The organism is Granulicella rosea (assembly GCF_900188085.1).
Taxonomy (GTDB): domain Bacteria; phylum Acidobacteriota; class Terriglobia; order Terriglobales; family Acidobacteriaceae; genus Edaphobacter; species Edaphobacter rosea.
Window position 1 is genome coordinate 1 of the sequence record NZ_FZOU01000008.1, and the last position, 57671, is coordinate 57671.

Consider the following 57671-nt stretch of genomic DNA (forward strand, 5'->3'; position numbering starts at 1 on the left):
AAGCGCGCGCTTACGTCTATACCAACCTTGCGCTCCAGTTCCTCGATAAGCGCTACGGAACGGCGCTGGCGGTCTCGAACGCGACCGTGCTCGCCTACTGCCAGCTCGCAGCGGGCCTTACCGTCGATCCCTATGGCGGCTATTGGTTCTCGCTCAAAGGCCTGGGCCTGGAGGTGAACGGCACCGGCAACGGCAGCTTCGATGGCGGCTACGGGCTGAACGACGAGCATCTGAACATCGCCCTCGCAAAGATCCTCGCGGACAACGGCCTCGAAACCTCGACCAGCCATCCCATCCGCGATATCGCTGTCAGCGGCGTCGCCAGCTTCTCGAACTTCCTGCAACCGGGGCTTCTTGCCACGGGTTCGACCTTCACCGCCACCCAGCGCATCGACGAGGACATCACCTTCCGCAAGAACCTCAATGTCGGCGAGGTCGAGCCAGGCGGGGACTACTATGCTGCGGGGAGCTTCGCCGACCCGTACGCCCTCCACGGCATGTACCGCGAAAAGGCGCTTGGCATCACCTGGACCCTGCCTGCCTTCGGCTCCGGCCACTTCGACGACACCCTCTCCGATTATCTGCACGAGTTCCTGAACTACTCCGCACTCTGCGCCAAGGTCAACAGTACATCCGACTCCACCGGCGTCAGCTTTCTACAGGAGGCCACCCACCCCGACGGCGTCTTCGTCGACCCCACCGGCAGCTCACTGGCGGTCAAGTACAAAGGTGAGACCCTGGACATGGTACTCAACTTTCGACCCTTGCAGGCGCCCGGCGCCAGCGGAGTGAAGCCTTCCGCCGCCAACGAGGTAGTCGACAACCTCGCCCGCGTACACGACACGACCGCGACGATCGACCGTGTCGCTACGTTCGCCATGCCGGCCACGACCGCCACAGGCGCCTCCGGCGGCTACACCTCCGGAGCCTTCGGCACGCTCTACATCGGCCGCTACGGCAACTACCTCGCAGGCCTGAACTGGCAAAGCAATGCCGTCTCCATGACGCTTCCGCCGGACATGACCACAGGGACGGCGACCGATGTCGCCACCGGCGTGAACTACGACCTGACCCAGACCTCAGTTATCTCCGTGCCCGCCCAGAGCGGTGTGGTGCTGTATCAATCGCTGCCTACGGCCACGCTAAGCTCAACCACGGTCAACCTCGGCGCGGTGGCGCCCGGCAGTTCCGCCACGCGGGTTGTCACCCTCTCGAACACCGGCTCCGGGCCGCTACTGATCGGCGCCTTGAGTCTCGCAGGCAGCAATACGAACGACTATGCCTACACCTCGACGTGTGGGTCCAGTCTGGCTGTGGGCGCCCCCTGCACGATTAGCTTTACCTTTACGCCATCGGCATCCGGCACACGCACCGCATCGTTTTCTCTGCTCACCTGCGTTTCGAAGACGGCCCAGATCGTCTCCCTCACCGGCGGTTCGAACCTGCCGACACTGACCATTGCGCCGGCTAGCTTCTCCCGCTTTTTCGACACGCCGAATCCCACCCTGACCTATACGCTGAGTGGCTTCGTCGGCAGCGACACCCAGGCGAACTCAACTACCGGAGCGCCATCGCTCGCGACTCTGGCCGTGCGTACGTCGCCCGCAGGCTCCTACACCATCTCCGCAAGCGCCGGAACGCTGCAGAGCAGCAAGTACTTCCTTCAGTTCGCAACCGGCACGCTGACCGTGACAGGCGGCGCTCCGCAACGCATCACCTTCGCGCCGCTGGCTCCGCTGAGCAACGGTTCGACACTGCGGCTCTCGGCCTCCACCAGCTCGGGCCTGCCGGTTGCCTTCAATGTGGTCAGCGGGCCGGCGACGATCTCCGGCACACTGCTGACGACAAACGGTACAGGCGCCGTCGTGGTCAACGCGGCACAGGCCGGCGACGCCACCTACGCAGCGGCGGTATCCACCACAAGGAGCCTTTCGGTCCAATGAATCCCATACGCGCGCGCATCGGTCTTCTCTTCCTGGCAGCCGCGGCGATGGTCGGCTGCGGAGGTACATCTACAACCGCAAATGGCGGCGGCAGCACCCCGGTTACGCCTGTTGCAAGCCTCGTCCACGGCGCCGTCACCAACGGCGCGCTACCGTTGCAATCGGCCAGCGTGCAGCTCTACACCGTTGGGGCCAGCGGCCTTGCATCCGCTGCCGCTCCATTGCTTGCGAATGCAGTGACGACGGACGCCACAGGAGCCTTTTCCTTCCCCTTGCCAGCCTGCGGCTCGGCGACGCTGGTCTATCTGTCTGCAACCGGCGGCAGCAGCGGCGCGGGCGCGAACGGCGCCACCTCGTTACTCGCCGCGCTGGGTCCGTGCAGCGCCCTTACGAGCTCCAGCAGCTTTCATATCGACGAGCTGACAACCGTGGCCACTGTCTTTGCGCTGGCCCCCTTTATCGCCGATGCCGCCCACATCGGCGCATCCGGAAACGTCCCCGCCGGCCTGGCAAACGCCTTTTCGATGGTCAATGCTCTCGTCAATACGACATCCGGCGCCATGCCTGGGCCTACCCTTGCAACCAGTGCAACGGCGCCGGTCGCAACCCTCAACACGTTGGCGAATATCCTTGCAGGCTGCATCCGCACCGCATCCCCCACCAGCTCCGCCTGCGCACCGCTGCTTACCGCCACCTCGTCTGCAGACACCCTGGGCGCCACTCTGCGGATTGCCCATCAGCCCGCCTCTTACCCCGGCCTCTATGCACTCGCCGCCAACTCGACGGCCTACAGCCCCAGCCTGACCGCAGCCCCCACGGATTGGACGCTCGCTCTCCGGATAGCCGCCAGCGGACTGGCCACGCCCTTCGGCATCGCCATCGACGGCGCTGGAAACGGCTGGGTGACCAACGAAAGCGCCGCCAGTCTGGTGCAGCTATCGCCCGCAGGCACAACGCTGCTCACCGTTACGGGAAGCGGTCTGCTTGCGCCGCGTGGCGTCGCAATCGATCGCTCGGGCAATCTGTGGGTCGCCAATACGGGAGCGGATTCCGTGCTGAAACTTTCGAGCACGGGCTCACTGCTGGCGAAGGCATCCACCGGCCTGAACGCACCCACGGCCATTGCAAACGACTCCGCTGGGAATGCGTGGGTTGCGAACACTGGAGGCAATAGCGTCATACAGCTCTCGTCCACGGGGATCGTTCTCACAAATACTATTGGATTAAGCGCACCTTCGGGCATTGCGCTCGACAGCGCGGGAAACGTATGGGTGGCGAATACGGGCGCCGATAATGTTCTTCAAATGACGCACGCCGGTGCGCTCTCCAACACCGTCTCGGACGGCGTGACGCAGGCCCCAGGCGCGCTCGCGATCGACAGCAACTCGAACCTCTGGTTCACCGGCTCCGTCCCGTCGCAGACCGCTGTTCAGGGTGCGCTTGCCAAAGTCGCCTCATCCGACACGGCATCAGCGCCTGTGCTCAGCATGGCTGCGATTCCAGGCTCGATCGCAACCTCGGGAGCGGATATCTGGGTCGCGAACGCCGCAACCGGGGGAGGCCTGATGCTCTTCCACGCCAGCTCTAATGCACCACTTTCGCCTGCCGCCGGCTTTGGATCGCTGAACGCTCCGGCAGGCATTGCCGTCGATGCCTCCGGCAATGTGTGGGTCGCCTGCGCCGGTGACAATACGGTCTCCATCTTTCTCGGCCTGACGACTCCCGTCATGACGCCTCTGGCACAGACGGTGGGACCATAAGCTCACGCGATCCTGTCCCGCTGCGGACTTTGGGGGTTTGCGGCGCGTTTTCGTGGGGCTCAAAATAATTCTTGTTATCGTTATCTTTTTGATCCTATAATTCCGCTCGCAAGCAAAACCCAGCGCGTCCAACCTCTAAACGAATCGAACGTACGGTTTGTTTAGAGAACGTTATCTGAACACCATTCTCCAATCCACCATCGAGAGATTCGCATATGTCCTTGAAACCGCACTCCGCAGCCCGCACGCTTCTCGGCGTCTCCTTCGCCACCGCCTTCACGCTCATCCTGTCCGGATGCGGACTGGGAGCCGCGGGGAGCGGCAATCCTGTCAGCGCCAGCGCAGCGATCTCTTCGACCGGGATCGCCGGCTCGGTCCACGGAGGCCGCCAGCCCATCTCGGGAGCGACCGTGCAGCTCTATGAGGTTGGCGCCACCGGCTACACCACTGGACTCGCTAAACCGATTCTCACGACCGCCGTGACGACCAACAGCACCGGCGGGTTCTCCATCACCGGCGACTACACCTGCGATGCCGGGAGCTATGTCTACATCACAGCGAGCGGTGGAAACCCGGGCAGCGGCGCCAACAATCCCAACATCACACTCATGGCCGCGCTCGGCTCCTGCAGCTATCTGAAGGCCAACGCCGCCACCACCTTCCTCAACATCAACGAGGTCACCACGGTGGCTGGCGCTTATGCACTGGCACAGTTCTTCGGCGGAAGCAGCTTCGGCACGCCGCTCAGCAGCCAGCCGGGCATCGCCGGCGCAAGCGCACCCGCCGACAACTTCACCACCTCCAGCACCAACGTTCAGGGCATCGCGAACGCCATGGCGCTTGCGCAGGTGATCGCGAGCAATGCGACCGGCGCCTCGCCCGGCAACAACGCTAATGGCACGGCGACGGTGGAGTATTGGCAGGTCAACACCCTGGCGGACATCCTCGCCGGATGCGTTAACTCGCAGGGTCTGGCGGATAGCAGCAACACCTCCTGCGCGACGCTGTTCAGCAACGTCAACGCGCCGACCGGAGCACAGGCTCCGGCTGACACCCTGCAGGCGGCGGTCGCCATGGCTCTGAACCCAACCTTGACGGCGACTAAGATCGCCAATCTTTACGGCATCATCACGGCGGTCGGCACACCGTTCCTGCCCGATGCGACCGCCGCGACCAAGGTCTACGACCTGTCACTCGCGGTCGCCTATAACCCCGCCAGCAACAACGGCTCCAGCGCGGCCGGCACAGCAAACCTCTCCGGCGGCGGCGTTGGGTCGGTGACCATCACCAACGGCGGCTCCGGCTACACCACCGCGCCCGCCGTCGTCTTCACCGGCGGCACGGGCTCCGGCGCCGCTGGCACAGCGACCGTCTCCGGGGGTACGGTAACGGGCGTCAACATGACCGCAGCCGGTTCCTACACGGTCGCGCCATCGGTCGTGTTCACCTCCCAGATCCTTGCCCAACCGACCCAGATCGCCTTCGACTCCTATGGCAACGCATGGGTCGCCAATCATCCCACCAGCGCGCTGAACAATGCGGCCAATCCGACCGGTTCGCTGAACGACTTCGTCGTGGAGCTCGACCCCATGGGCGATCCCATCCCTGCCGGCTCGGCTGGAACCTACCAGACCACGGGCTACTCGGTGGGCGGGACCGCAACCACGCTCGCAGGCTTCGCCAGCTCCACGACCTTCCCCTTCTTCTCGGTCACGGTCGATACCAACAACAACGTCTGGCTCGCCGACAAGACCAACTCAAACGTCGTGAAGATCCCCGGCTCCGGTGCGGTTGTCACTTCGTCGGGCATCGCCACCACCTCGAACGGAGGCTCCGCCGGCGCTGTCGGTTATCCCCTCTCGAACACCACCGGAACCCCCGCGGTGACCGCCGGCATTGCGCCTGAATATATCGCCATCGACGGTGCGAACGACGTTTATATCGCCACCGCCAGCGGCACCCAGACCAACACCTGCACGACGGCCGCCGCCACCGGAGGCTTCTCCGGCAGCGGCAAAGGACTGGTCACCTTCGTCGGCGGAAGCCCCACCAATGTCAACTACGGGCGCTTCAGCGCGACGGAAAACGCCCCGATCTTGGTCGACGGCGGCACGGCCAAGTTCACCTCCAATGGGAACCTCATCCCCGGCCAGCCCTTCGTCTGGGGACTAGGCTACAACCTGGGCGGAACCAACACCTCCACCGGCGCTTACACGGGTCTCGTGTGGCAGAGCTATGGCGGCAGCAACGGCGCAAACGCTCTGGGCTGCTACACGCCGGACTCCTATGACGGCGTCTCCACCACGGCATCCGGCATTGCCAGCACGCTCGATACGACCGCGACTACCGCTCTACCGGGTACCCTCGGAACCAGCAACGTCACCGTCGTTCCCGCCATCAACGGCTCCGCCGCGGCCTATGTGATCGGCTCCGACTACGGCCTGGCGCTCGATGGCTCCGGCGATGTCTGGCTGAGCAACACCAGCTATGTCGACAGCACCAGCGCGACGCCAGGAAGTGGAGCACACGGAACGCTCAGCAACAGCATCACGAAGATCACACCGTCCTACAGCGCTGCCCTCACCCCCGCCGATGCCGCCGCCAACTGGGCCTACACCATCTACCACGATCTGGGCGGTCAAAGCACCGGCTCCACCGCCGTCCAGGCCCGCCTGCTGACGACCGATGGGGCAAGCAATGTGTGGTTTACCTTCAGCACAGGCGCCTCGACTGTCGGCGCCATCAACAGCTCCACCAACGCCGCCATCTCTCCGAACTACGGTGTAACGGGCGCTCCGGGCGCGGGCTTCTTCGGCTCCGCCTGCCCCAGCACCTGCTACTTCACCGGCACCACCACCAGCTACCAGCGGTATAACGGAGCCAAGCAGCCGGTCGTCGATTCTTCCGGTAACGTCTGGCTGCCGATGAACGGCACGGCGCTGTATCCGAAGATCGTCGAACTCGTCGGACCAGCCGTGCCGCTGGCGGCGCCTGCGTCGCTCGCTATCGCCAACGGCAAGTTCGGTCAGAAACCCTAACGCTTCACTCAACCGCGCGCTGGTGCATGGGAGGGCGATGACTCGGCCCTCCCATGTCAGCGCCAGCCGCTCCTTCTCGCCTACTGACTGCTAAGATCGCCAAGTGGCTTCAACGCTCGCCGCGCCCGCCTTCGGGTTGCTCCCGAAGAGGCAAAGGATCGGGTTTCACCTCCAACCTTTCATGCCAAAGACCAAGATGACCCTTCGCCTGACTCGGCTCGGAAATGTCGCTCTCCTCCTTGGCGTGCTCCTCGCGGCAACCATCGCCGGAGCCCAGCATAAGACCGGAATCGTTGTGCCCGGTGAGCCGTGGCGCGACAATCGCGGCGAACTGATCCAGGCTCATGGTGGCGGCATTCTGCACCTGAAGGACACGTGGTACTGGTTTGGCGAGGATCGGACCGAGACCAACGATCCGGCCAGGCGCTATGTCGCGTGTTACTCGTCCACCGATCTGGTGCACTGGACTTATCGTCGTCAGGTGGTCGCCCTGGCTGAGCCTGAGGATCTTGGCGCCAAGTGGATACTCGAGCGTCCGAAGGTGTTCTACAACCGGAAGACGCATAAATTCGTGATGTACGTTCACCTCGATGGCCCCGGGCCGTCCCCTGCGCCTGGCTCCTTCGGCTATAACGTTGCGAAGGTAGGGATCCTCACGAGCGATACCGTCGACGGAGACTACAAGTGGGTGCGCAGCCTCCGGCCGCTCGATCAGGAGAGCCGGGACATCGGCCAGTTCATCGACGACGACGGCAGCGCATACCTGATCTTCGAGTCGCGCCCAACCAAGGGTTTTTTCATCGCAAGGCTTTCGGCCGACTATCTCAACGTGGAGTCGAAGGTCGCCTTCATCGACGCACCGCTCGAAGGCGGCGCGATCGTTCACTACAAGGGCCTGTACTACGCGTTGGGATCGCACCTCACGGGATGGCGCCCCAACCCCAACGTTTACGCCACTGCGCCGAGCCTTGCGGGGCCGTGGTCGACGATGCGCGACATCGCTCCGCCTGAGACCAATACCTACAACTCGCAGTCGAGCATGTTGATCAAAGTGACGGGCAGCAAGATGACCAGCGTCCTCTATGTCGGAGACCGGTGGAGTCCGAAGGCTCTCTGGGACTCGCGGTATATCTGGATGCCGCTCTCGATCGACGGCGAGCACATGACACTGCCTGAACCACGCCCCTGGAGCATCGACGTCGAGACCGGGGTAACGCACATTCTGCAACCTTGATCTCTCGGAGAAGTTCATGACAGCACGTTTCGCGACCATCTGGTTTGGGCTGCTGCTTTGTGTCCTGGCAGTGGCTTCTTACGCATAGTCCGCGCCACCCACGGAGGTGTGGCGATACTCGGTGCGCGTCGGCAACGATCCGGCGCCGCATTGGAGTTCCATTCAAAATGCCCCGCGCCGATGAGCAAATCGCTCTGGAAGCCACTGCTGACGCAGGTCTGCCTTCCCGGTTGAGGTCGTGGTGGCGGCCTTTCAATGGGGCCGTTCGGTCGAACCGAAGGTGAAGACCGCCGACACGGAACTCCCCTTCCACATCACGCGATCGCCGGCGCCGTGAGCTTTGTCCCGCGTCCGATTTAGTGAGGCAACAGATCGAAGCGGAACCAGTCGAAGTCGGCGTAGCCGAAGTCCCCGCTGTCCATCTCTCCGGATGCGAAGATTCCGGCCTTCGAGCCGATCCAGACACCTGGCGTCGCCTGGTAAGAATCGCCAAGATCGATAAACTTTACGTTGTCGGTGCTATAGCTGAAGCGGACCGCGCCTTCGTTGACAGAAGCTCGCAGGTAGACCTCAGCAGCCTGAAGAGGAACCTCAGCCAAGGTCTTTTCCGAGACGCCACTTGGCGCTGTAACCCCAAGCACCTGTCGGATGGAGGCGCCCTGCTTCGTCTGAGCGACCTCGATGAAGCCGTAGGATTTGCCGAGGATCACCAGCCCCGCACGGTCGCCCTCGTTTCGGAAGGCGGGGCTGACCCTGGTGGTGACGGTGAAGCGAGTTCCGGGCAGCTTTTGCAGGAGCAGGTTCGGCGTGAGCGAAAGATGATGCGACCCGGCCGGCGATGGAACGTTCAAGAGTCGCATCGCTCCGATCGCAGGGGCGATGAAGCCCCAGGACGGCTCTGGATTGGCCTGCCAGGACCACTGCAGCCCGAGAGAGGGTCCGTTGAATTCGTCGCTGTCGACCGGGTTCTCGCGCGCGCCGGCATGGAGAACATGGGGCTTCCTGTAGGTGGCTACGGGCTCGCCGATCGAGCCATGAGAGACATCGCCAATCACAGGCCAATCGTCAACCCACTTCATCGGCTCGAGGTGGACGATGCGGCCGAGCCATGCACGGTCTTGGAAGTGAAGAAACCAGTCTTCTCCCGTTCCAGTCTCCACCCATGCTCCCTGATGAGGACCGTTGATGGCCGTGCTTCCCTGTTGCAGAACGACGCGCCGTTCGAAGGGTCCGTAGATGGATCTGGAACGCAGTACGACCTGCCAGCCGCCGGTGACGCCGCCCGCGGGGGCGGAGATGTAGTAGTACCCATGACGCTTATAGAGCTTCGGCCCCTCGATCGTCTTGTCCTGGGCGTGCCCGTCGTAGACGATCGAGCCGTCGTCAAGCAGGCCTGTTCCGTCGGGTTTCATGCGGCTGAGCACGAGCGCGCTATTGGTATGAGCACGGCTCCCGGCAAGGGCGGAGATGAGGTAGGCCTTGCCGTCGTCGTCCCAGAGCGGACAGGGATCGATCCAGCCGGGCGCCGCCTTGATGAGCAAGGGCGCCGACCAGGGACCGGCCGCGTCCTTGGCCTTCATCATGTAGATGCCATAGTCGGGGTCGGGATAGAAGAGATAGAACTCGCCCGCGTGATAGCGCAGTGCCGGGGCCCAGACACCAACACCATGCAGAACTGCCTTATATCGTTCGACAGGCGGTTGCCGGGTAAGCGCATGCCCTATCAACTTCCAGTTCACAAGGTCGTAGGACTCGAGTATCGGAAGACCGGGAACGCTATCGAAGCTCGACGATACGAGGTAGAACCTGTCGCCCACTCGCGTAACGTCAGGGTCAGAGTAGTCGGCGTTCAGGACCGGATTCTTGTACCTGCCATCTCCCAGGTCGGGCGACCAGATCTTCGACACTGCGCCTTCTCCAGGCAAAGCGCCGGTCTGCGCGCGAGAGGTTGCCTTCTGGGCATAGGCTTCCACCACACATGCCGCCATCAGGAACGCCGCCGCCAGTCTCATCCGCTTCCCCCATCTCATACATCGAGTATAAGCAAGCATGCTGCGATAACGGTACCAACCCACGCCTTCAGAAACCCGGAACCTCTATCTCGTCTATGCCGGAGGAAGCGGACATCTCTTCAACTTTCTTTGGTTCGTCTGCTGCCGGCGCTTGCTTCGCCTGCACCGGGGACCGGAAACGTGGCGGCCGCGTTAATTCAGGCTCCTCCTCGCCGAAGCGATACGTGCATGGAAATAAACCTTGCCATCGAGGAGATGGATCGCTTTCGCCGGCAAGCACTTAGCGTCGAAGACCCCGATGAGCCATTCGGCCGATTCGCGCAGACAGGAAGAAAGGGGATACAATTCCGTCAGAAATGAGAACGATATTCACGCGCCGGCTGTCAGTCTTCGATCGCGGAAGCCGCTGGCTGAAAAGCAAGTTTTCGCAAACGCTCCACGGAGAATCGACATCGTGACGGACTTGAAGAACGTTGACCGCCGCACCTTCACGCGCGCACTGGCACTCACGCCGCTCGCGCTCGCATCGCGTTCCCTCCTTGGTCAGAGCGCCGCGCCGTCCCAGAAGGCAAAGCAGGCAGACCCGGTGACGCAGGAGAAGAAGCAGGCGGGAGCCGCTCCGGCGGCCAAACGCATTCCGAAGACCGCCGCCGACTACAACAAGCATCCGCCCATCGTCGAGACGGAGCCGTTTGCGGCGCCGCTCACGTTTTCGCGACGCATCCTCAAGCCGAAGGTCAGCCCTTTTGCGCTCAACGAAGTCACCCTCGATGCAGGGCCATTGCAGCAGGCGCGCGATTGGAACCGGGCTTACATGCTCCGCCTTCCGAACGATCGCCTGCTCCACAACTTTCGAGTCACAGCCGGCATCCCTTCAAGCGCGACGCCCCTGGGTGGGTGGGAGGCTCCGACCGCCGAACTCCGCGGGCATTTCGTCGGTCATTATCTGTCTGCGTCCGCGATGCTCCACGCAGCCACTGGCGACACCGCGATCAAGCAGAAGGCCGGTGAGCTGGTTGCGGGCATTGGCGAGTGCCAGAAGAGGCTGAAGGAAGACGGCTTCGTAGCTGCCTATCCTTCGGAGCTCTTCGTACGGCTCGACAAGCGCGAGAAGGTTTGGGCGCCCTTTTACACGCTGCACAAGATCATGGCGGGCCTGCTCGACATGCATACCCTCGCAGGCAATGGACAGGCGCTGGAGATCGTCATCGGGATGGCCGGCTGGGTCGATGTGTGGACAGCTTCAAAGTCCGAAGCCCACATGCAGGAGATCCTGAAGACCGAGTACGGCGGCATGAATGAGGTCCTCTACAACCTGGCAGCGGTGACAGGCGACGATCGCTGGGCGACCACGGGCGACCGCTTCACCAAGAAGACCTTCTTCAATCCCCTCGCCATGCGACGCGACGAGCTGAAGGGCCTGCACTGCAATACGCATATGCCGCAGGTGATCGGCGCGGCCCGGCGCTATGAACTCTCCTCCGACCAACGCTTCGGCGAGGTGACCGAGTTCTTCTTCGAGACGGTGTCCAGGTCCCGCACCTATGCTACAGGCGGCTCCGGTAACACCGAAGGTTGGCTGACCGTCGCGAACCACCTTGCACTCGAAAAGAAGGCTAGCTCCCATCATCAGGAGTGTTGCTGTGCCTACAACATGATAAAGCTCAGCCGGCACATCTACGGCTGGTCGGCCGACCCACGCATCATCGACTATTATGAGCGCAATCTGCTGAATCACCGGCTTGGAACGATCGAGCCAGAGACGGGCGTGACCACCTACTTTCTTTCCATGTCGCCGGGCGCGTGGAAGACGACGAACACGGACGACCAGACCTTCTGGTGCTGCACAGGCAGCGCCCTCGAAGACTTCGCCAAGCTCAACGATACGATTTACTTCCACTCCGAAGAGGGTCTTTATGTGAACCTCTTCGTACCCTCGCATCTGCACTGGAAGGATCGCGGAATCCGCCTGCAGCAAAAGACGAGCTTCCCTGAAGGCGACAGCTCCACGCTCGTGATACAAGCCACACCCGCCGCTGAATGGACCATGCACCTGCGCATTCCCGAGTGGACCACGACGGCAAGCACCGTGCGCATCAATGGAGTAGCGCTCGGCGTCGCCGGCACACCTGGCACTTACCTGACGATTCGCCGGGCATGGAAGGTCGGCGACCGTGTCGAACTCGTCATGCCGATGCGCCTTACCGCCGAGCCACTGCGCGACGACGTCACCCAGGTGGCTTTTCTGTTCGGTCCCGTCGTTCTTGCGGGTCAGTTTCCCAGGGGTGAGATCGACTTCGACCTGCAGCACAACCAGGGGCCCGAGATCCAGGAGCTTCCGCCCTTGCCGGTCCCCTCGTTCGTAGCGAAAACGGAGGATCCGGCCAGCTGGCTCAAACCGGTTTCCGGCCAGCCGCTGACCTTCCGCACCGTCGGACAGAGTGGGAACGTCACCTTGAAGCCGCTCAACCAGAGCTGGGAAAGATTCTCCGTTTACTTCTCCGTGGTCTGACCGTGACGAATCGCAGTCGGAAGACTCTATCCGCTTTGCAGGAGGAAGCTGTGGCACAGGGTACGCAAGACAAACCGAACGTCTCTTTCCGCCGATGGGCCGCGCTGCTCCTGCTTCCCGTCGGCGTGAAGGCCGTGGCACAACAGCCCGCTCCGACCGATGGCATCGCCACCCTCTCGGTCAAGACACAACTGGTCACCGTCGACGTGACCGTCAACGATACGAACGGCCACCCCGTGCTCGATCTCGGCAAGGCGGACTTCGCCGTGAGAGAGAACGGCACGCCGCAGCGCATTCGCTACTTCTCTCCACCGTCGGAGCACCGCATGCCGTCGACGGGCGAGTTGGTTCGGTCGTCGGCCGATCTCAACAAGATCGGCGGCGCGCCGGTCAGCATCCTTGTGCTCGATGAGATCAATACGCCCTTCACGGATATGTCGATGGCCCGGGGAGCCCTCGAACGCTATCTCAAGACGCAACCTGAAATCCTCACGGAGCCGACCGCGCTGTTCTTCGTCAGCAACAGCAAACTGGATGTCATCGAAGACTACACGCAGAACAAGGCCGCGATACAGGCCGCGCTCAAGAAGCATTTCCCCGATTACCCCTGGCAACTCACCGCCAACTCCGGGGACATGGCGCTGCTGCCGCGCATGTCCCGCACGCTGGGGGCGCTCGTTCAGATAGCCGAAGCCGCGCGCGGCATCAAAGGCCGGAAGAATGTCGTGTGGGTTGGCAAGGGATTCCCCTCGATCGATGTCTCTCAGACGCCGCCCGACTCGCTGCAGGTGATCACCGACGCCATCAAACGTTCGACCTTTGCGCTGCTTGAGTCCAAGGTGAGCCTCTTCACCATCGACCCCTCAACCCTCGATCCCACGCCGATTCTCGATCAGGAGAGCGATTCAGGGATGGCTGCGGGAGACCTGAACGGCACGGGTCTGGTCTTTGGAGGCGCGATCCAATTCCAATCCATGGCCGGCGCGACCGGTGGCCACGCTTATGCGATGAACAACTTCATCGACCAGGAGATTGCAAGCGGGGTAAGCGACGGCGCCAACTATTACGAGCTCGGCTACTCGCCCACACAGGTCTCCGACGATCCGGCCAAATACCGCAAGATCGCCATCTCCGTGACGCGACCGGGAACGAAGGTCATCGCACGCGACGGCTACTTTCCTTCAACCACGCCCGCAGCCGCTGAAAAAGTCGCGGCGGCCGGAGAAGATCTCGATCAGGTGAAGTTCGACCTCTCCACCGCGGCCCTCAGCAAGCTGGCGTACAACGGCCTCGCGGTGACGGCGCAGGAGAAGTCCGCTGGGCAGTTCACCGTGTCGATCGCAGCCGAAGCCATCGAGTGGCGAGAGGCACCGCAGGGCCACATTGCGGAGCTCTCCGTCCTCGCGGTCTGTTTTTCGGCGAAGGACAAGCCGGTTTGCAAAGGCTCCTCGGAGCACACGGCCAGCACGACAGGCGATGTCGCTCATCTGAAGTCCGAGCTCACCTACAAGGTCGCAGTCGACGTACCTTCAAGCGCCACACGCATCCGATTCGTCGTACGGGATGTGACCAGTGGCAAGGTCGGAAGCGCCGACCTGAAGATACGTTGACCGGAGGATGCGGCGGCGCTCAGTGGGCCGGGACCGCATCCTGCGGCACTGCGACCGGGCGCAGCGTGAAGGTGAGCGTTCCATATCCCAGGGCGTCGAAGCCGCCGCTGTTGGGCCCGTAGTCCCCTCCACCGCCCTCCGGACGCACCAGGGCAGCGTACTGCGTCACGTAAGGAGCCTTCAGTCCCTTCAGCACCACGTAATGGTTGTAGATCAGCTCCCAGGTAGGCCGCTTGCCCCCGCGCGAATCGGCCGAGATGATCTTCTGCGTCACATCCGAGTTTGTGTACGGCGTATACGGCACGTCATGGCCGAGATTGTACTTTGCGACATACTCGGCTCCCTTGAGCAGACGGTTGTCGTCGACACCGAAGAGATCGTCTCCCTGGTTCCAGGCCATCTGACAGATCGATCCCGCGAGCCCGATGCCGAGCAGCGTATGTCCCTGGTCCCGCCCGGACTCCTGCCACTGCCCCGTACCGTCTTCATAGAGCTTCCAAACCAGATGTTTGATCGAACCATTGCCTGCGCCGTGTAGGTAATAGGCGACCGCCTGGCGGTAGATATCCCGCCGATCCGTAAGAACTCCGATCGCGATCATCGACGCATCGTTCGCCAGATCCCAGTTCGCCCAGTAATGATCGATCGCAGCGTTGTTATGACCGGCAAGAAAGTCCCGATTCATCGGATAGAAGACACGCAGCATCATGTCCTGAAACCTTTTGAAGTCTTTCGGAGACCATCCGGGATAGGTCCTTAGAATCTCCGCGGCATTGGCAATCTCGTAGCCGTAGATGCCCGACGCAAGGTACTTGTCGTTGGTCCCTGTAATCTGCGAAAGAACGGAGGACCAGGCATTCAATATCTGGACCGCCTTGTCCGCTTTGGCCGTGTCGCCTGAGATCTTCCAATCCAGAACGTCGGCGTAAGCAGCCGCAATGTCGTTGAACAGGTGCCTGTAGTTCTCATCGTGACGGTTCCCCGAGGAGCCTCGCACGACGACCGACTCCGGCTGTGGAGACCACTTCAGGGAGTCGTGAGAGTTGCTCTGCAGCAGCTTCCAATCCTCGGTCCACGGCGACGCTCCTTTTTCCACCTGCTGCTTCGCTCGATCGAGGTCCGACTGTGTGACCAGCAGGCCCGGATGTACGAATGCCGGGTCCGCGGCTCGCGCTGCGGCGGAGAACCAGGCGAGACCGATCGTCGCAAGGATCAGGCTGAATGTTCGACGTCCCATGGAATCCCTCTCTCTCCCTTCGCTCATCCCTCATCAAACGCCCGGCGCAGCCGCGGTTCGATCGCCGCGACTGCGCCGCTTGAGAAGACCGAGCGAGTTCATCATTGCACGTTGACGGTGAGGGTGACTGACTGCGTCAGCGGGTTCGTTCCGGGGCCCGCCGCGGTCACCGTAAGAGTCTGCGCGCCCGCGGCCAGGCGCTTGCCGATGTTGTTCTCCGCGCAGCCACACAACGATGCGAGGGGAAGAAAGACGAGAGCCAGCGCGAGCATGAGAAGACGGGGGTGACGGCGTCGCTTGAATCCCAGGCCCAGAACCCCCGCAAAGGGCAGGTACGCCAGGGCATACAACGGCGGCGAACGGCGCAGACTTGAGGTCGTAGCGACCGCTCCTACCGAGAGATTGACGGTCACGCTTCCGTTCACGGGAACGGAAGCGGAGGCTGGCGTAAACGCACATCCGAGAGAGCTCGGGCCGGTGCAGCTCAGGGAGAGTAGCTGGACCGCGGGTCCGAGGCCCGTGAAGGTCAGCGTCGTCTGCGCAGCCTGTCCGGGCGCCACGCTCAACGTTGTCGAACTGGCGGTCATGGCGAAGCTGTCCACGTTGACCGTCACGGTGTTCGAGGTCGACCCGGCGTAGCTGTTGTCGCCTGAATACTTCACGGAGTATGTGTAGCTGCCGAGAGCAAGAGCGGAGGTCGTGTAGGTAGCGACTCCCGATGCCGGCAGCGCCGTCGCCAGCAGTACCGTTGTTCCCTGCAGGAAGGTCACCGTCCCTGTAGGCGTGCCGGTAGAGGTCACCGTTGCCGTCAGCGTCACCGTCTGGCCGGGGTAGGTCATGGTTGTCGTCGCGGCCAGCCCTGTCGTCGCGGGCGTAAGTTGACCTATGAGCTGAATCTGCTGCACAGGCAGTATGCCGTCGGTGGTGTAGGTCAAGGTAGCGGCGCTTGTGCCCAGGTGCGTGGGCGCATAGGTAATGGCGACGTTGCAGCTCGCACCGGGCTGCAGCGAGGCCTGGGTGCAGGTGTTCAACGCCGAAGTGGTGGCGATGGCGTAGTCGCCTGCATTCGTTCCACCGAACAGAGGAACGCCTCCGGTGAAGTCGAGCGCGGCATTGCCGGTGTTGGTCAGCGTCACCGTCTGCGGCGCGCTCGTGCTGCCGACCGCCTGCCCCACGAAGGTGAGGATACCCTGCGAGACCTCACGAATGCGGAGGTTGGTTGCGTCGGTAATGTACAACCTGCCCGCCCCATCGACCGCGACGCAACGGATGCCGTTCAGTTGCGCGCTTGCCGCGGCGCCTCCGTCGCCTGCGAAGCCCGCGGTCGCGCTTCCGGCGACGGTCGTCATGATGCCCGTCGAACCGTTGACCTCCGTGACGAACGCGTAGCCGTTATCGGCGATGTAGACATCTCCGGCCGCATCGAGGGCGACCATCGTGGGCGAGTTCAGCGCGGACGCGCTTGCCAGTCCGCCATACGGCGTATGCGCGGAGCCGCCGCCCGCGACGAGGTAGATGTTTCCCGGCGTCGGCGTCGCAGTCGTCTTGTTCTCGATATTGATGAGAGCCGCGGCCTGAGTCCCTCCCTCGTAGACCACCTTGATTTCATGGTTCGACTTGTCGGCGATGTAGACGTCGCCGGCGGCGTCCACCGCCAGACCGTACGGCGCATTCAGCAGGGCCGAGGTCGCGGCCCCGTTCAAGCCGGAGGAGCCTGCGGTACCCATACCACTGCCACCGCCGGCAAAGGTGCTGATCACACCCGTCTTCGCACTGACAACGCGGATGGCGTTGTTTCCCTGGTCGACGAGATACATATCGCCCGCCGTATCGAACTTCACATCGTTGACTCCGCGCAGGGCAACGCCTGCGGCCGTGGCCAGCGACCCGTCGCCGGTGTAACCACTGGTCGCGGAGTTGCCGGCAACCGCATACGTTGCGCCCAGCACCGGCGCGGTCACACCGGCCTCGAGCGCGATGAGATTCGAGCCCGCAGTGCCGGTGCCTCCCCCATAGACGACCCATACCTTGTTCGTGCCGAGGTCGTTGAGGTAGACGTCGCCCGCAAGGTCGATACCGAGGGTGGCGCCCGGCTTGAAGAGAGCGGCGGACGCCAGCGTGCCGTTGACCGGCGTGCCGCCCGTGCCTTCCTTACCGGCAATCAGATAAATGTTGCCCACCACGGGAGCCGTCACCGTGGGATTCTCCGCCGTGATGAGCTTTGCCGCAGCGGCGCCGCCCGCATACACCACGCGCACCGTGAAGCTTACATCATCCACAAAGAAGACGTCGCCCGCGCTGTCGGCCGCGATTCCGCGAATGCCGTTCGTGATCAGTGCGTTTCCCGCCGGGCCGCCATCGCCGGTAAATCCGGACGTTCCATTGCCGGCAAGCGTGGTGATGATGCCCTGTTGAAAGGTGAGCGCGCCGATCGCGGCGCCTCCCGGTTGCTGAGCGTAGCCATGCGGTAGAAGCGCCATCAGGCAGCCGCCGCAGAGCGCAATGCGTGTCTTCCAGTTCATGAACCTTCTCCCATATCGATCGACATCCGAAGCCATTGCTGCGAGCCTTAGAACGTGAGCCTGCCGCCGAGCTGAAGCTCGCGAGCATTTCCCTGCTGCGACGTCGATTCCCCGAATGCAACGTTGTTGCTGATGCTCCGGTTGGCCGGTGTCGCGAAGTTCGTTCGGTTCAGGGCGTTGAAGGCGTCCAGCCGAAGCTGGAAGGTATAACGCCGTTCGATGTGAAACTCCTTCTGCAGGCTGGCGTCGTAGTTGGCGAAGCCCGGCCCGTACATGGAGTTGCGCTGCTCGTTGCCGTAGGTAAACTCCGTTGTCGTATTCGGGCACGTCGTGCTGCCGGAAGGACATGTGTACTGACCGCTGGAGTTCATCACGGCTCCGTCGGACGGGCACTCACCCGGGATGCAGAACGCGGCGATATTGATCATCGGCGTCTTGGCGGGCGAGCCACCCTTGAGAATCTGCGGCACTCCGGGAACGATGTTCGGCCTGCCGCTCGGATAGTTGCCCAGCGTGCCGATCGAGGTGAACGACGCAGACATCGGAAGACCATCGTAAAGAGTTAGCACGCCAGAGACACGCCATCCCCCTACAACCGCATCGGTGATCGTTCCAGCATGGCGAAGAAGACGCTTTCCCTTGCCCACCGGCAGTTGATAGATATGGCTGAATACGTAGTAGAGCCTGGAGTAATAGTCCAGATTGCCGTAGTCCTGGCGAATATTCAGAGGATTAGTCACTCCTCCATCGTTGAAGGCGTCGACGCCAAGCCCCTTGCTCCATTGAAAGTCCATGCTGAGGGTGAGATCGGTAAATCGCCGCCGAATCGCCGCCTGAAACTGATTGAAGTTCGTGGAGGTATTGAACTGCTCGTAAGAGATCGTCCCCCAGGGCTGATAGGGCCGAATGGTCTGGACGTTCGTCAGCCCGGTCGCGAGCGGCTGCGGCACAGGATTGTTCAACGGATACGGATCGGCGAGATGCGTTCCGAGGTTGCCGACGTAGCTGACGCGAAGCGCGGTGTTGTGGATGAACTCCCACTCCACGCTAAGGTTCATCTGCTGATTGTAGGGCTGCTTCGGTCGCGGCTCGACTGCGCTCACCGAAGGACCGCCTGTGCTGGAGGTGCTATTGAACGGATTTGCCCATGTGAGCTGCGGCGTGTTGGTCCCGCCCGTTCCAGACGGCTGTTGGTAGGTTGTGGCTTTGATAAAAGGAGGGCTGTTCCCGAGGCCATTGATAAAGGGTGGGAAGTAGTTGTAGATCAGCGCGTAGCCGCCCCGCATAACAAGGGTTCCCTTGTCGTTCATTCTGAGAGCGAAGCCAACGTGAGGTCCGAAGTTCAGATTCTGGGTTTTGTAGTAGTTGTTGTAGTTGATTCCGACGGTGTCGCCGTTGACGATATACGGCTGCGGATAGGCAGCGACGAGATTCGGATCCTCCTGTCCGGAGATGTAGACCTCTGCCCCGGCTCCGCCATTCATCGCGGGATAGAAGTTCGCGAGACCGCCCCGTGTTCTGCCAAAAGGAAAGGTCTTCTCATAACGCAACCCGAGATTCAACGTAAGCCGTGGCGTAGCCAGCCAGTTATCCTGCACATACAAACCATAGGACGATCCCGTCGCGTCGAAGAGGTTGTTCTTGTTCTGCGTTTGGGAGGTGAACATGTTCCCCATCAGAAAGTCGGCGAAGGCATACGCGACATTCTTGTTCTCCGTCGCCCCAGCCGCGCCCGCTGTGCAGGTTTGGGCGCTGAAGCAACCGACGAAGGTAAACGAACCGGGATAAGAACCTCCCTGTCCGGAGCGCTGTCGAAGATACTGTGCTCCTGCCGCCATGGAGTGACGGCCATGCACGAACGTTACATTGTCGTTGAACTGGTAGATATGCTGCGCATTGAAGTAGTTGCTGGATGCATCGGCGATGCCGGAAAGACCGTAGATGCCGACGGTCGGCAGGCCGCCGTAACCCGCGGGAGCGTTCGGCACGCCCGGAACGAGCGCGCCCGGATTAATCTGGGGATTCTGCGACTCGCGCGGGTCGTGCTCCTGGTTGTAGCCCGCGACAAATTCATTCACGATATTGGCTGAGACAATCCTCGTGTAGTTGAAGACGACGTTCTTGCTCAACGTACCCGTTCCGGAGTAGTTGCCGAACAGCGGCGCGGCATTAGCCAGATCCGGTCCCACATACGGTCCACCATTTACCTGGTAGTACCGCAGACTGAAGTGATCTTTCGGAGAAAACTGGTAGTCCCCGCGCAGAGACCAGCGGAAGTTCTTCTGATAGGTCGGACTGCCATAGATGAAGTCGGTGATGGAGGAGGAGCCGACCTGGCCCGCGGCGCAGTTCGGAGCAAGATTGGTCGGGTAATAGCAGCCCTGCGGCCCGCTGCCCAGGATGCCGCCATTCGGTTTCGGAAAGAACCCCAAGAGATACTTCGATATGGGACTAATCGCGGAGTCGGGAACCTGGCAGCACAATCCCGCCGCATCTTTGGGCAGTTGGGCGCCCGTGTTCGGGTTTACCATCTGCGTAATCCCGAGATAGTTCGATATCGGGCCAAGGTCGCCGGTCAACATCTCCGGTGAGGGCTGGGTCGTGGGGATGGCCTTCGACTGAACGAGGCGAAGATCCTCGACGGTCGCCCAGAAGAATAGCTTGTTCCGGATGATCGGACCGCCGAACGAGCCGCCGAACTCATTGCGGTTGAAGTGCGGCCGTGGATTGAGCGGAAAGTATCCGGCGCCCGAGAGATATCTGTTGCGATTGAACTCGAAGGCCGACCCATGAAACTGATTTCCGCCGGCCTTGGTAACGATAAGCACCTGCGACCCGGCGCGGCCGAATCTCGCCGGCGCCGCCGAACCGATGACGGTGAACTGTGCGATGCCATCGAAGGAGGGTACGGGGCCCGCGATACGGGCGTTGAAGATGTCGTTCTGGCTGATGCCATCGACCGTGGCCGATGTGCCGCCCTGAAAGCTGCTGCCAGCGACGAGCGGATTGCTTGTGGAGCGCTGAACGCCCGGCGCAAGCGCCAGCAACCCATAGATCGTGTCTCGCCCGTCGAGCGGTGTGTTCTCGATCTGGCGGCTGTCGATCACCGTGCTGATCTCCGGGCTGTCCGTCGTAATAACGGGCGAGGCCGAGGTGATCTCCAGCACCTCCGTTGCCGTTCCGATCTTCATCACGATATTCTGCCGGATGGTCTGAGCTACATCGAGAACGATCCCTCTGGCCGCGGCCTCTTCAAACCCTTCGTGCTTCACAATCACGGTGTAAGTTCCCGGATCGATCGTCGAAAAAGTGTAGTCTCCCCTGGAGTCCGTCGTGGCCTGGAGCACGGCTCCGGTTCCCTGGTTCTGCAGTTCGACCGACGCGGCTGGGATCACGGCATCGGAGCTGTCGGAGACGCGACCGAGAATCGATCCCTTGGTAGATTGCGCGGATGCGCTCGCGACGCCCACCGCGACGCAGAGCAGGAGCAACCACGCATGAGACAGCATCTTGCAGAAGCGAGTTGCGGTCTCTAGCCGCCAGATGAAAGAAACTTTGCGGTTCACCGATACATCTCCTTGAGGGCGCTTCTCAAATCGGACCGCTCGAAATTGGCGATTGCAAAATGAGAACGTTATTTGTCTCAAGCAAACTACTGCTTCATTCCCCCTTTTGTCAATCCTTGTTTGTGATTTGATTGAGGAGCAATCGTTTCAGCATTCAAACTCGACTCGTTATCGTTTTCGCTCTCCTCCGGCTCACAGGCAGCGCGCGAAACGGCGGCGGGCCGTTCTCGGTCGTATCTACGAATCGGAGAGCGGTCGAGGGGGAAATCCTCTCAGCGTGTAAGAAATCGCAGCCTCAGCCTCAGATAGGTTTCTGAAAGCTACGGGGCACGTACAGCGGCAGCGATAGACCGTCCGCGTGCTTGCGTTGCGCAGGTGTACGGAGAGACGACAGGCTGAATTCGCCGTGCTTGTGGACGACAAGCATGCGGGCGAGTGTTGGAAAGCGGACGGCCGTTCGCTCTAGACGAAGCCCAGGTTGTTCAAGCTGAAGCTGCCCAGAGTTGGAAAGATGTTGGCGAGTTGCGAGGCGCTGACTCCAAACCATTGCGCCAGGGTCGACGCATACTGGACGCTTGCGGTCGTGGGAATCCATCTTCCGTTCGAACCCGAATCGTCCGGACCGGCCAACGCCAGATTCGGGAAGGTTCCGTACATCTGTCCACCCTTTACGGCGCCGCCCATCACAATGTGGTGCGAGCCCCAGGCATGGTCGGAACCAGTGTTCGAGTTCGGCTGGAAGGTCCGGCTGAAGTCCGACATGGTGAAGCTGGTGACGCTGTTCTGGACGCCGAGCTCGACCGTGGATTGATAGAAGGCCGCCATCGCCGGACCAATCTGGGCCAGCAGCGCGCCTTGCAGGGCGATCTGGTTTGCGTGGGTATCGAAGTTGCCCACGCCCGCGAAGAAGATCTGCCGCTGCACGCCCAGCGCCGATCGTACCTCGATGATCTGCGCGATCTGCTTCAACTGCGCGGCCAGGCTGTTCCCGGTGGGAAAGACCGTCTGCAGAGGCGAGACCGACTGCACCGCATCCGACAACGTCTTTGCGTAGGAGTAGGCGTTCGAGGTGATGTTGTTGTCCGCCTGCACCAGCGACAAACCGGAGCTGAAGTTCAGCAACGCCTGCGCCGTCGCCTGCTGGGCTGCGCATTCCGTCGCGCCCTCGGAGCATGCGGCGCCGCCGAGATTGCCCGGGCTGACCGAGACCGGCGTGCTGCCGGCGCCATCGCAGAAGAGCGTGTCTCCCGCGACCGAAGCGATCATGGGAATCCTCGCATTCGGGTTGTAACTCAGGTTCATCGTATCGGCGATGCGGCCTGCCCAGCCTGTTGTCGTGGCGCCGGATGGCGATGCATTCTGCCACTCCAACTGCTGGTCGGCGTGCGAGAAGAGGTTCGTCGGCGCCGTGCCGCCGGCCAGATACTGCGACCGGTTGGTCGGCTCGATCAATGTGCCGACGTTGGTCACCAGCGCCGCCGTTTTGTTGGCGAAGAGCGTCTGGATATCGGGCAGGTTCGGGTTCAACGCAAAGTCCGGCGCGCTCCCCAGCTGCAGCAAGGTGTTCTGCGCCAGCGCCAGCGGCCCGCGAATCTTCGAGTAACTCGCGTATCCGTTGGCGTCGAACGGAATCAGCATATTGTTCGCGTCGTTGCCGCCGTACAGGAAGATGCAGACCAGCGCCTTATACCCCGCCCCGCCGGCCTGCGCGAAGGAGTTCAGCATCCCGAACGGACGCAGGCCGGCTGCGTTGCCGGCCGCGGCGAGTGAGGCGTACTTGATAAAGCTGCGTCGCGAGCTAGCCATGATCCTGCTTCCCTGGTGACTTCGTTGATTTCGGCTCGCGCCTGCGCGAAGTCTTAGTGCTCCACCTTGTAGAGCGAAGAGGTGATCGTCAGATACGTCGCTACCCGCGCACGCTGCGCGGGATCGGTCAGGGTCGAGATGTGGTTTACGATCGCCGATCGCATGCCGGCGGGCATCTGTCCGTGCATGAAGATGACTCCGAGTGAGTCGACCAGGTTGCCGGGATTCGCGGCCATCAGGCCAAGCGCGCTGGCAGCGGAAAGGTCCAGCTTGAAGCCGCTGATGCTGTTGTAGACGAGCGAATTCGCCAGCGTCAGCCGCAGCATCGTGCTGGCCGTATTCTCGATGCTGAACTCCGGGGCGGTCGCCGTCGTGCCTGGTATCGCATAGTCGGGCGGAAAGAAGTTGAAGACCGAGCCGGCAGCATACGGCTTTTGGCCGAGTGGCGCGGTGTAGTTGCTGAGCGTGCCGTAATAGCCGGTTGGGTCGGTATTCACAAAGCTCAGGCCACGCATCACGCCGGTCAGGTAGAGGATCGGTTCACGCAGATGGCCGCCCTCGAAGGTCGGGTCGGTATCGCCTGCGCGGGCCTCCGTATCCATCAGGATCGCGCGCACGACCGCCTTCAGATCGCCGCGTACGCCGCTGCCGTTATCCGCAAAGACCGCCGCGACCCGAGACACATACGCGGGGCTGGGGTTGCTGGCCACCAGATGCTGAATCAGTTGCCGGCAGAGGAACGGCCCAAGGTTTCGATGCGCGAACAGATTGCCGAGCGCGCCTGCGAGATCCTGCGTGCCTGTCTGTCCGGCCGGCAACACTGTGCCGTTCAGCAGCGTCTTGGCGGTCGTATCGTGTTGTGCGGCAACGAGCGCCATGGGAGCGTCGAAGTTCATCGCGTTGTTGGGGAAGGTTGTGGGCGAGCCGCCGGTGGCCGTCGCATAGGTCCAGCCGGTGTACGCGCGCGCGAACGCCTGCACCTGAGCCTGCGTGTAGCTGGGAATCCTGTTTCCGCTGCCGTCGAGCTGCGGCGTTCCGTCCTGGTTCAACTCGTAGAGGCCGATGGTAAAGAGCTGCATCGCCTCACGCGCATAGTTTTCGTTGGCGATCTGCCCGGAGGCCGGTTTGGCGGAGTTGAGCATGTTGAGGTATGCGCCCATGCCGGTCGAGAGCGTCATGTCCTGCAGCAGCGTCGAGAAGTTGCCGAAGGCATCCTTCACCAGCATGTTCTGGAAAGGAATCGCGGACTCCGCATGGACGGAGTTGGTGGAGATGACGAAGATCTCCGCGAAGGCAAAGGCCACACGCTGTCGAAGCTGGTCGTTCCCGGTGAGCGCCGCCCGCCACCACTCGGATTGCTGGCACAGAATCGTATTCGTCGCGCACACCGCGGGCGGAGGCGTCGCGATGTCCGGTTCGATCGTCGGCGCGGCCGCGAACTGTTCGGTGAGATACCCGTCGAGCCCCACCTGTTGCACGTGCTGGATATCGTTGAGCGTCGGGCCAAAGGTGGCCTGATCGAGCAGCCGCGCGGCAGCCGTCAGGGATGCCTGCAGCCTCTGAATCTGCGCATTGCCGATCGCGGAGGACGCTGCGCCGGGGTTTGGATTCAGCACGGCGATCGCCAGCGTGGTCAACCCCGTGCTGGGGCCTGCGGTTCCCCGCAGCTCGGTCGCGGAGACGAGGGTGGTCGGCACGGCCGCGCCGCCCACGACAATCTGCGCGCCCTGCACAAAAGCCGATCCCGTAACGTCGAGCGCGATATTCGAGCCGCTGCCCGTCTGCACGGCGGTGGCGGCGCTCACGATGGGTACGGGATTCCAGATCGCCTCGGACACCGTCGCGGAGGCCGAGGCGCTGGCCTTGCTGACGGCCGTCACGCTCACCGTATTCGGCGAAGGCAATGTCGCCGGGGCGGTATAGAGGCCGCCGGAGGAGATCGTCCCAGCCGCGGCCGATCCGCCGGCAACGCCATTCACCTGCCAGCTTACGGCTGAACTGCCGCTGTTGGAGATGGTTGCGACGAACTGCACCGTTGTGCCAACGCGCGCGTGCGAGGCGCCCGAGATGCTTACCGTGGAAGCCAGGGCGATCGGCGAAGAGGGTGAGTTTATCCCTGTACTCGTCGCGCAGCCGGTCGTCAGCGCCAGAGTCGCACAAGCGAAGCCACGGAAGACGGCACACATCACTCGCGACACGAGAGCACCTCGCAGAGATCGTCGGAACACGCCATGCATGCGCTCCGGATAGACACTCCTGGGTGTATCGGCCGAAGAGCTTGCTTACTTCAATCGGGCAGGAAGATGAAGCACGATCCGCCGCGCAGATTCAGCAGCCTCCGCCGACGAGCGGACGCGGCAACGCACCGTAGTAAGATAAAGCTGCGAAATCCGCTCTCGATTGCGAGTACACGTTGCGCCTAGCTTCATCCATCGCCGCCGCCTGCCTGCTCTTATCCCCCTGTCTTCCTGCACAGGAGACGAACGCCGACACGTATCGCCTCAGCGTCTCGACGAAGCTCGTCGTCCTCGATGTCGTGGTGCTCGATCGCAACGGCAAGCCTGTACCGAACCTCGACGCCTCGCAGTTCTCGCTCTTCGAGGACAAGGCTCCGCAGAGCATACGGCACTTCGAAGCCAGCCAGCTCGCCGCGACCGACGCAGCGCACGCGCCTCTCGTGCAGAGCACCGCCGACCTGGCAAAGATCGGCAATGCTCCGGTCGATATCCTCGTCTTCGATGAGCTGAACTCACGCTTCGAGGACATGGCGTACTCGCGCGCGGAGATGGAGAAGTATCTGCTGCGTCTGCCGGAGATTCTGCCTGTGCCGACGCAGCTCGTCGCCGCCGGCGACAACCGCTTCGTCGTGCTGCACGACTACACGCAGCGTCGTGCGGACCTGCTCTCCGCGCTCGCGACCCACATGCCGCAGTATCCCTGGCAGATGATGCGCGGCGCCGGAGGCTACGGCGCATTGGAGCGTATGGCGCAGACGCTGGGCATCCTCGGCCAGATCGCCGACGCCTCGCACGGAGCGGCGGGACGCAAGAACGTCGTCTGGGTCGGCAATGGCTACCCCTCGGTCGACACCACGCAGTTCGGCCCTGAGGATCAGGCCAAGCTGTCCGCGGTGGTGCAGACCGTCACGGCGCGCATGCTGGCCTCGCGCGTCGCGCTTTACGTCGTCGATCCCGGCGGCGTGCATGCGCAGACCCAGGAAGACGACAGCCAGGATGGCGCGACCGTGGGCGGAACCTTCGGCAACGGTCTCGGACCGCTCTCGGGCAAGCTCGAGTTCACGAACTTCGCCGCGGCCACCGGCGGCGAGGTCTTCTCGGAACGCAACGACATCGACCGCGCCGTGGAGCAGGGTCTGCGCGACGCAGCCAACTACTACACGCTTTCCTACACACCGACCACGGACAACCAGGACGCCGCGGCCTACCGCCATATACGCATCGTCATGAAGGACAAGTCCCTGCATGCGATCACGCGCGCCGGCTACTTCCCCGGACCGCCGCCAGTCGAGAAGGTTCCGGACGCCGGCAGCAGGAGCTCCGGCCAGTTGAAATGGGACATCGCCGCCGCCGCGCAGACCACCCTGCCCTATGACGGTCTGAACGTGAAGGCTGCTCCCTCCAGCTCGGGGTATCGGATCAATGTCGTGGCAAAGCAGCTCACCTGGAAAGACCAGCCCGATGGCAGCCGTCATGCGGAGGTCACCATCATGGCCGTCTGCTTCAACGAGAAGGACAAGCAGCTCTCGCACGACGCGAAGGAGCTTACCGAAAGCATACGGGCCACGGACGACATCGAGCACGGCGTACGCGCGGGCTTCGCCATGCCGCTGAAGATCCCCGCCAATACAAAACGTATCCGCTTCGTCGTGCGCGATCAAGGCACGGGCGCGATCGGAACGGTGGACGTGGCGCGCCCATAGAAACATCCCACAGGAGCAACCGATGTCGCTGTCTCGTTTCCTCGCCTCATGGCTTATCGTATCCGGCGCTCTCTTCCCCGTTTCGGTTCAGGCGCAGAAGCCCGCCGACATCCCCACCTTCCCGCAGGGAACGGACGTCGTCACGGTGCCTTACAGCAAACCGCTGGACTTCAACGCGCTCAACTCGCTGCACGTTCGTATGTCGATCAACGGCGGTCCGGCGGAGAGCTTCCAGGTCGACACCGGCTCGGTCGGCATCGTCGTCGGCGCCATCGCGGTCAAGAACTTCGACGCGAGCAACGGCACGCCTGGCGAGCTGACCTACTCCAGCTCGGGCGTGCATGAATCGGGCGTGTGGACGACGGTCGAGATCACCTTCCCCGACGCGAAGCTGCCCGACGGCAGCCCGGTGGTCGCGCATGTTCCGGTGCTCGCCGTCACGAACATGGACTGCACCGGCAAGGGTGTGAACGCAGCACGCTGCAAGCCCAGCTCCTCCGCGCCGAATCCACACATGCTCGGCATCGGCTTCGGTCGCGGCGGAGGCTTCGGTACGCAACTGAAGAACGCCTTCCTGCAACTGGATGCCATGCAGCAGGGCAAGATGCGTCGCGGCTACCTCATCTCGCCGAAGGGCATCCAGTTGGGCCTGAATGCGGAGACGGTCTCGGGCGCCTGGTCGTGGCAGAAGCTGGTCGCGCGCGAGGGCAAGGCTCCTGACAACTACAACGGTCCCCGCGATTGGGAGACCGCGGCGGGAACCTTCGCCGTCGACGGCAAGGCCGCCACGATGGGCTCGGTCCTGATGGACACCGGCCTGACCAACATGATGCTGGAGACGAAAAACGCGCCTCAGGACGGCGACGTCCCAGGCGGCACGCCGGTCAAGATCTATCTGCTGGGCGGGCAGCTCTCCTACGACTTCAAGGTGAACGACTCAGGCAATGCCGCCGCGCCACGCCGTACTTCGTGGAGACCGGCCACGCATGGAACCTTCGTCAACACCGGCCTGCACCCATTCACACTCTTCGACTACTGCTACGACGCCGACGGCGGGTATCTCGGTCTGCGCCCACGGAAGTAGACCGATGCACTGGCCAGGGCCCAGGCGTAAGCCGCTTTAGAAGCTGTACCTTGCCCCAAGCTGCAGGATGCGCGCCGAAGACGCAGCATCGGGCTGCCCGTAGCTGGCCGAGGTTGGCGTCGCGCCCGTTCCCCACACGGTGTTGAAGTCCGTGTAGTTGTTATGGTTGAACAGGTTGAAGGCCTCGGCCGAGAAGCTCAGCCGTTCGCCGCGGAAGGTGCGAATCTCCTTCTGCGCACGCGCGTTGACGTTCGACTGGCGACCGCCGCGGAAGCTGTTGCGGCCGACCATCGCGCCGTTGATGAACGGGCGATCCGTCGTCGCATCGTCGTTGTTCACATCCGAACCGACGGTGATCGTCTCCGGCGTTCCTGATCCGCCGGTCATCAGGCCCGAGATCACCCAGTTGCCAAGCAACTGGTGCGTCAGGCCACGTCCGCCGCCGTAGGGTATGCGATACACCAGCGATGCGGTGAAGCGGTTGCGGACGTCTTCGTTCGAAGAGGCGCGCTCCGCGTGCGGATCGTATGGGTTGTTGGCGTAGTTGCCGTTGAGGAAGTCCGCGGCGTCGTCCTCCGCATGCGACCACACCCAGCCGAAGCGGAAGGTCAGGCCGTGCTGAGCCTGCTGCGTCAGCGTGGCGCGCAGGCCGTTGTAGTTCGAGTGGCCCCACGGACCAGTCACGTTGATGTCGTTGAAGTTCGCGTTCACGCGGTCCGAGTTCGCAAAGTACGGACGTCCGATCTGCTGCGCCGTCGGCGTGGCCACGCCCAGCGAAGCCGCGTTGGCCGCCGTCAGAATCACCGGTGGTCCGAGGTTGGTATTCGCTTCCTTCAGCAGCTTCTCGCCGGTTACATGCACGCCCGTCACCGAGAGGATCATGTGCGACGTAAGCGCGCGATCGACGCCGAGGTCCACCTGGTGCGTGAACGGGATACGCAGGCCGGGATCGGCGAGGCTGATCGACGGCGCGCGTCCCACACCAGTTGGATAAGTCGTGTTCGACGTATACGGCCCGGTCTTGTACTGCTGCGTCGCGGTCACGGGCGTTGCCGTGTTCAGCGTCAGCGTCTCGATGCTCTCGAGCGTGTTGCGTGCGAGGATCAGCAGGTTCTTGTCGTAGAACATGCCATAGCCCGCGCGCAGCACCGTCTTCGCACGCTTGTCCAGCGAGTAGGCCAGCGCGACACGCGGCGCGAAGTTGTTCAGGTCGCGCGGCATGCCCTTCGAAAGATTGGCCTGGATCGGGTCGCTGGCATTGCCGTTCAGCCCTTGTGGTTGCAGGTCGACGTCGTAGCGCACGCCATAGTTCAACGTCAGGCGCGAGGTTGCCTTCCAGCTATCCTGGGCATACGCGCCCATCAGCGTGTCGTTCAGCTGCGTGTTCGGATTGCCGAAGCTCTGCGTGAAGATGTCCGGCGCGTTCTGGTTGAAGTGCGTGACCGTGTAAAAGTTCCACTGCCCCGCGAAGGCGGTCGGGAAGTAGCTGTGCGCGCGGACGTAGTTGAGTTGATAGCCGAACTTGAACAGGTGCGAGCGCTTCGTCCAGCTCAGCGCATCGTCCGCTTCGTAGTGATCTTCGTTCAGGGTGACCGGGAAGTCCGCGGTCTGCCCGACGTAGACGATGCCGTCGATGTTCGCGCCCGGTCCGGCGGTCTTGCCCTGCTGCTTCAAACGTTGCGGCGCCACCATGACGTGCGCTTCGTTCAGCAGGTTCGGCGAGAAGATATGCGTCTCCTCCGCGAAGTAGTTCTGCGTGTGCGTATAGGTTCCCGCGGCGGTGGAGATGTCGTAGATCGTGCCGGCGTCGGTGCTGTCGCCCTGAATGTACTGGTCGTACAGCACGCGCCCGATCAGCGTGTCGCGATTGCCGATGCGATGATCGATGCGTACGGAGCTCAGCGACAGGGCCGACGATTGCGGAATATAGGCGTCGAAGTCCAGACCACGCACCGGAGAACCGATGAGAGCGCCCGTGGCGAGCGTGGTGTTCACCGAGTCGTAGGTCGTCGACGTACAGGTTGCGCCGCTGGCGCGGAGGCTGCCGTTGTGGCAGAAGTTCGACGCCGCCGAGGTGACCGTGCCGATGTACTCGGTGGCCGCGTAGAAGTAGGTGCGGTTCAGCTTGATCGGTCCGCCGAAGGCTCCGCCGAAGTCGTTGCGGTTGTAGATGTTTGGGTTCGCCGCCGAGAACTGGTTCTGGTTGGCGAAGAACTGGTTGCGATTGAAGTAGAAGACATCGCCGTGGTACTGATCGCTGCCCGACTTCGTGATCACGTTGATAAAGCCGCCGCCCGCTCCGCCGAACTCGGCCGGAAACTGCTCCGTCAGCACCTGGAACTGCGCGATTGCCTCCTGCGAGAGCGTAAGCCGCACATTGCCGTTGATGGCGCCGTTGTTCTCCACGCCGTCGATCATGATGGAGTTCGAACGCGAGCGCTGGCCGTTGACCGAGAAGCCCGAGTTCTGTCCGGTGGTCTGCGTCGAAGTGACGCCGGGCACCGTCGTCGCGAAGTCGAGGAAGTTGCGGCCGTCCGAAGGCAGGTCGCGAATCTCACGCTCCGAGATGGTCTGGCCGATCGTCGTATTGTCGGGATCGATCGCGGGCTGCTGCGCAGTCACCTGCACCACCGTATCGGCGGAGGCCACCGTCATGGCGAGGTCCACCGTCGCGGTCGAACCTACGTTCAGCACGATGTTCGCCTGGTGCAGTTCGGCGAAGCCGTTCTTCGCGGCGATCACCTGGTACGTGCCGGGATGCAGCGCGGGAAAGCGGAAGCGTCCGTGACTATCGGTGACGCCGGTGCGCTTATCGTGTGTGTCGATCTGCGTCAGGGTCAGGGTCGCTCCGGCGACCACGGCGCCGGACGCATCATGAAGATCGACTTCAAGGCCAGCAGTATCGACCGACTGCGCAAAGCCGTGAGAAGAAAACGCGACGAGCAGGGCAAGCGGCAGGATCGGGCGAAGCGGGCGCATGAGTTACCGGAATCTCCTTGCGGAAAAGACGCAGTGATATGGAGCTGACAGTCGGACAGCCAGGGACAAAGCGGCACGCGTCTGTACACAAACACGGTTTAAGAACACATGAAGACACGTCGAAACATTGATGTATTCTGTGACCGTAACATCTGCACATGTCTACTGCAACTTTTTGCGCCGGAGCACGTTCCTCGCGGAGCGCCCGCCTGCACCCGATTTTGCCTATTCTCTGCGCGCCGTGGCGTGCTGGATGTCGATGAACCGCCGCCGGAGCACTCCGTCGCGGCCCTTCAGGAAGGGTTTAGTCAAGAGAAATGATGTTTGGTCGAATTGGTCGCTCCGTACTCGGTCTTCTGGCCCTCGTTGCAGCATCCGCATCCGCGCCGGCGGCGACTGCCGCGACGACGGAGTACACGGTCGTGAACGCCTCCGCGACGAGCTTCCCGCTCACCGCCGCGGGCAGCTCGGTCTCGCAGACCGTTCAGATTCAGGTAAACGCCGCCGTCACCATCTCGAGCGTCGCCATTGCGCCGTCGGTCAACGGGCACCAGGAGTTTGCCCTGGGCGCCGTGACGGGTTGTACCGTCGACGGTTCGGCCGCGACCGCCGCCGGCGCGACCTGCAGCATCCCAGTGACGTTCACGCCGACGTACTCCGGCCTTCGCCAGCAGACGATCGCCATTACGGACTCCACGGGCGTCGTCACCAGCATCGGCCTTACCGGCCTCGCCAGCGGCCCGCAGGGCATTCTTCTGCCCGGAAACGTCACCACGCTGGGCGGCGCCTCGGGCGGCTACTACTATTCGGGCGATAACGGTCCGGTCGCCAGCGCGCGCTTCTCCGCGCCTTACAACATCGCCGTCGACGCGATGAACAACCTCTATATCGCCGACGAGGTGAGCGGCAACGTGCGCGTCGTCTATCAGGCCGGCGCCGCGCTTGCCTGCCTCATCGAGATCGAGCAGCCCACGCTCTTCGGCCTTGCAACCGGAGCGACAAGCTGCGCTGGCGCAACCAGTGCACCGACGGCGGGCGATGTCTACACGCTTGGCGGCGACCCCACGCCCTATACCAGCTCCACCAGCACGCATCTCAAGGGCTCGGACGACAATCGCATCGCCACGACACTCACCGCCACGACCTCTCCGTTGAACTCGCCCGCAGGCATCGCCGTCGATGCATACGGCAACATCCTCATCGGGGACTATAACGCCTACAAGCTGCGCGTCATCTACACCGGCGGCGCCTCCATGGCGTGCCTCATCGAGATCGAGAATCCAACGCTCTTCGGCCTGGCCAAGGGAGCGACTGCCTGCACGGCCGCAACCAGCTCGCCAAAGGTCGGTTACATCTACACGCTGCTCGGCGGCACCGGCACGAGCACGCCGGGCGCGAGCGGCGACGGCGCGCTCGCCAACAGCGCCATCATGACCTACGCGGCGGCGGTTGCCGTCAGCACCTCGGGCGACATCTTTCTCGTCGACGACTCCACGAACGCCGCGCGCACCTCGCGCATTCGCGTCATTTACAACGGCGGCGCGGCAGCGGCAGCGCTCATCACGGCCGAGAATCCCACGGTCACCGCACCCGTCGTCGGCTATGTTTACAAGATCGCGGGCGGCGTCTTCGCCTCCTCGGGCGACGGCGCGCTCGCCGCGAGCGGCGGCATCCTTTACGCTCGAGGCCTCGTGCTGACGCCGGACGGCGACCTCGTCTTCACCGACCAGTCCACCACCTCCGGTTCGCAGGTCGCGAAGGTGCGCGTGGTCTACGGCGGCGGCTCGCGCATGGCGTCGCTGATCGCGCTGGAGAACAGCGGCATCGTCCCGCAGCTTGGCTACATGTACACCATCGGCGGAAGCTCGACCACGGGCGCCAGCGGCATTGGCTACTCCGGCGACGGCGGACTCGCCAGCGCGGCGCTGCTAACCAACCCTTACAGCCTCACCATGGACCCGGCCGGCGACATCTACGTCTCCGACTACGGCAAGTACGACCTGCGCAAGATCAGCGGCTACGACGGCAAGATCTCCACCTACGCCGGCATCGGCACACAGGCCGTCGTCTCCGGCAACGCGCTCACGACCGCGGCGCTCTGGGATCCATACGGCATGGCCTGGGGAGCTGGCGGCACGCTGTTCTTCACCGACCCCGGCGTCTATCGCCTGCGCGAGATATCGAGCACAGCCAACGCCATCGCGTTCACCAACGCGGCGCCGGTTGGCGGGCAAAGCGAGACCGAGGTCGTCTACGAGACCAACACGGGGAACACGGCGTTGACCTTCACGGCCATCACGCCGTCGGTGAACTTCGCCGTCGTGGCATCGGGCTCCTCCGCCTACTCGGACTGCGGCGCGAGCACGGTCCTGCAGCCTGGCCAGACCTGCGCCATCGGCGTCATTCTGTCGCCGAGCACGGGCGGCGCGCTTACCGGCACGCTGACGGTCTATAACAACTCGCTGAACATCGCCAACAACTCGCAGAACGTGGCGCTCAGCGGCACGGCAGCGATCCAGACGGCGACCGCGCTCACCACCTCCAGCGCGAGCGCCGATCTGAACACGAACCTTACCTTCAACGCGACGGTAACCGTCGTCTCCGGACAGAACACGACCGGCGCGGCAGCACTCGCCGGCAACGTGACCTTCACCGCAGGCGCAACCACGCTGGGCACTGCGGCCATCGATCCCACCTCGGGCATTGCGACGCTGCAGTACAGCACGCTGGCGGCTGGCAGCTACACGGTCAAGGCGACCTTCACCCCGACGGCGAGCGGCTACGCAAGCTCCAGCGCAAGCGTCGCGCAGGTGATCGTCGCGCCCGCCTTCACCGCTTCCACCAGCACACCGGGACTTTCCGTCGTGACCGGACAGAGCGTCACAGCCGCACTTTCGCTGGTGACAGTCGGTGGCTACACGGGCAACGTCTCGGTCTCCTGCGCGACGCCTCTGCCGGCGGATGTTACCTGCGCCTTCTCGCCGGCGAGCGTCGCGGTCAAGGCAGATGGCGCAACCAGCGTCACGCTGACCATCGGCACCTCCGGAGCGAGTACGGCGATGCTCGCGCACACCGGCGCCGTCACGCTGGCGGGCAGCTTCGGCGCCATGCTGCTGCTTTATCGCCGCCGCCGTCGCCTCGCGGGCGTGCTGGCGCTCATGCTTGCACTGACCGTCAGCATTGGGCTGGCCGGATGCGGCAGCGCCACGAACTCCGCCGCGCGAGGCACGTTCAACGTGAACGCCGTCTTCACCGATGGCGTCACCTCGATCACGGTTCCGGTGACGGTCTCCGTCGTCGGCAAGTAACGCGGGCTGCCCTCAAATAGCGAAGGGCCACGACTCAAGGTCGCGGCCCTTCACGGCATCAGGTCGGCTTACTCCGTGCCGATGCGCTGCTGCATCACCTCAAGCGAGATGCCGGCGGTCTCCGGGTAATAGAAGAAGACGAGCACGAAGTCGAGCGCCATCATGGCGGCGAAGAAGAGAAACGGCGCCGACCCCGAGGCCTTCGCGACCATGGGAAAGACCAGCGAGATGACCGCGTTTGCGATCCAGTGCGAGGAGCTGCCGAGTCCCTGGCCCTTCGAACGCATGCGCGTTGGGAAGACCTCGCTGATGTACACCCAGACCACCGCGCCATGCGAGATGGCGAAGAGTCCGATGTAGATCATTAGCAGCCAGATGAGCAGATCAAGGTGGCTGTGCGTGTAAAAGAGATATCCGATCGCGGACAGGCAAACCGCAAGCCCGGCCGTGCCGATCAGCAGCAGCTTCTTGCGGCCGAAGCGATCGATGACCGACATCGCCAGCAGCGTCGCGACGAGATTCATCGCGCCCACGGCGCATGCCTGCAGACTGCCGGAGAGCTTCGTCGCGCCTGCGAGGGCGAAGATATCGTTCAGGTAATAAAGCACCGCGTTGATGCCCGTCAGTTGGCAGAACATGCCCACCGTCAACGCGATCACGACCGGCAGGCGATACTTGCGCGCCCAGAGCGAGTCGTTCTTGCCGGGCTCCTCGCGTGCGAGCGCTTCGCGAATATCGTCCAGTTCGCCCTGCGGGTCGTCGACCTTGGTGGCGATCAGCACCTCGAGAGCCTCCTTGTAACGGCCCCGCATGATAAGCCAGCGTGGGCTGCGTGGAATGAAGAACAGAGCCAGCGCAAACAACACCGCGGGTACGGCGGAGATGCCAAGCTGCCAGCGCCACTCCACCTGGCCCAGTTGGAATGTGCCGATGAGATAGTTCGAGATATAGGCCAGCAGGATGCCGACGACGATGTTGACCTGGAAGAATCCAACCAGCCGGCCTCGCCACTTCGGCGGCGCGATCTCGGCGATATACATCGGTCCGAGCACCGACGACCCGCCGATGCCCAGGCCGCCGATGAAGCGGAAGATCAGCAGCGAATCGATATTCCAGGCAAGCGCGCAGCCCAGCGCGGAGACGACATAGAAGACCGCCATCACACGCAGACTGTCGCGACGGCCGAAGCGCTGGCCGGGGATGCCCGAGAAGATGGCGCCGATGACCGTCCCCCACAACGCGCTGGCCACGGTAAAGCCCAGCATGCCCGAAGTAAGATGGTACTGTGCTGTGAGAGCCGCGGTCGCGCCGGAGATAACGGCCGTATCGAAGCCGAAGAGGAGGCCGCCAAGGGCGCCCACGATGGTGCATTTTACAACCGCTCCGGAGATGCTCATCGTTGTCCTCTTATCCTGAACTACTTCGTCCATGAGTATTTCGTTCGACTTAGCCAAGCTGCACCGACCCGCACAGATGCACGTGCAGCCCCAGGCGCTGGCACATGGCGGCCTTCAACGTGAGCGCCTCTTCGGGCTTCTCCGCATAGACGATATTGACGTGGTTGGCGCGGTGGCGAGCCATCATCGCATCGCGCGATATGCCGTCGAAGATGGCGCTGACCAGCGGCCACTGCGATGTGGTCTGGCTCCAGCGGCGGCTCGCCTCCGCTGGCGGAAGCTCCACCACGGAGCCCACGCCCAGGTCGATATGCAGTGCGCCGCCTTCCACGAAGACGCGGCTCCAGACGATGCGACCGGGTCTGCCAATTCCTTTCAGCGTGCCGCCGCCGAGTGGGAAGTACATCGGGGGCTGGCGGTCGCTCGTGGCGCCGGCATAGCCGTTCAGAAAGTGATTCGCGGGAGCGGCGCCGGAGATCTGCAGGACCCACACGAACTCATCCCTGCCCTCGACCGGATAAGACGCCCCCCAGCGCAGATCATGCAGGGTCGTCGAGGGATCCTGCCCAAGCGCGGTCCAGCAGAGGTTCGTGATGACCGCATCGACGCCCGCGCATTCATCGACCTCGTTGAAGTGAGGCAGCGGCGCGCCAGCGTATAACTCCACGCCCGTATGCTCGTCGAGCACGGGTGGACGCTCGCGGTTGTTCAGCAGGCCTTCGACAAGATCGGAGGCGGGCACGCTATCCTTCAAGCCCTGCTGATATTGAATACCAATGGCGTCGCAGCCGAACTCCTTCGCAAGACGAACCGATGCGATATACATTCTGCACTGCGTGAGAAGCTGCGACTCGGTGAGCTCGGTCGCGTCGTCGCTTCCAAGCGAGAGGTGAACCCCCCGGTCGCGCAGCCATTGCAGCGTCTTCGCGGCCTCCGCCTCGTCGACGGTCTTCATCTTCGCGACCAGCGTCGACTGGCTGAGACGCTCCTTGAAGAAGCCCAGCGGGTTCAGGATTTCGTCGTCGACGATGGCGTTGTACATCCCCATGCAGCCTTCATCGAAGACGCCGAGGATGATCTTCTTCCGCAACAGGCGCTCGGCGAGCGCCGCGGCCTGCTCTGCCTGCCGCGGCGGCAGCTTCACGTCGTCGAGGCTGCGCACATGGGAGACACGATGATCGACATGACCTGTCGTCACCCATTCATGAAGCCGCTCGATAAACCATGCGTCGTCGAAGTGCTCGCTCCACAGCGAGCTGAAGGGCTGGCCCGTCTTCACCAGCGATCCATTGAGGTTGAGGAGGCCGACCAGACCGGGCCACTGACCGGACCAGTTTGCCACCGTCAGGATTGGTCCCCGGTGGCTGCGCAGACCGGGCAACACGTGATGCGAGTACTGCCACGCAGCCGTCGCAAAGACGAGGTTGGCGGTGGGGTCGATTTCGGTGAAGATATCCATGCCTTCACGCTGGCTGGACACAAAGCCGTGACCGCGTTCAGGCGTAACGGCCACAGCGCGGCGCAGGACGACGCCCTCGGCTGCGAAGCGCTCGATCAGACGGCGCTCCAACTCCTGTTGCGCGGGCCAGCAGGCGCGGTTCGCGGATTCGCGTAGATCGCCGCTCGTAATCAGAACGGCATCCTTCATGGGCAGTAGAGACATCGCACTTCCTTTCATGAGTTACAGGGGACCTACAGTAAGACCGTGTGCAAGTAAGTCCTTGCCTGTAACTTTCTTCGCGGACTTACCGTTCCATGAGACAAGATATTGCCGCGCCGGATCGACGTTGGCAAAGTGGACCGAGAACATTCGCTGCCGGTTGCGCGAGTCGATCTCGAACGAGATAGTCTCGCCGCCGACGACCACAGCGCGCAGGCTGCATTCGTCAAAACCCACGCCCTTACCCGCTTTCAGATCGATATATGCATCGCCGAGCGCGGGCCACAGCATCTCAATCGACGTCATCGCACTGCCGGTGCCCCAGTGGAAGCCGGTCATGGCGCCGGGGCCGTCAGGGTGACCGTTATGCGCCCAGTTCTCATACGGCGCAACCGCGAAGGTGGAACGCGCGGCGGATACGGCGCGCTCCAGATATTCGAAGTTACCCGTCTCGCGGAAGTAATCGTAGAGGAGCGTCGCCGCATATCCCTGACGCGCGTCGCTCCACTCCGCGTCCGTATTCTGTGTGGTGAATCCGCCAAGCAGGCGCGGTGTGAACATGGGGTTGTTCCACACCTGCTGCGTCAGCAACAGGTAGTCCAGCCCGGCCGTACCGCGATCGAGATAGAGCTTCTTATGCGTCGTCTGATAAAGCAGTAACCAGGCCTGCACGGTCTGTATCTCAGCCAGGTTATTCTGCGGATATTGCGCGGTCCACTTATCGAAGAAGTCGTATGGCTTTCGCGCACAGGATAAGTAGGTCTCGAAGTCGAACCAGCGCTGTCGCGGAATCACCTGTTCGGTGACGAAGTTCATGGCCCGCTCGGCGGCGGCGATATCCTGCTGGTCGCCCGTGATCGAACCCAGGTAGGCGAGGAAGAGCGCGGATGCGCCCGTCTCTCCATTGAAGTCGCGAAAGTCCGCGCGTGGCTTGAACGAGGCATCGTACCAGGATGGAATGACGCCGCTTGCGAGCTGATGCTTCAGCAGGAACTTCGCATAGGGCTCGATGAAGCGCATCACCTCCGCCTTGCGTTGCGGCTCCAGATCGACCGCCCAGCGCAGCATCCAATAGGCCTGCCACGACATGCAGAACGCATGATAATCCTCCGCATAGCCGGCCCAGCCATCGTCGGGATACCACTTATTCGACTCGCGAAGATAGATCGTGTCGAAGGCGCCTTCCTTCTGCGGAGCCGTCAAAGAGAGCGTCAACACGCTATCCGCCTTCGCCATCATCGCGGTGTCGTTGGTCTTCTTTCCCTCCAGGTACCAGCCATACGCGGTGCGCAGTGTCTGGAACCAGGCGTTGAACCAGGCGTCGGGATGCGATCCACGCTGCGTCCAATCGCCCAGTACGTTGCGGTTACTGGCGAGCGTGCCGCATCGTTTGCCGCCGCAGTCCCACTCCGAATAAACCTTGTCTGCATAGGCGTGCCAGGCCTCGTCGCTCCACGCGGTGAAGGAGACAAGTTCAGGCCGTATCGTGTTCCGCTGCATGTCCGGCGAATCCAGCAGCGCGGGGTGTCCATACTGGGTCCAGAGGTCACGCACCATGCGGCGATAGCCAAGCTTCACAGGCTGACGCGAGACCGTGATGCGATACGAGTAGACGATCTCCTGCGCGACCACCCTGGGCTGCTGGTCGACCGCGCGCCGATAGTAGCTATGTCCGTGCGGCGTGGAGGTGATGGCTCCGTAGGACATCCAGGGATGCTTGTCCGAGGTGACATCGAGATCGAGCGCCAGCGGCTCCACAAGACGGTCGCTGAGCACGGGTGTGATCGCCGCGAATAGCTCTCCCTGCTGCATCATCACGACGGGAGATTTGAATTGATTGGTCGCGACAACATCGTCCACCTGGCTCTTGATGTTCTGCGACCACACGAAGTCCAGAGGCCCGTTGAGAACATCCACCGATGCATGCCGTTCAGGCAGAAAGTCGTAGCGATCTTCGACCGCATGCACGTTGGCTTTTGCTCCGAGCATCAGTCTCGTCGTCACGTCGAGTACATCATCCACCGCGGAGAAGGTGACGCGCTGTTCATACTGGCCAACGCCACAGTCTCCTTGCAGGAGCAGGCCATGCTCGATCTCGCGCGTCTGAGTGAGCGCGCAGACCTTCATCCCGTCGCCGGTCGTGACGCGCACCGTGGAGGCGGTCGCGGACAAAGCCGGCGCCCAGGCGTCGTCGACTCTGCTGTAGATCGTCTCCTCCGGCTGTGCGCCCGTCTTGCTTACCTCAATCCGCACCGCATGGTTGCTCACCTGCTGTGCAGAGGCAGCGCCGCATAACGGACCCATCCATGCTCCCATCAGGCAGAGACAGAGCGCAGCGCTGCGTGGCGAAAGAAACTTCGATGAGGCCCGCGCGTCGAGCGATAAGAAAAAAGACTGCAAGTTATTCAACATAATATGTCCTCAATCCATTCCATTATTCGGCGGGCTTGCCCTTCGATCCGTGGGAGAGCACTGCGTTGTCTCCAGCGGGTTGACCATCCTTGAGCAAGGCTGTGGCCTCGATCACGCCGGTGCGAAACAGCGGCAACGACTTCCTGATCTTCTCCATGTCTCCCGGGACGGCGACGTGATCGATCAGTTGACTATCCGTGAGAGAGGCCTTCTTGCGCAACTCTTCCACGGAAGCCTGCGCTTCACGATATCTATCCCAGAACGATATAAGCTCGGATTTTGCGCTGGCAGGCCGGTATCCGATGCGATCGCCGGTCTGCGCCGCCTCGATCAACACATTCGGCGGCAGCGCCGCGGGCCACGACGCATTCAGAAGTCCAAGCGCCGCCTTCAGCCGTGCGATGGAACCTGGAAAGCCGTTCAGCAGGGCTCTCTGCCGGAGCATACCGCTCTCGCGATGGAAGACGATCACGACATCTTCGCTCACCGGATAAGCGCGCGTCGTCGCGATGGTGGAGAGCGTGTCGCCATCGTAATGCCAGCCAGTCGCATCATGCTCAGACGCGGCATCGAGAGGAGCGCCATTCACGGTGACGGATGTCGGCGGCCAGTCCGCGGGCAGGACAACGCGTAGACGCCGTTCCTGCAACATGCCGGGATATGTGCCGCGCGCTGGCACAAATTCAACCGTGAGATCGTCGCCCATCTGCCTGGCTTGTATGCCTGTCCACGCGCATTCGCCATGCTGATAGGCCTCCGCATTGCCGCCATCTTCATACAACGTGTAACTCGACCGCTGCGATTGCTGCAGCGGGTAGATCGTGGCGATCAGAGGATCCACGGGCAACTGGCCGGTAGCCTGCATCTCGGGTTGCATCGGGATGATGGCGCCAGCCGCAGCATAGAGCGGCGTTTGATCGAGCGAGAAGCTGCGCTCCACCTGGGTAGGCCCCTGCAGACGAGTGCCCGTGGATGTCTCGATCCATTCTCCGGGCGGTATCCACACCGTCTGCGAAGCCAGCTTCGATTCCGGATCGATGGGTTTGACGATAGGCGCGGCGATCAGCGACGAACCGAAGACATACTCATTGCGGGTGTTGTATGCGGCGGACTCTTCGGGCCAATCGTAATAAAGAGGATGCAGGAACGCGACCCCCGTGTCGTACGTCTTACGAGCTTCCGTGTAGAGATATGGTTCGATCGACAGCCGCCATCGATAGCTGCCGCGCATGATGTCGGAGTATGGTTCGGGATAGGCCCAAGGCCGTCGCTCGCCATCGGCGGCCTTGGTCGTATGAGTGCGCAGTATGGGGCTCAGCACGCCGAACTGGACCCAGCGGGTATAGAGCTCGGGGTCGACCTCGCCAGGAATATGACCGCCAATATCGTGGCTCCAATAGGCGTAGCCGACATTGGCGGCCGTCGCTGTGAACCATGGTTGGAAGGCAAGCGAATCCCACGTCGAGTAAGTGTCTCCCGAGAAACCGATCTGGTAGCGATGATTGCCAAGCCCACCCCAGCGATGGAAGAGCAGAGGGCGTTTGCCCTCGCGCTGCTGGTCGGTGAAGTGAACGTAATTGAGCCACCATGTCGGGTTGAGATTCGCGATGCCGGTGGTGCTCTCCTGTTGCCAGTCGAGCCACCAGAAGTCGACGCCCTGCTTTTCGAGCGGATGATGCACGAACTCCATCGCCGCGTCGGTGAACCTCTTATCGGTGAAGTTGGCGGGCACGTAATGGCGTGTTTCAGGATCGATCTTCAGAGCCTTCGCCATGTTTGGATAAGCTTCTTCCCATGGTTGAATACCGGAGGCCTCATGCAGGTTAAGGGTTACTTTCACTCCCTCGCGATGTAAGTCGTCGAGTAACTCAGCGGGATGAGGAAAGAGCAGATTATCCCACGTGTAGCCGCTCCAGCCGAGCAGATGCCCAGACTGATCCCGTTCGCCCGCCAGTCTGCCGACGGTCTTGTGCCAGTCCATGTCCACCACCAACACATCGAGCGGCGTGGTGTTCTGTTGAAAGCTATGGACGAGCGTCTTCAGGTCCTCATCGCTATAGGCCCAGTAGCGCGACCACCAACTGCCGAAGGCGAAGCGCGGTGGCAGCGGAATGCGGCCGGCGACCTGCACGAAATCGCCCAGCGCCTGCCGATACGCATGTCCATACGCAAAGAAATACCAGTCGAGCGCGGCGCCCGGCGAACGTGCAATGACCCATGGCCATGGGCTTTTTTCGCCTTTGGCGAAGGTGAAGTCGTCGGCATCGAACAAGGGTCTTGCGGAATCGTCCACGAGCGCCCAACCGTCGCGAGAGATCAAGCCCTGTTCCATCGGCTCGAGGGTCTTCTCGCCGACGGCGTTATCGAGCGTTCGCGTGGTGCCCATGAGGTTGCCGCTGGAGGAGTCTCCCGGGCGCCACGTCACGATGCGGTTCGCGACACGCAACTTGATCTGAAGATTGGCCGCGGTGAATGCATCCCGCGAGCGTGTGTCGTAGGTCAGGTCGACACTCGCGGTGTGCAGATGAAGTACGCCGCGCTCAATGCGCTGTTCGAAGGCCGGCACAGGCATGCGCCGGTTCAGGAAGACCAGCGATGGGCGATCTTCGAAACGATTCTCCGCAGACCATTCCATACGGATCAACTGCGGAGTCAAGACGGTGAAGCGTGCATGTCCGGCAAGGACAGTGGCCGCGGGATCGGCGACGGGGTTATACCGTGCGACATCGGTTCCCTGGGCGAGCGCTCGATGCGTAAGAACTCCAACCCAAAGCAGAAGAGATAGACCACGAATGAGGCTCGTACGCGCGAAAGCGTGATGCAACAACGCGCGAAAGAGTGGGAAGATTCGGGCCGGCATTCACTTGCTCCTTACCATGGTGCTGTGCGTTGCAATGAGATCGTCGATGCGAAGCGATGAGGCTAAGGCTGCAACGGACAGCGCGCGCTGCCGCAGTAAGGCGCCAGGATGTCGCCCGCGACCTGTGAGGGCTCATTGATGAAGGCGCCGTAGGTCGCATTTCGCAAGGTCACGCCTGCTGCAATCACGTTCTCCGGCACTGCATTTCCCAGCGCGTTGAGATAACCCGGCGAATTGGTGTACGCAACGACCGGCTTGCCATCCGCGACGACGTTGTTGAAGACGATGGGGCCCTGGATCACCGCGGGGCTTGCGCTGGTGGTGGTTCCATCGCCGATATAGTTGTCGCCATAGGGAAGCTGCACGAGCATTTGTATGTTGGGAAGCGGCACGACATAGGTGTTGACGGTATTGACCTGCTGCGCGGCGGTGATGTTGATATTGCTGAAGGTGACGGACCCGATGACCCCGGGATTCGAGGTTGCAAGAGCAGGACTGGTAAAGACGCCGATCGCGGACTTTGTCTCTTCGATCGTATTGTTGCTGAAGGTGATGTTCTGGATGATGCCGTACTCGGTCTGGAATACACCGAGGAGAAATGCCTTGCCCGTGTCGTGGATCACATCGTTGTGATCGAAGAGCACGGTGTCCACGGCGACGGGGTCGGAGGCCAAGGTGGAGTTATCCGACGACCCGACGGCGAGAGCATGCGCTAACTCGTTCCACAGGATATTGTTCGTCGCCGTGATGTGCGCCGTCGGATAAGCGGATGGAATATTCTGCTGGTAGACCACAATCAGGTCGTCAGCGGTACGAAAAAAAGAGTGGGTGATATCGAGATATTGGTCGGTGAAGATGTCGATGCCATCGGAGTTACCCTGAAAGCCGAGTATCTTTACATTGTTGATGACGAAGTGATTCGAGGGATAGCCCACCACCTTACTGATGGGCATGTTGAACGTGCAGGAGTTGCGCAGAATGACGCCATCCACGCCTGCCTTGTTCGTCGCCGTCAGGTTGAGGTTGTTGATGGCGAGCAGCAGCGCGTTATATCCGCAGCCATTGCCGTTGTTCGCCGCATACTGCTGGGCCGATTGTCCATCGATGATGCCTGAGCCATGCAGATACATGTTGACGTTCGGGGCCGCTGGGTTGCCACCCAGAGTAATCATGGGGTTAGTGTTCAGTTGCGGGTAGAACGGTGTGACCCACTTGAGAATGGCGCCGTCTTCAAGGTAAATATCCGAGTCTCCGCGAAAGTCGATATTGCCGTTGATCCAGTACTCTCCCGGCTGAAAGATATAGGGGCTCTTATAGGAGTCGATCGTGGCCTGGGTGATGTAGCCCGGCGGGATGATGGAGCCGCCCACCGGGGCCACCTCGAATGGATTGACGAAGAGATGGACGGAGTTCAGCCAGTCGCCATCGACCTCGATCGTCAGTTGCAGCGGCACACCCGTCTGCGCGACCGTGAACTGGATGGCGCCGTTGACGATCGAGATGGCGGCAGGATCGATCGCGCCCGCGGGCAGTATCTTTACCTGGCTGGAGCTTGTAATGGCGCCTGTCTTCGGGTAGCCGGAGACGGGCGCGATCGAAACCTGGCTGCTCCCATTGAGTTGAATGGAGGCGAAGGTCGCGATGCCGGAGGTCGCGTTGTAGGGAGCGTCCGGATAGTAGTACTGGCCTGTAAATCCCGACTTGAACTGCGCGAAGTTGACTGAGCGCACGGTAGACCAGTAAGCGTGCAGCGGCACTCCGCCCGCCGACATGGTGAAGTAAGGCGAAAGCGTCTCGTCCGCCGGCACAGGCCCGGTATAGGCATAGATCGTGGGCAGCGTTACCGTCAGTGCGTTGGAGGCGATCGCGCCATCGTTGGGATTCAGCGTGGTGATGGTGACGGAGGTTGCGCCCGCGGCCGGGTTATAGTTTGCCTGCAGCTCGGTCGCGGAGATCCATGTCGTAGTCAGGCTGGAGCCTCCAGCCTGTATCTGCGCGCCGCCTGCGAAGCTCGTGCCGGTCACATCCAGCAGCACTGTGCCTGCCGTGTTGGTCAGGGTGGGAACCACCGCGCTGACCGTCGAAACAGGATTGAGGATGGTCTCCTGCAGCGAGCCCGACACGGTCGTGTATGCCTGGCTTACAGCGGCGATAGTCACCGTATTAGGCGCGGGCAGGACCGCCGGCGCGGTGTAAAGCCCCGTCGCCGAGATGGTTCCGGTCGCGGTCGCGCCGCCAGTGACACCGTTCACCTGCCAGGTCACCGCGGTGTTCGAACTACCGCTGACGGTCGCCGCAAACTGTGTCGTCTGGCCGAGCCTCGTCTGCGCCGCGCCGGATACGCCGACCATCACGATCGGCAGAGACACGGTCAACACATTGGATAGGGAAGAGCCGGGATCGGGATTTGTCACCGAAACGGTAACAGATGCGGCGCCCAGTGGGTTGAACGTCGCCTGCAACTCGCTGGAGGAGATGACCTGCGTCGTCTGCGTTGCGCCGGCGAGCTGTATCTGTGAGCCCGCGACGAAGCCCGAGCCGCGGACATCCAGCAGCAGCGCGCCCGTTGAGCCGGTGGGCGTCGCAGTCGCGGCGGCCAGGATGGGGAGAGGGTTCAGGATCGTCTCCTGGACAGAGGCGCTCGCTGAAGGGGATGCCTGGCTGATGGCGGTGATGGTGACGGCATTCGGAGAAGGCAGCGTTGCGGGCGCCACATACAATCCCGTGGCTGAGATGGTCCCGGTCGCGGCTGAACCGCCAGCCGCGCCGTTGACCTGCCAGGTGACGTTGGTGTTGTTCGTGTTCGTGAGGGTTGCGGAGAGCTGTGCGCTCGCGCTGGCCCGGACCTGACCTGCTCCGGAGATCGTCACCGTGACGGGCGGGACGGGGCTGGAGCCGGAGCTGCACCCCAGCACACCGCCTGTCACGGCGAAGACAACCATGCGAATTAGTACGGATCCAACAACGTTGCGCATTGCTTCTCCACGTTCTGTAAAACGATCGGCAGGTGTTACAAACTAAGGCTTGCTGCCGATCTTGGAGTACTTCACCGCAAGCGCCTTGGGCGTAATGACCGGGGCCGCCGCGCCTACGATCATCGTCGTCGAGTAGCCCGTAAAGGGCTTCGAACCATTGGACGCGGTGTATGCGAGCGAACCGTTGTTGCTCTGGTTCGCCACCCACACATTGCCCGAGGGATCGATGGCGATGCCGGTCGGCGTAGCGAGGGTGTGGAGGAAGCCAACGCCATAGGCGCCGGCTGTGTTGTTGCCGAACTCCTTCGTCGTGCCGCTGATGATTGGGTTGGTCCCCTGTCCGGGAGTAAGGAAGGTGATGGCGCCCGTCGATGGATTGATGGTCGCCTCGGTCACGCTTGAGTTGCCGCTATTGGTGACCCACACATTGTTATTGCCATCCACCGCCAGGCGGGCCGGGGCGGTCAGCGTCGTACCCGCGACGCCCACGGCAGGGGTGCTGGCAGTAGCCGAGGTCGGCAGCACGCCGTTGAAGATGTAATAGCTGCTGGGAATCGAGCCCGCGGAGGAGGTCGCCGCACTGAGATACGTCAGGCCGTCGAAGCCGCTCTTGGTTGTCGCGTTGAATTGATCGCTGATCCATACGCCGTTATTGCGGTCGACTGCAAGAGCGTACGGGTTTGCGAAGGAAGTCGAGGCCACCTGGCCGACATAGTCCGTCGTTGCGCCGCAGTTGCCGGTGATGCCCGTAGTTCCCGCGCCGGTCGAGGCGTTCGAGAGCGACGTCGCCACCTCGCTGCCGCCCAGCGCCGCCGCCGTGCTGCCGGAGTACTGCGAGATCAGCCCGTAGTCGGTCGTGCTGTTCGTGCCGGAGTAAAGCTGCCCGGTTACAGCGCAGGCCGTCGGACTCGCCGCCCATACCAGACCGCCGGTCACGCTGGGGTTGGTGTCGATGTCGAGGAACGCCTGTCCGTTGGTGGGCAGCCCAGCCGCATTGCCCGTGGCGACCGTGTACCCGCTGCCATCCGTCGCGGACATCTTCGCGAAGCTGAGACCTTCGAAGACGTTGGAGGCCGGCGTCGCGTTCGTGCTGATGAACGCATTGTTGCTGCCGTCGATCGCAATGCCGAAGGGCTGCGCGCCGGTCACGTATCCCGTACCGTTGGTCAGGTTCGCATTGCCGCCGATGGCATTTGTGCCGGCGCCGGTCGATCCCGGAAAGATGCCGACGCTGCCGACCCCAACCACCGTCGTACCAACCTTCGCGTTGTACGAGCCCGCGTAGTCGATCGTGTTGGTCACCCACGCGCGATTCGTCAGGTCGATGGCGAGATCGCCCGGGAAGGCGCCGAAGCTGCGTGATCCACCCGCAGGCGGGGTGGTCAACAGCGGAATCGCTCCGCCCGTGGTCGAGGGCGTGTACGACGCGATCTGGTTCACCAGCACACTGCCGTCGACCCCCAGTTCGGAGATGCTCTGGGTATCGACGTAGGTGGTGTAGACCAGTCCGTCACCGTTGTAAGCAGCCACCTGCGCACGGTTGACGAACCAGGGGTTGCCGTACATGTCGATGGCGACGTCGGATGCATTGGCCAGGGCAAAGTCGTTCGCGTTCGCGACTCCGCGCAGCGTATTCGGACCCAGCGGCGCGTAGTTGATCGCGATCGTCGTGTCGTTGAAGTAGGCGGCCGAGACGCCGCCCGGAACGCCGAGGTACGGCTGGAAGGGCGTGCCGCTGCCCGAGATATATCCGTAGAGCGTAGTCAGATTATTGATCGGATTCTGCGCCATGTACCAGGCGTCCTGCACGGTATCGACGGCCGTGGTCTGGCCGGCGGGCGTGGTCGCGTTGCTAAGGTTCTGGCAGTGCGCCGAGCTGGCCGGATCGCTGTTCACGCAGTAGCTGAGGATGTCCGCCAGCGTGTTGATCTTCGCGGTCTCGGGGGTCGCGTACGCGTTGTAGGCGGTGTTCGGCGATAGCCCGGTCGAGACGTCGGCCAGCACCTTCGCAGTGACGAAGGCGTTGTTCATGCCCTGCACGGCGGATTGGACCGACATGGCGTTCCCGCCCGAGAGACCGTTGCTGTACGTCGTATTCGGCGCGCCGATCTGCGGAGCGCCGACGTTGCCGGTCGCCGGGGGAGCCATGAACTGCTGCAACGCCCACACGGCCGCGACCGTCGTCACCTCGTTGATGTCGATATACGGAACCGTGGCGATGAGGTTGCCGCCGGCTGGGCAGGGACCAAGCGCGGCCATCAGGGTGATGTTGGAGTTCACGCCGGTCAGTCCGGGGTTGCCGCCGCTCGCAACGATATACGCCTGCTGGGTCGGCGTGGGGCAGGTGTAAGTCCCCGCCGGAAAGTTGAAGGCGCCGCTGCTGTCGGTGGTCGTCGAGGCAAGCGCGACGGCGCCGGAGCCATATCCCGTGCCCGAGCCTGGCGTATTCACGCCCGCGACATAGATCGTTACGGCAGCTCCGGTTACCGGCTGCTGACCGCCGTGGACATTCCCCCAGGCCGGCGTGGCGGCCGCAACCTGGGTGGACGCTGCGGTATCGGCGCCGCCGCCGCCGATACCGCAGCCGACCGTGGACATGAGCAAGCCGAAGGCAGTGGCGACGAACATGCCTCTGGTGAGAGACGAAGACGTGAAGCGGTTATTCATGATGATGATCTCCTGGGCGATACTTGAAAGCAGCGACCGGGGCAGGTTGGATGTCGCCGCGGGGCTGTCTTACCGAACGCGATCAACCTATGCGTTCCACCGCCGCGACTGGAAGGGTGTTACGGTCATCGAATCGAATGTTTACGGTAATTCTTAGATTTTTCTTATACTTAGCGCGGCATCGGAGGGCGCGCCCGCACCCCGGCACGGAGCCGTGAGACACAATGGCGGCAATAGGACACGGGCTGCTTCCGTCAGCAGGATGGTGCGGGGCGGGTCTCCTCGCGCGCTGCAACGTAACCGCCGCGGGGATCGGACCGCCTTACGGTAATTGTTACTGCACAGCGCCAAAGCCCGCGCCCTACACTGAGGGAGTTCGTTGGAGACCGCCGCATGAAATTTCGCTCCCTGCTGTTCGCGCATCTGGCGCTGACAGCCGTCGCCTCGGCCGAGGTCAAGCTCTCCCCATTGTTCAGCGATCATGGCGTTCTGCAACGCGACCGGCCGATCCCGGTCTGGGGAACAGCCGCGCCGGGCGAAGCCGTTCAGGTAAAGCTGGGCCGGCAGGAGCTGCAGGCCACAGCCGATTCCGTCGGCAACTGGCGTGTGGAGCTGGCGAGCATGCCCGCCGGCGGCCCGTATGAGATGAAGGTCACCGGCCCTTCGAATAAGATCGCCATCCACGATCTGCTCGTCGGAGAGGTCTGGCTGGCCTCCGGGCAGTCCAACATGGAGATCAGTCTGGCCATCGTTCGCAACCTGCCGCAGGAGCTCGCCGCAGCGAACCATCCGCAGCTCCGCATCTTTACCGTAGCCCGCAATCCTGTCGTCGACCCCACCGATACGTTGAAGGGCGAGTGGGTCGTCTCAACGCCGGAGACGGCGAAGAACTTCTCGGCGGTCAGTTACTTCTTCGGCAGCACGCTGCTGCTGGCCCTGCATGTGCCGGTCGGCATCGTGAACTCTTCGGTCGGCAATACGCCGGCGGAGGCGTGGACGCCCTTTCCCCTGTTGCAGGCCGATCCTCTCTTCTCCGCCGCCGCGACGAAGCAGCTCGCGGAGATGCGCGCCGCCGTGCCGCCCGAGCAGATGAAGGCCAACCTCGCCGCGTGGGAGACCGCGAACGATGCGCGCGACACGGGCAGCACCGACCTGAAACAGGCGATGCTCGCGACGGACTGGCAAAGCACCTCCCTGCCCAATACCGGCCCCGCGATGGGTTTGAAGGGCGCTGCCAGTATATGGATGCGCAAGGAGATTACGCTTCCCGATCGCAAATACGACAAGCCGGCCAACCTCGATCTTGGCCCGATGCGCGAGGTGGACACGACGTACTTTGACGGCGTCAAAGTAGGGGCGTCCGCGACCGATGCGCTGCCCGATGGTCACAACATCGCGTATCCGGTGCCGGCTTCCCTGCTGAAGCCCGGCGTCCACACCATCGTGGTGCGCGTCTTCGCGCGTCAGCCGGCAGGGCTCTATATGGGGTCGAAGCTGACGAACTTCAGCGTGCCGGAGTCCGGCAGCGGCAAGAACGACGCCGTGAAGATCCCGCTATGGGGCCCGTGGACCTGGCGGCTGGAGCACCAGGGCGCGCCGTTGAGCGCCGAGGCGGCGAGATCCGAGCCTGTTCTGCCCCTGCGCACCATCATGGTCGCCAGCGCGCTCTACAATGGCAACATTCACCCGCTCAGGGACTATGCCATGCGCGGCGCGATCTGGTACCAGGGAGAGAACAACGCCGACCACGCCGATGCCTATCCCACTCTGATGACCCACTTGATTACGAGCTGGCGCGAGCAATTCAACCAGCCGCATCTTCCCTTCTACCTCGTTCAACTGCCGAATCACGGCGAGTGGAGCGGCGGCTGGGACAACATGCGCGAAAAGCAGCAGGAGCTGGTCGAATCGCTGCCCGACATGGGCATGGCCGTCGCCATCGATGTGGGCGAATCCGGCAATATCCATCCGCATAACAAGCGCCCGGTCGGCGAACGCCTCGCCATGCTTGCCCTGCATCGTGTCTATCAGGAAAACATCGAAGATACTGGCCCAACTTATACCGGAATAAAGATCGAAGGCAATAAAATTCGTGTCGAGTTATCGCATGCAAGCGGCCTGAAGGCAGTCGGAGGCGCCATCCCGAACTTTGCGATCGCGGGCGCAGATCGACAGTTCTACCCCGCGACGGCGATCATCGAAGGCACTTCCATCGTCGTATCGAGCCCGCAGGTTGCGGAGCCGGTCGCGGTGCGTTACGCCCGTTCGCAGGATCCCGTCGGCTGCAATGTTTACAACAGCGCGGATCTGCCGATGGCGCCCTTCCGCAGCGATAACTGGGATATGCCGAAGAAGTAAGAGAACGAAAAATGCCGGGCATGTCGCCCGGCATTTCTTTGTCGACTTACAACTTACCGTGGAAGAAGACTGCCCGCAGGCTTATTCGGGCTGTCGTTTCCCGGTCCACCCACGATCTGCAGCCTGGGGATACGATCGTCCACCGGGGGTAGCGCCGGGAACGGCATATGCGGCTCGCTCTGGTACCAGTACGCAACCGAGTAGAAGTTATCCGACCGTTGATTGGCATGGCCATGCTCGATCGTCGCCTTCATCGACTTCGTAAATGGCACAGGCGAATCGAGATGAAAGCGATACACGCTCGACCGGCTGCCTGCGATCTCCTTCTCGACCACCGGCGCGCCGTACATGGGATAGGAGAAGGCGGAGCCGAAGTCCCACGCGCCGAGGAAGTAGTCCTCCGAGCCTGTGCCGATCGTGCCCGGCATCGTCTCTCCGTCGATGTAGAACATATCGTCGCCTTCGCCCCACCAGCCATCCTGATTCTGCAGGATCGACATGGTGACGCCGATATACTGACCGTGCCCCTTCGCTTCGAACCAGACGTAGTTATCCTTGCCGTCGGTGTTGCGCTTGTAGTTGATCATCGGGTCGGAGTTCTCATACCACTGATTCGTCCATCCCTTGTTGGGCTGCGCCTGGCGGTACTGCGCGTGGAAGTAGAGCGTGTTCGGCGGCAACGGATGATTGTCTTTGCGATAGTCGATGTTGTAGTAGAGCGAATTGATCGAGGTCTTGCCCTCGTTCGTAATGGTCACGCGGGCGTGCTTCCCGTAGGGCATGGGAAAGAACGAGTTCATCGCCTGGCTGTTGCCGACCGAGAGAAAGGTGGACTGCCAGCTTTGCACGATGCCAAGGCCGAGGCCGAAGAAGTCTCCAAGCGGCGTCTCCACGCTGGGGTTCTCTTCGCCATCCCAGTAGATGCGCATGACGATGCGCTTCAACGAATAAGGCTCGGACATCGCCACCGTAAACCACATATGCGAGATCATGCCGGGACCGTCCGCATCGAGGATGGTGAGCGTCTCGCCGGGCGTGACCTTGCGATAGTCCGCGTTGCCGCCGGTGGCCTCTTTACTGGAGGCGCGCATCAATTTATACGTTTGTTGCTGCGTGATATCCGGCATGGAGTTTTCCGTCTGCGCATGCAGAACGCAGCTAAGTCCAACCACGGGGAGTAAGAGTAGATGCAGTTTATTCATGGTTTCCTCACTTATAGATTCGAACTTTATCGGCAGAGTGGATCGGTCAACACAAAGGGTTGCTTCGCCGCGACGCCCAGATCTCTTGCAAGCACCGGCTCCAGCATCGCGGCAATGCGCGCCTGCCCGAGAGGCGTCGGATGCACTGCTCCCTCCGGCGGCGTGGTGCGCGATTCCGCATAAAGGCAGGTCTGCAACTTACCCTGCTTGCGAAAGACGGAAGATAAGTCGAGAAACTCCACGCCATCGACGCTGCCCGCGGCATATCGCTTCTGAAGCTCGGCGTTGATCGCACCGTCGAGATCTTCTTTCTCCTGGCCCTTTCCGGCAGGCAATATGCCCATCACAATGATCTTCGCTTCAGGCATGCGTATACGCGCCTCGCTAACGATTCGGTCGATCGCCTGCACATCCTCCGCGGCGGTCCAGTCCGTATGTTTCTCCGAGGTGTTGTTGGTGCCGATGAGCAATACCGCGACCCTGGGGTGAAGTCCATCCAACTCGCCGCCCGTCGTCATACGCCATAGTAAGTTGCCGGTAGTATCTCCGGAGAAGCCCAGGTTCAATGCATGCCGATCCTTGTTGTAGTAATCCCACACCGGCCTGTAGTCGCCCGACTCCCAACGCTCGGTGATGGAGTCTCCAAGGTAGACCACATCCACCTTGCCAGCCGAAGCCTTCTCCGACAGCTTGCGTTCATGCCGTGCGCGCCAGACCGGAAGACCCAACCGCGAGACCGGCGTCGAAGGATCTTCGCCCGAAAGAATCGGTGTCGCAGGCACGCTCCAGTTCACCTCCGTATGCGCAGCATGGGGCAAGCGAATGAAGTCGCCATGCTCGCCCGTCTGCACCGCAACGCTCCTTCCATCGACGGTCACATGCATCGGCCTCTCAAACCGCCATCGCAGCTCGATCTCCGCCGCGGCGCCGTCGATGGTGAGACGCCCGCCATCCGCTCTTACCGAACGCACCAGTTTGCGGCCTTCGAAGTCTACCGTCTCCCTGCCGCCGGATTCGACATACGCCGGATACATCTCATAGACGCGCCTGTTATCGAGCGCGGGCACTCCCGCAATCTTTACCTGAGACGCAGGTACAAGCGTCATGACGTCTTCAGGAATCTTCGGAATCACGGCGCCGTCGCGCACATACAACGGAAGCATGTCGAGCGGCGCATCGACGAGGATCGTCTTGCGGCTGGGCACAAGTTTGCCCGTCCATGCATCGCGCCAGAGCCCTTCGGGAATATACACTGTGCGCTGCGTCCCGCCTGTAATCACCGGCGCCACAAGGAAGTCTGGTCCGAACTCATACTCATCCTCGGCCAGCCTCGCCATGTCGTCGTCCTGGTGATCGAGCACCAGGGCGCGCATCATCGGCATACCGTTCTGCGCGCTCTCCTGAGCGGCTGCGTAGCGATACGGAAAGAGGCTCATGTTCAGCACCGCATATCTACGATAGATATCGAGCGCCTGCTGGCCGTAATCCCATGGGCCGAGATTCAACTCCGAGTGAACCTCCATGATTGGCGAGAAGGCGGAGAACTCCGTCCACCGGCTGAACAATATGGGGTCGACGGTATGCGCCTGCGTCTTCACGTAGCCGCCCGTATCGGACGCCCACAACGAGATGCCCGAGAGCCCCGCGCTGAGGCCTGCACGCAGCACCGTGGGCAGGCCGCTCTCATTGTGGAAGTCCTCGGCATTGTCCCCGCCCCACGCGAAGGGCAGATTCTGACTGCCGACCGACGCGCTGCGGCTGAAGAGTACGCCGTTTCCCTTCAGATCTCGCTCGATGACCTCTTCCATCGCCTGGTTATAAAGCACGGTGTAGCGGGTACGCATCAGGCGTGTATCTTCGCCGCTGGCGAAGCGTGCATCGCCGACAAACTCGCCTTCACCCGCATCGTCTTTGAAGGCGTCCGCGCCCTGCTGAACGGCCTGTCGAACCTGTGCCTGCCACCAGCGCTTCGCGTCGGGATTGGTAAAGTCGATCAGCGCGCCCGTTCCCTTCCACCACTTCGTCTGGTAAGGTTTTCCCGCATCGTCCTTGACGAAGTACCCTTTGGCCGCTGCCTCCGCGTAGTTACTCGCGGCGGTCTGCGGGATCTTACTCGCAAAGCCGGGTTCGGTTGGCATATCCGTCAAACTGTTTGTAAAAGGAGTTAGCCAAAGGCATAACTTGAAGCCTGCGTCATGGACACGCTTCACCATCGCCGGCGGATCGGCGAACTGCTTCGCATTCAGTTGGAAGGTGTTGTAGTTCGTGGCCCACGGGCTATCGAACACCAGTACGGACGCGGGGAGTCCAAGCTGCCGCGTCTTCTCGATATCCTCATAGACGTCCGCCTCGCTAAGGTGATAATCGCGGCTCTTCCAAGGTGCGAACGACCAGTAGGGCGGCAGCTTCTGTCTGCCGGCCAGGGCGGTGAAACGATCGAGAATCAATGGAAAGCGCGGGCCTTCGATGACGACCAGCCGCAGTTTTTTCTCCATCATGCGGATGACGAGGTGCGGCGTCGCGACTGCGGACTGGCTGTTCAGATCGAAGCTGGCCTCGGAGTAAGTATCCACCCAAAGGCCATAGCCCTTCGTGCTCATAAAAAATGGAATGGGTTTATAACTCCCCATTCCTTTACTTCCATTTAAATCGTTCGAATAGTTATAGACGACGTTGCGTGCTTCGTTGAGTTGATTGAAGCGCTCGCCGAAGCCGTAGTAGGCGCTGCGGTCGGCAATCGAAATCTCCCATGCCTGCAGGCTCGATCCCGTAACATCGGCTGTCAGCTCATGCACTCCCGGCGACAGCAACCGATGATGCAGATCCTCCGCGCGCAGCGGAACCCCATCGCGCTTGACGCTCTCCAGCACAAAGCCCGAGGGCTTGCCCGCCGTATCGACGAAGCCGATCGTCTGCAGAACCTGCTGCGCGGGAAGGATGAGAGACACGCCGAAGCATAGGCAAAGAAAAGCGATCGTGCGCAAGATACGGCTTTCGGGATGACTCATGTTTTTACTCGCTTACTTCGCGGCCAGAGTTGCAGTTGCGTTCAAAGGGGTGTCGGCCGAAGAGCCGCCGACGCGAAAGACATACTTGCCGCCCACCGTGCGCCAGCGCTTCGCCGCCACATCGAAGATCGAGAGATAGAGGGGATCGATGGGCAGCTCCACATGCTTCGTCTCGCCTGCCGCAAGCTGCGTCTTCGCCCATGCAACCAGCCGCTTCGGCGGCTCGCCGGCGTCCGCAGGCAGTGAGACATACACCTGCGAGATCTCCGCGCCGTCGACTTTCCCAGCGTTGCGCACATCGAACGCAACCGAAGCGCCGCGCGGATCGACATGGAGTCCCGAGTAAGTGAAATGTGTGTACGAAAGACCATGACCGAACGGAAATAACGGCGTCTTACCCTCCGCTTCATACCACTTATAACCAATTCGCAGCCCTTCGTTGTAAGTCACGACCGGCGACTTATCCGTAAGCGAGGTAAGTACAGGTCGAGGCAGATCGGCTTCGCTGCGAGGAAAGGTAATCGGCAGCTTACCTGCGGGATTCACCTTGCCCAGCAACACCTGCGCCAGGGCCTCCGCGCCCCGGATGCCTGGGTACCAGATCTCGAGGATCGCCGGGGTCTTTGCGACCCATGGCATGGTAGCGGCGCCGCCGGTCTCCAGCACGACGACGGTGTGAGGATTCGCGGCGGCCACCGCGGCGATCAAGGCGTCCTGTCCATCCGGCAACGCGAGGCTGGTCAGATCCGTATCCTCTCGCGAAGGCTGCACCCCGAAGACGATCGCCAAGTCGGCCGCGCGCGCCGCCACCGCCGCAGCCGCCGGATCGTCGCCCGAAACATAACGCACATCGACGCCGGGCATCCGCTCCCACAGCGCCAGCAGCGGCGAGGAGGGGTCGTATACGGGGGAGCGCGGGGTCGGCGTGGGAACGGCGCTGCCTCCCGGAGGGTCGACCAGCGCCGAGCCGCCTCCGGCCAGCACGCCTACATCCGCATGTCCGCCGATCAGCACGACCGACCGCAGCTTCGCGGGCTGGAGCGGCAGCAGACCGCCGTCGTTCTTCAGCAGCACCGTGCCCTGCTCCGCCGCGCGCTGGGCGAAGGCCAGACCTGCAAAGACATCCGTCACGCGCGGGGCAGCGGCGTGATCGAAGAGCCCAGCCGTAAACTCGGCCCGCAGTATCCGCCGCACCATGTCGTCCAGCCGCGCCGCCGGCACCGTGCCGCCTTCGACCGCAGCCTTTAGGGGCGCGCCGAAATGACCGCCGTCGGGCATCTCCATGTCGAGGCCGGCGTTGGCCGCCACGGCGGTGCTGTGCGTCGCCTTCCAGTCCGACAGCACGAATCCCTCGAAGCCGAAGTCCTTCTTCAGCACATCGGTCAACAGATGCGGGCTGTCGCATGCCCACGGCCCATTCACCTTGTTGTAGGAACACATCACCGCGCTCGGCCGCGCATCCCGGATGCCGATCTCAAACGCCAGCAGCTCCGTCTCGCGCATCGATCGCTCGTCGATGACGACGTTCACGCTCGTCCGCAGCGTCTCCTGGTCGTTCGCGGCGAAGTGCTTGATGTCGCCGATGACTCCCTGCGCCTGCAGCCCGCGAATCTCCGCGCCGACGAGCGTCCCGGCGAGGATCGGGTCTTCGCCCTTGTACTCGAAGTTGCGTCCGTTGCGTGGCTCCCGGTCGAGATTCACGCCGCCGCCCAGCGACATATTGAAGCCCGCGTCCTTCAACTCTCGTCCCACCAGCGCGCCGTACTCGTAACTCATCCTGGCGTCCCAGCCCGCCGCGCCGGAGATCGCCGACGGCAGCACGGTGGAGTATCGGCCCGCATAGCCTCCGCGCGTGACGCCCAGCGCGGCGTCCACCATCTGGATCGCCGGCACGCCGAGCCGCTTGACGCCCGGCACATAGCCTGCCGCGCCGCTGACCATCTCGGTCGGCACGGGCTTCGCGCCGCCGTTCACCCAGATGTTGTGCTCCCACTCCGCGCCATGCACCATGGCGATCTTCTCGTCGAGCGTCATCTCGCCGAGGACGAGCGCCGCGCGGGCATCGGGCGTCAGGCCAAGCGCCATCCAGGGCTGGATGGATGGTTTCGCCGGTTGTTGCGCATGCAGCATGCCGATCGGCGCCAAGACCAGCGCAAGCGGCGCGACAGCGCGCCGGGCGACCGAGCGGCATGCTCGAATCCAACTGCTGACAACGATCTGGAAACGCGAGTAAGATGCAGTGGACATGAGACTCATGGTCTGTTCGGGGTAGAAAAACTTCACTGCCGATTGCGTGTTCGATTGTTCGTTGCGACGCACCGAGAAGCAAGCAAATTTACAGTCTGTCTACGGTAAAAACGCTGTCAGGCAACAACTTAGGACTTCGAAGGGATTTTAGCGATGCCCAGTTTTGTGGAACCTCCGGCGGCCGCCGGCGACCCAACGATCCTGACCCCCGACCAGAAAGAGTGGCAGGCGCTGGTGAAGCGCATCGCCGCCAGCGAAGTTCTGGCCCGCGCCAGCCAGCTTCGCGAGATTCTGCTTTATGTCGTCCATCGTTCCCTGCACGATACCTATCCTA

General features: G+C 62.4%; 27 protein-coding genes (1 of these 27 running past the window's edge). 11 read left to right on the top strand and 16 right to left on the bottom strand.

The window, feature by feature from the left end:
- The 4 genes from CHB87_RS18300 to CHB87_RS18315 all read left to right on the top strand — a co-directional run.
- On the top strand, nucleotides 1-1943 hold a 1943-nt coding region (locus CHB87_RS18300), incomplete at its 5' end, for a choice-of-anchor D domain-containing protein (protein WP_142988420.1).
- The gene (locus CHB87_RS18305) at nucleotides 1940-3703 is read left to right on the top strand and encodes an NHL repeat-containing protein (RefSeq protein ID WP_089409897.1); all 1764 of its coding nucleotides are present in this window, start codon (nucleotides 1940-1942) and stop codon (nucleotides 3701-3703) included. The genes CHB87_RS18300 and CHB87_RS18305, both read left to right, overlap by 4 nt.
- A 215-nt stretch (nucleotides 3704-3918) precedes the next feature.
- Nucleotides 3919-6741: a beta strand repeat-containing protein gene (locus tag CHB87_RS18310; RefSeq protein WP_089409898.1), complete on the top strand. Its 2823-nt coding sequence runs from the start codon at nucleotides 3919-3921 to the stop codon at nucleotides 6739-6741.
- Between the two features lie 196 nt (nucleotides 6742-6937).
- Nucleotides 6938-7975 (top strand): family 43 glycosylhydrolase, encoded by a 1038-nt coding sequence (locus CHB87_RS18315; protein ID WP_245818078.1) that lies wholly within the window; start codon nucleotides 6938-6940, stop codon nucleotides 7973-7975.
- A gap of 356 nt (nucleotides 7976-8331) precedes the next feature.
- Here CHB87_RS18315 and CHB87_RS18320 read toward each other — a convergent pair whose 3' ends face one another.
- Nucleotides 8332-9987: a glycoside hydrolase family 43 protein gene (locus tag CHB87_RS18320; RefSeq protein WP_245818079.1), complete on the bottom strand. Its 1656-nt coding sequence runs from the start codon at nucleotides 9985-9987 to the stop codon at nucleotides 8332-8334.
- A gap of 454 nt (nucleotides 9988-10441) precedes the next feature.
- Here CHB87_RS18320 and CHB87_RS18325 point away from each other — a divergent pair, with 454 nt between their 5' ends.
- The gene (locus CHB87_RS18325) at nucleotides 10442-12499 is read left to right on the top strand and encodes a glycoside hydrolase family 127 protein (RefSeq protein ID WP_217897071.1); all 2058 of its coding nucleotides are present in this window, start codon (nucleotides 10442-10444) and stop codon (nucleotides 12497-12499) included.
- A 50-nt stretch (nucleotides 12500-12549) separates the two neighbouring features.
- Nucleotides 12550-14109: a VWA domain-containing protein gene (locus CHB87_RS18330; protein WP_176441850.1), complete on the top strand. Its 1560-nt coding sequence runs from the start codon at nucleotides 12550-12552 to the stop codon at nucleotides 14107-14109.
- 19 nt (nucleotides 14110-14128) lie between these two features.
- Here the strand turns inward: CHB87_RS18330 and CHB87_RS18335 are convergent, their stop codons facing one another.
- From CHB87_RS18335 to CHB87_RS18355, 5 genes are all read right to left on the bottom strand, one after another.
- Nucleotides 14129-15346, bottom strand: coding sequence for an alginate lyase family protein (locus CHB87_RS18335; RefSeq protein ID WP_217897072.1), 1218 nt, complete (start codon nucleotides 15344-15346; stop codon nucleotides 14129-14131).
- A 101-nt stretch (nucleotides 15347-15447) separates the two neighbouring features.
- The gene (locus CHB87_RS18340; RefSeq protein WP_176441851.1) at nucleotides 15448-17868 is read right to left on the bottom strand and encodes an Ig-like domain repeat protein; all 2421 of its coding nucleotides are present in this window, start codon (nucleotides 17866-17868) and stop codon (nucleotides 15448-15450) included.
- A gap of 47 nt (nucleotides 17869-17915) precedes the next feature.
- Nucleotides 17916-21434, bottom strand: a complete 3519-nt coding sequence (locus tag CHB87_RS18345) for a TonB-dependent receptor (RefSeq protein WP_089409905.1) — start codon at nucleotides 21432-21434, stop codon at nucleotides 17916-17918.
- Nucleotides 21435-21896: 462 nt separating this feature from the next.
- On the bottom strand, nucleotides 21897-23240 hold the full coding sequence (locus CHB87_RS18350) for a DUF1501 domain-containing protein (RefSeq protein ID WP_089409906.1): 1344 nt from the start codon (nucleotides 23238-23240) through the stop codon (nucleotides 21897-21899).
- Between the two features lie 53 nt (nucleotides 23241-23293).
- Entirely contained in the window at nucleotides 23294-25438 is a 2145-nt protein-coding gene (locus tag CHB87_RS18355; protein ID WP_245818080.1) for a DUF1800 domain-containing protein, read from the bottom strand.
- A gap of 215 nt (nucleotides 25439-25653) precedes the next feature.
- On the opposite strand from CHB87_RS18355, the gene CHB87_RS18360 reads away from it, so the two are divergent.
- Nucleotides 25654-27180, top strand: coding sequence for a VWA domain-containing protein (locus tag CHB87_RS18360; protein WP_089409908.1), 1527 nt, complete (start codon nucleotides 25654-25656; stop codon nucleotides 27178-27180).
- A 22-nt stretch (nucleotides 27181-27202) separates the two neighbouring features.
- Nucleotides 27203-28264 (top strand): hypothetical protein, encoded by a 1062-nt coding sequence (locus CHB87_RS18365; protein WP_089409909.1) that lies wholly within the window; start codon nucleotides 27203-27205, stop codon nucleotides 28262-28264.
- Between the two features lie 36 nt (nucleotides 28265-28300).
- Here CHB87_RS18365 and CHB87_RS18370 read toward each other — a convergent pair whose 3' ends face one another.
- Entirely contained in the window at nucleotides 28301-31243 is a 2943-nt protein-coding gene (locus tag CHB87_RS18370; RefSeq protein WP_089409910.1) for a TonB-dependent receptor, read from the bottom strand.
- 317 nt (nucleotides 31244-31560) lie between these two features.
- Here CHB87_RS18370 and CHB87_RS18375 point away from each other — a divergent pair, with 317 nt between their 5' ends.
- Nucleotides 31561-34551 (top strand): Ig-like domain repeat protein, encoded by a 2991-nt coding sequence (locus CHB87_RS18375; RefSeq protein WP_089409911.1) that lies wholly within the window; start codon nucleotides 31561-31563, stop codon nucleotides 34549-34551.
- A 68-nt stretch (nucleotides 34552-34619) separates the two neighbouring features.
- Here the strand turns inward: CHB87_RS18375 and CHB87_RS18380 are convergent, their stop codons facing one another.
- From CHB87_RS18380 to CHB87_RS18405, 6 genes are all read right to left on the bottom strand, one after another.
- The gene (locus CHB87_RS18380; RefSeq protein WP_089409912.1) at nucleotides 34620-35948 is read right to left on the bottom strand and encodes a sugar porter family MFS transporter; all 1329 of its coding nucleotides are present in this window, start codon (nucleotides 35946-35948) and stop codon (nucleotides 34620-34622) included.
- Between the two features lie 49 nt (nucleotides 35949-35997).
- On the bottom strand, nucleotides 35998-37611 hold the full coding sequence (locus CHB87_RS18385) for a fucose isomerase (protein ID WP_245818081.1): 1614 nt from the start codon (nucleotides 37609-37611) through the stop codon (nucleotides 35998-36000).
- 18 nt (nucleotides 37612-37629) lie between these two features.
- Nucleotides 37630-39912: a hypothetical protein gene (locus CHB87_RS18390; protein WP_142988422.1), complete on the bottom strand. Its 2283-nt coding sequence runs from the start codon at nucleotides 39910-39912 to the stop codon at nucleotides 37630-37632.
- Between the two features lie 130 nt (nucleotides 39913-40042).
- Complete coding sequence (locus CHB87_RS18395; protein ID WP_089409915.1) at nucleotides 40043-42880, bottom strand: glycoside hydrolase family 31 protein; 2838 nt, start codon at nucleotides 42878-42880, stop codon at nucleotides 40043-40045.
- 62 nt (nucleotides 42881-42942) lie between these two features.
- On the bottom strand, nucleotides 42943-45855 hold the full coding sequence (locus tag CHB87_RS18400) for a glycosyl hydrolase family 28 protein (RefSeq protein WP_142988423.1): 2913 nt from the start codon (nucleotides 45853-45855) through the stop codon (nucleotides 42943-42945).
- A 42-nt stretch (nucleotides 45856-45897) separates the two neighbouring features.
- Nucleotides 45898-48522 (bottom strand): beta strand repeat-containing protein, encoded by a 2625-nt coding sequence (locus CHB87_RS18405; protein WP_142988424.1) that lies wholly within the window; start codon nucleotides 48520-48522, stop codon nucleotides 45898-45900.
- Nucleotides 48523-48915: 393 nt separating this feature from the next.
- Between CHB87_RS18405 and CHB87_RS18415 the strand changes: the two genes are divergently transcribed.
- The gene (locus CHB87_RS18415; RefSeq protein WP_089409919.1) at nucleotides 48916-50880 is read left to right on the top strand and encodes a sialate O-acetylesterase; all 1965 of its coding nucleotides are present in this window, start codon (nucleotides 48916-48918) and stop codon (nucleotides 50878-50880) included.
- 53 nt (nucleotides 50881-50933) lie between these two features.
- Here CHB87_RS18415 and CHB87_RS18420 read toward each other — a convergent pair whose 3' ends face one another.
- The 3 genes from CHB87_RS18420 to CHB87_RS18430 form a co-directional block, all read right to left on the bottom strand.
- The gene (locus CHB87_RS18420) at nucleotides 50934-52082 is read right to left on the bottom strand and encodes a glycoside hydrolase family 172 protein (protein WP_089409920.1); all 1149 of its coding nucleotides are present in this window, start codon (nucleotides 52080-52082) and stop codon (nucleotides 50934-50936) included.
- Between the two features lie 26 nt (nucleotides 52083-52108).
- Nucleotides 52109-55030, bottom strand: coding sequence for a TIM-barrel domain-containing protein (locus tag CHB87_RS18425; protein ID WP_176441852.1), 2922 nt, complete (start codon nucleotides 55028-55030; stop codon nucleotides 52109-52111).
- A 72-nt stretch (nucleotides 55031-55102) separates the two neighbouring features.
- Nucleotides 55103-57337 (bottom strand): beta-glucosidase, encoded by a 2235-nt coding sequence (locus CHB87_RS18430; protein WP_089409981.1) that lies wholly within the window; start codon nucleotides 57335-57337, stop codon nucleotides 55103-55105.
- A gap of 153 nt (nucleotides 57338-57490) precedes the next feature.
- Here CHB87_RS18430 and CHB87_RS18435 point away from each other — a divergent pair, with 153 nt between their 5' ends.
- On the top strand, nucleotides 57491-57671 hold the 5' portion of the coding sequence (locus CHB87_RS18435; RefSeq protein WP_089409922.1) for a hypothetical protein. 1181 nt of this gene lie beyond the right edge of the window; only the first 181 of its 1362 coding nucleotides appear in the window; its start codon is at nucleotides 57491-57493; the stop codon falls past the right edge of the window.

Excerpts from the sequence above, each read along its gene's own strand:
- CHB87_RS18310 (WP_089409898.1), top strand. The coding sequence starts at position 3,919 with ATGTCCTTGAAACCGCACTCCGCAGCCCGCACGCTTCTCGGCGTCTCC.
- CHB87_RS18315 (WP_245818078.1), top strand. The coding sequence starts at position 6,938 with ATGACCCTTCGCCTGACTCGGCTCGGAAATGTCGCTCTCCTCCTTGGC.
- CHB87_RS18420 (WP_089409920.1), bottom strand. The coding sequence starts at position 52,082 with ATGAATAAACTGCATCTACTCTTACTCCCCGTGGTTGGACTTAGCTGC.
- CHB87_RS18375 (WP_089409911.1), top strand. The coding sequence starts at position 31,561 with ATGATGTTTGGTCGAATTGGTCGCTCCGTACTCGGTCTTCTGGCCCTC.
- CHB87_RS18415 (WP_089409919.1), top strand. The coding sequence starts at position 48,916 with ATGAAATTTCGCTCCCTGCTGTTCGCGCATCTGGCGCTGACAGCCGTC.
- CHB87_RS18400 (WP_142988423.1), bottom strand. The coding sequence starts at position 45,855 with ATGCGCAACGTTGTTGGATCCGTACTAATTCGCATGGTTGTCTTCGCC.
- CHB87_RS18430 (WP_089409981.1), bottom strand. The coding sequence starts at position 57,337 with ATGTCCACTGCATCTTACTCGCGTTTCCAGATCGTTGTCAGCAGTTGG.
- CHB87_RS18405 (WP_142988424.1), bottom strand. The coding sequence starts at position 48,522 with ATGAATAACCGCTTCACGTCTTCGTCTCTCACCAGAGGCATGTTCGTC.
- CHB87_RS18380 (WP_089409912.1), bottom strand. The coding sequence starts at position 35,948 with ATGAGCATCTCCGGAGCGGTTGTAAAATGCACCATCGTGGGCGCCCTT.
- CHB87_RS18350 (WP_089409906.1), bottom strand. The coding sequence starts at position 23,240 with ATGGCTAGCTCGCGACGCAGCTTTATCAAGTACGCCTCACTCGCCGCG.
- CHB87_RS18340 (WP_176441851.1), bottom strand. The coding sequence starts at position 17,868 with ATGAACTGGAAGACACGCATTGCGCTCTGCGGCGGCTGCCTGATGGCG.
- CHB87_RS18390 (WP_142988422.1), bottom strand. The coding sequence starts at position 39,912 with ATGGGTCCGTTATGCGGCGCTGCCTCTGCACAGCAGGTGAGCAACCAT.
- CHB87_RS18320 (WP_245818079.1), bottom strand. The coding sequence starts at position 9,987 with ATGAGACTGGCGGCGGCGTTCCTGATGGCGGCATGTGTGGTGGAAGCC.
- CHB87_RS18335 (WP_217897072.1), bottom strand. The coding sequence starts at position 15,346 with ATGGGACGTCGAACATTCAGCCTGATCCTTGCGACGATCGGTCTCGCC.
- CHB87_RS18395 (WP_089409915.1), bottom strand. The coding sequence starts at position 42,880 with ATGCCGGCCCGAATCTTCCCACTCTTTCGCGCGTTGTTGCATCACGCT.
- CHB87_RS18385 (WP_245818081.1), bottom strand. The coding sequence starts at position 37,611 with ATGTCTCTACTGCCCATGAAGGATGCCGTTCTGATTACGAGCGGCGAT.
- CHB87_RS18305 (WP_089409897.1), top strand. The coding sequence starts at position 1,940 with ATGAATCCCATACGCGCGCGCATCGGTCTTCTCTTCCTGGCAGCCGCG.
- CHB87_RS18370 (WP_089409910.1), bottom strand. The coding sequence starts at position 31,243 with ATGCGCCCGCTTCGCCCGATCCTGCCGCTTGCCCTGCTCGTCGCGTTT.
- CHB87_RS18365 (WP_089409909.1), top strand. The coding sequence starts at position 27,203 with ATGTCGCTGTCTCGTTTCCTCGCCTCATGGCTTATCGTATCCGGCGCT.